Origin of the sequence: Stenotrophomonas nitritireducens (genome assembly GCF_001431425.1) — a bacterium.
Taxonomy (GTDB): Bacteria; Pseudomonadota; Gammaproteobacteria; order Xanthomonadales; family Xanthomonadaceae; genus Stenotrophomonas; species Stenotrophomonas nitritireducens.
On sequence record NZ_LDJG01000017.1, the window covers coordinates 112,206 to 161,880 of the forward strand.

The following is a 49,675-nucleotide window of genomic DNA, read 5'->3' on the forward strand; positions in this document are numbered from 1 at the left end:
GTCGAAGTCCAGCCGCGCCTGCAGCACGCCGTTGGTCAGCAGGTTGTACAGGCCCGGATCGGCGCGCTGAATGATCAGCGCCGGCAGCGATGCAACCGCGCTGGTCGCGCTCTGGATCACGTTGCTCATGATCTGCTGAAAGCCGTTCGTGATGCCGTTGAGCTGATTGCGCAGCGTGGTCTGGATGCTCATATCGCCGCAGATCAGGTTGCTGTTCCACCCCACGCCGACCCCGATGGAGCGCATGCCGGCCGCGCGGCCCATGGACACCGCACTGCCACCGCCGATCGAGTACATGACGTCATCGCCGAGGACGGGGCCGCTGTTCTGGTATCCGACCTGCGCCCACGCCAGGCCGCAGACCAGAGCGAGCGTGCCGGCCAGCGCCGTCGGGCGCAGCAGGCGGCACGCCTTGGCGGAAAGGTTGATCGGTTCAGGACGCTTCATCGTGGCACCTCAGAGGAAATCGACGCTGCCCAGGAACACCTGCCCGCGGCGTTCGCAGCACGCATAGGGACGCCACAGCGCCCAGGCGTAGTCGCCTTGCTGGGCCTGGGTCAGCGTGCCGCTGTGCGGGAACACCACGCAGGTGTTGGACAGGCGCGGCGTCAGCTCCTGCCACTTGCCCGTAGAGGCATCACCCTCCATCAGCGCGCCGGCCGGCCAGTAGCCGTCGCGGGCGTTGGCAAGCAGCGGCTGGTACACGTGGATCTGCCCGCGGCGCGTGACGACATCGCCCGCGCGCTGGGCCACCACTGCCCCGGATTTGTGGTCGTCGGTCTGGTGCAGGAAGCCGCCGCGCGGATAGACGTTTCCCCAGAGATTCATCGTGGTGCGCGCACCGACCTCGCGCATGCCCGGAATCAACGCCTCCGGGTAGGCCATTTCAGGCACGTTGTAGCGCCAGGCCAGCGTGTCCAGGGTGCTGAGCAGATACGGCATGAAGGCCGTGCCCGCGCCCTGGCAGAAATAGCCCGACGACGACGCGAACTGGTTGAACACCTCCCCGCCAGGATGGCCGATGACATCGCTGTTCTTGAATTTGGCGAGGTTGTTTTCGTGGTCTTCGTTAGTGGTCCCATCGCCGCCGGCCTGTGCGGAGGGATTGGGCGTGCTCATCGCCTGCACCTCGACCCAGGGGTTCTCGCCGGTGTTGCTGTAGCTGGAGACGACCGCATCGGGCACGTAGTGCCTGACCTTGACCGACGTGCGCACCGAGCAGCCGCCATAGGTGCAGTACAGCCAGTAGCAGATGCCCACCACCCGGTACTCCAGGCAGTCCGGCGACATGACGGACGAGACGATCGTGGCGGTGTTCAAGGCGTAGCTGCCTGTGGCGGTGGCCAGCAGCAGCGAGGCCACGGGCACGCGCAGGCGGCGCAGCAGATCGAATGGGCGCGTCATGGCTGCGCCCTCCGGTGCTGCTCGATGCGCGCGATGGCGCGGGCGACGTCCGGCTCGCCATAGACCACATAGCGCTGGTCCACCACCACGGCCGGGATGGTCGTGACACCCAAACTCCATGCGTCGGTCACGCCTTGGTAGGCCATCGCGATGCGGCGCTGAAGGTCGGCGCCTCCCTGGTTCAGGCCTTGCCGGACGATGGCTGCTGCCCGCTCAGGGTCGGCTGGAAGATTCGCGGAAAGCTCGGCCTCCATCCGGGGCGTTTCGTCCAACTCGATCAGTCGCTCGCCACCCATGGTCTTGACCGGGTGGCGGCTGTCGGTGACGACCACCACGTCGGCGGCGAAGGTGGCCGGGCTGAACACCGCCAGAGACACCGGCAGCGCTACGGCCAGGCCAAGGGTTCGCCAGCTTGGTGCGAACCGGATAAAAGCTGCTGGCATGTCATGCGCCCCGGAAGTTGATCAGGGCCATAGTCAAACGCCGAACCCCATGCGGGCCCAACAAACAATGCGCATCGCGGCCACCCCGCATAGCTGCTTGTGTCGCCACGAAGAAAAAGCGGAGGCCGAAGCCTCCGCGCTGATCAACGAAGCAGTGCAACCTTTACAGCAGGCCGGACTCCGCAAAGGAGAACGGGGCACCCTGGCCGATGATGATGTGATCCAGTACCCGCACATCGATGAGCGCGAGTGCGGCTTGCAGTTGCTGGGTCAGCATGCGATCCGCGCTTGACGGCTCGGTGATACCCGAGGGGTGCTGGTGGGCGAAGACCACCGCGGCGGCATTCAACTCCAGCACACGCTGTACGACGACACGCGGATAGACCGAAGTCGAGTTGATCGTGCCCCTGAACAACGGCTCGTAGGCCAGCACCTGGTGCATGCTGTCCAGGAACACAGCGGCGAATATCTCATTGGGCTCGGCGACCAGTTTCAGACGCAGGTAGTCCCGCACAGCGGCCGGTCGGCTGAGGCACGGCCCAGCTTTGAAAATCCGTCTCTCCAGCAGCACGATGGCTTGCTGGATGATCCAGTCCTCGTGTTGGGCAGCGATGGCGGAAAGCGACTCCAGGCAGGAGTCATTGACGACGAAAGACATGGCGAACCTCCAGACGGTGAGATCGGAGGGCGCGCGCCCTGGGAGGGCAAGCCCTCCTGGGGAACGAACAAGGTGCATCCATCACCGCGGCAGCGGTGATCGTTCGCGGCCAGGATGCGAGGCGAACGGGTTTCGGTCAGCGCAGTGGACTGCGCCGTAGCCTTGAAGACCGGGGCTACCTGGGCATGTCGCCGACGACGTCGGCAGGCATTTCCGATGTAGTAGGTGTGGCGGCGGGATCGCCGGCCGCGAGCATGTCCATGGCCGACAGCAAGGCATCGCCCTCGATCGGACCCTGCAGCAGGATCGCCTTGCCGGTTTCGCGATCGTGCAGCCGCAGCGACGGCGTGGCGGTCACGCCGCTGCTCGTGGCTTCCGCAGTTTGGGCGCGAATCGCCGCGTCGGGCCGCTCGCTCGCGATGCACTGCTCGATGGGTGGCGTAAGGTCGGGGTAGCGCAGGTCCTCGGGCAAGCCCTGACCGTCGCTGCGCGTGTGGGCATATACCCACTCGACGGCCTGCCAGAAGGCGGCATGACCGCTGGCTTGGCCCGCGCATTCCGCCAGGCGCGCTTCCGCGGACGCGGCCGGCTCATGCGCTGCCAACGGGAGGTGATGCCATTGCAAGGCCACGTCCGCATTGCCGGCCACCCAACGCTTGAGCACTGGGAAATAGGACCGGCAGAACGGGCATTCGAGGTCCGCGTAGAGCGTCAGCGTGAAGCGTCCTTCCGGATTGCCCATCTGCCACGGAGGCCCAGCCACCTGCGTCTCGCTGACTGGCGCTGAAGTCTGAGGCGTGGACTGCCCGGGCCAACGGGACACGAGCCAGATCAGCAGCAGTGCAACCAGCGCTGCGGCCACTGTCCAAGGCCAGCTGGGCCGCCAGTGCCGACGGCGGAACGCCTGCACCTGCATCGGAATGGAAGGACGTTTCTGTTCCAAGGCGTTCTCCGGTGTACGGCAGATTCAGGGCAGGTCCAGGGTCGGCGACTCGATGCCACGTGCCCGGTCGATCTTCTCAGCCACCTTGAAGGCGGCATCCAGCTCGCTGACGCCGTGCTGCTGCATGAGCTGGTAGCGTTCTGCCTTCTCCTCGGGCTCGGTTTGCGCGAGCGCGAGGTAGAGACTTGGCGGCACGGCGCGGAACAGCACTTCCATGCTCTTGGAGAGGATGACGCCCTCGGTGAACTTGCCCGCTTCCTTGCGTGCGGAGAGCATCAGCGCCTTCTGCGCCGGCGAGAGTTCGCGGAAGCGCGCGATCTTCTCCACCTCGTCCGGCGGCATCGACAGGCACACCCACCACTCGATCATGTTGAGCATCGGCTCCGCTGCACGTGGCAGGTCGTCGATGTTCTGCGTCGCCAGCCAGAACCAGGCGCCCAACTTGCGCCACATTTTTGTAATTTTCACGACATAGGGCGCGAGCAGCGGGTTCTTGGTGATGATGTGACCTTCGTCGGTCACGTTGACGATCGGCCGTCCCAGGTACTGGTCGCGCTCGGCGATGTTGTTCACCGTGCTGATCAGGCTGATGTAGGCGATGGAGAGCTGCGCGTTGTAGCCCTCGCGGGCATAGGTCGCCAGATCGACCAGCGTGATGTCGGCCTCGGGCCACGGCGTGCCGTCGCGGTCGAACATCTCGCCGTCCGTGCCTTGGCAGAACATGTCCATCGCGTCCGCCATCTCCAGCAGCCGCGCACGGCGCATCTCGGGCAACGTCGGGTCCTGGCCACGGGTGCGCAGTGCATTGCGCACATCGCGCGTGAGCACGGTGCGCTTCTCCGCCACGCAATGTTCGGCGGCGTCGAGGATGCACTGGCGGATCAGCGAGCGGTCGGCCCGCGTCATCCGCGCTTCTTCCTTGTCTTCGCCGCCCGTGATCATCAGCCGTGCCGTGATCTCCAGTTCGCCGAGCACGTCGCGCTGCTCATCCGCCTCCATGGCCGAGGCATCCGGTGGCAGGTCTTCGTCCAGGGCATCGGCATCGAGCGTCTGCACGTCGCTGGGCGTTTCGATCAGCCGGCGTGCGTCGGCGAACGGCGCCAGGCTGATGCCCGATCCGGGGGCCAGCTTGACCCGGTTCACGGTCAGGCCCAGGCGCCGCGCGAAGTCGCTGAACAGGCCGAAGCTGTTGCCGGCTTCCACGATGAAAAGCCGCGGCCGGTAGATGGCCGTCACCTGGTTCAGCAGGTTGTTGAGCGTGGCGGACTTGCCCGAGCCCGTAGGGCCAAACAGAAACAGATGGGCATTCATCTGCCGATCCAACCTGTTCAAGGGGTCGAACGTAATCGGGCCGCCTCCGCGATTGAACATCGTGATGCCGGGGTGCCCCGTGCCCTGGGCGCGGCCCCACACCGGCGACAGGTTCGCCGCGTGCTGGGCGAACATCAGTTGCGTGTACCACCGGCGCCGGTCCTTGCCGGGGTTGTAGCAGCACGGCAGCCAGCGCAGGTAGCTGTTGAGCGGCGCCACCTCGTCGTCCTCGCGCACCGGCTGCAGGCCGGCGTTGAGCATCACGTTCGCGAGGTCCAGGCCGCGCCGATCCAGTTCCGCCTCGTCGCGCCCGCGTAGGTAGAACGCCAGAGTGCCCCGGTAGAGCTTGTGCGCGCTGCCGATCAGGGAGCGGGCTTCATGCACGTCCTTGAGCGTCTGCTCCGACGCCAGCGTCTCGCCCACAGCTTTCTTCGCCAGATGGTTGAGGTCCGATTCGAGGACGTCCTGCGGCGTGGCCACCATGGTGAGACACATCAAGGTGTCCTCGGGCATCTGGTCGAACAGCGTGTTGATCGCGTCCCCCTTGCGGGTCTCGCCGGTCAGGTGCCCGGTGCCGGGCGGCATGCGCAGCCGGTCGGTGATCAGCACGCGGTGCGGCATGCCGTCGAAGTACCAGGCCCCTTGCGCCACGTCCGAGCGCGGCTGCCCAAAGAACAGCCGCTGGCTGAAATCCCGCCCGCTCGCCAGCTCGATCTCGCCGGCCTCGCTTTCCTCGGTACTGTCCGGATAGCGCGCCAACGCGTAGAAGCGCTCCCGGTCCTCCACCCCAGGCCCGAGCAGCGTGGGGCGCGGGTTGAACCACCGCAGCAGCCAGTCGTGAACGTCCGCTGCAACCATGCGCCGGGCCTGGATGCCGGCATTCGCCAGCCCGCCGCACAGGCGATCGCAAACGATGCCCAGCATCTGCTCGGGTGTCTGGCCGCGGCGGTTTGCCTGTCGCTGACCGCTCGCGCGGCGGTACACCACCATGCGCACGCGCCGCGTCTGGCCGCGCCAGCGCAGCCGCGTGACCACCGTGTCCTCGAACAGGCCGCCGGGCTTGGCCACAGCGCGCAGGTGGTGGCCGAAGAAGCGCAGGTAGAACTCGGTGAACGCCGAACCGCGCGCACGTGACTGCACGTAATCGCGCAAGGTCTGCATGTACTGGTCGAAGCTCGGTTCGTCCTGTGCATAGAGCTGGAGCACCCACGGGTTCTCGTCCAGTTCATCGAAACTGTCCTGAAGCGCGTTTTCCAAGGCGTCGCGGGCATGCGCGAGCCAGCCAGGCTCCCGGCCCTCGGTGCCCAGCGGCACCAGCTCGAAGAAGGCGGCCACGGATTGACCGTCCTCCAACAGCATCGCCTTAGACTCGGGCAAGAACTCCACCCAGGGCAGCAGTTCCACGAAGGACGGGGCGACGTCGTACAGCGCCTGCTCCTCGGCCACGGTCGCCGGCCTGCGGCCCTGCACCGGGGCGCCGGGTTCGGGGATGCCGACCTGCTGCAGGGCATCAACGTGGCGCTGCCAGCCGTCCGGCTGCTCATCGCCAGCCGGGCCGCTGATGCTGGCGCCCGTCAGCTTCGACCAGGGAAGTTTCCACCGCATCAGTAGTCCTCCACGCGCTCGCCCGGCATCGCGTACTGAATGCGCTGGTACAGCGGGAAGACGGTCGTGTAGCCCGGCACCGGCACGGGATCGGTGCCGGCCAGGTGCGGGTACACGTACATCACGAGATCGGGATTGGGCAGGCGCTGGAACTGGCGATGAACCTCGTTGCGGGCGGTGCGCGTATAGCGCATCTGCTCGGCAGGCGCGGCCTGCATGTCGGCGTCGGTCAGCGGCCGACGCAGGCTCTGGCGCGCATCGAGCAGTTGGCGACCGGCATTCCGTCCGGCTGCGCCACCGCCGTCGCCGGCCTCCTGCTGCCAGATGTCCATCATCGTGCGGTCACCGTGGGTCAACAGCTTTTCCTTGCTGGTGGCGCAGCCGGCGAGCACCGCGACGGCGAGGGCCAGTGCTAGGCCACGGGCCAGGTTAGTCAAGTTCAAGGGCATGGCTTTCTCCTGCGCGGTGATCGACCTTGCGGCCTTCGGGATCGAAGTCGATGGCGAGCGGCTTTTCGAGGTGGACGGCAACCTTGGCGCCGGGTTGGACATAGACGGCGGCGAAGGCTTGGCCGTAGAGCTTGTTGACCCAGGCCGACATGTCCCGGACACCGCCCGCGAGAATCTGGCCGACCGCTTCTTGGCCGGTGATGCCCACGGTGCCGATGGAGCCGTCCGAGCCGACATAGGACATGCGGCCGCTGCCACTCTCGATGAGCGAGGCCACACCGGCACCGGCCGCGGTGATCAGGGCCTGCGAGCCGAGGTATTGCTGGGCGTTGCTGCGCCGCTCGCCGCTGACGCAAGGAATGCCGTGGGGATCGCTGATCCAGCCCAAGCCGTCGCGCTGTTGGTTGTTCTGCTGGTTGCCCTCGCGGTCTTCGGGGATCGTGCGAATCGTGCCGTCGTTGAAGACGAACGTGATGCTGCGCACCTGACCTCGCACGCACGAGAGCGTCCAGTCGCCCGAGGCGGTGCCGCTGAACACGGCGCCGGCCACGTCGGGAATGTCGATGCCATTGGCGGTCAGGTTGTCCGGCCCGACCAGAACTTTGAACGGATAGGGATCGTTGACCGTGCCGTCGATCGGCACGCGGCCGATCAGGGCCGTCATCGCCACCGATCCCATTAGCGTCGAGTTGGTCGGCACGGTATAGACCGGCTTGGCATTCTTGACCCCGGCGGCGCGGGCGCCCGCGTTGGCCACGGTTTCAGCGGTGGTTTCGAGCGTGCTCTGCGCCGGGCCGAAGCTCGTGGGGAAGCTCATGCCGCCGCTCGCGCCACGCCCCCCGTTGCGCCCCTCGGCGGGCTTTGCGTCGTCCGGCTCGACCCACCGCACGCCGCCCTCCATGCCGGCCTCGTCGCCGCCCTGCAGCCCCAGGCCCACGGGCAGGTCCGCATGGCCGCCGCCGCGCCCGCCGATGCTGTCCAGGCGCCGCTGCAGGTCGGCGAGCAGCCCTTCGGTCTGCTGGCGCGCGCTGGCCGCCTGCTCTTGGTCGCGGCGCAGGTTGGACCGCTCGGATTCGAGCGCCGAGTTGATGCGCTGGTCGATGGAGTTCTCGCGCTGGCGCAGCCGCTGGTTCTCTTCACGCTGCGACTTGTTGTCCGAGAGCGCGGTCTGAAGCTCGGTGCGCAACTGCTTCACTTGGGCAACGAGCGTCGCCACGGTGTCGCGCGGGGTGTCGCCTTCGATGCCCAGCGCCTTCATTTCCTCGGGCGTGAGCTGGGCGCCGTTGTCCGCCACGGGTGGCGCCGTGCCGCCTCCACCCGAGAACAGCCGGATACCGGCGAACAGCACCAGGATGGCGACAGGGATCATCAGCCACTTGAGCAGGCCGTTACTGCGCATGGCGGGCCTCCTTGGCGTTCTCGTCGCCGTCCGGCTGCGGCAGATGCACGGCAGGGTCGAAGCGGTGAATCGCCGGCAGCAGCGACTGCGCGAGGCCGCGGCCGCGCGTGACCAGGTACAGCACGGTCGTGTCCTCGGTCGTGCCGCGCGGGCCCAGCGCCTCGTGCTGGAAGGTGGCGGTGAGGAAATCGCCTTGCAGCACGCGCGGGTCGAGCGCGACCCAGTCGGCGCCGGTGTTGGTGAGGCGCACGGCAGTCACCCATTGGTCTTCCAGGCGCCACGACGCGAGCACGGCCGCGCGCACCGGCAGCGTTGGCATCAGTGTGTCCAGGTCGAGGTCGCGGGGAAGGTTGACCCGCATGACGCCCGGAAGCGGCTCGACGGTGCGCAGCGGTGCGTAGAGGTTCTGCGCGGCGAAGCGCGTCAGCACGACAGGGACCGGAGTTTCGCGCCGCGCGGTCCGCGCACCTGCCTGGCCCTGGGCGCGTGCCGGGGCCTCGGCACTGTCGGCCTGCTCGCCATAGCGTCCCGGTGCGCTGTCACCCTCGACGATGCGCACCGGCTCCAGCTCGGCTTCCCCGTCCTTGGGCGGTTCGGCTACGATGTCCAGCAGGATCAGCGCGCCCGTGTCGGCGTCCTGCAGTTGCAACCGCGTGGGCTCGATCGGCTCGCTGGCACGCAGGTACACCGCGCCGCTCGCACTCTGCACGCGCAGGCGCTCGCCCACGCCTGCGGGCACGCCCACGCGCACGTTCCGGTCGATGAATACGATGCGTTCCTGACCGACCTTCAGCGGCACTGCCAGTGGCATGCGTTCCCAACGCAGGATCTCCACCGCCTGGGCGACGGGTGCCGCGGCCACGGCCAGTAGCCCCAGCAGCGCGAGTACAGGATGCTTCATGGGGTGTTTCCTCCTTGAGGCGCTTGCGGAGACAGGCCACTCGGCGCCGGGCGCGTCGGCTCCGGTGCACTGATGCGCTGGGGCGCGCCGTCGTAGCAGTCCAGCGCCAGGCCGAACGGGTTGCGGGCGGGATCGACGTCCACCCGCGTGACCTTGATCGGATAGCGCACCAGGGCGCGCTTGACCTGCTCGGCGCCGTAGTACTCGTCCGCCGTGATGTCCAGCGTCACCACCCAGTCGCGATCGGACACGGTGCGCACGCGCGCCGTGGGGTCGTCGCCATAGCCGCGGCCGGGAATCTCGTAGATGCCGCGCACGCGCTGACGCAGCTCGCCCGTGGAGCGGCGGTAGTCATAGTCCGCCCGCAGGAAGGCCTGGCAGGACGGGGTGAGGTACGGCGAGAGCGTGTGGAGGTTGCGCGAGTAGTCTTCTTCGCCATTGGTTGGCCAGCGGTTGAGGGTCTGGAACACGTAGAACGTGAACGCATAGACCGATTCGGGCGGCACTTCCCACCACTTGCGGGTACTGCCGGAGCGCAGGTCGGGCGGGACGTGGATGGTCAGGTCGCGCGGCGCGCTCCACCAGCCGCCGCCCATGACCAGGGCGACGACGACCAGCGCGCCCGCGCCCAGGCGCAAGGTCTTGATGTGCGCCTGCAGATGGGTAATCTCGTTTTTGAAGCGGCTCATCGCATGCTCCTGCGGGTGGACCAGAAGCCCGAGCGCGAGATCAGCACATGGCCACCGACCCAGCCTGCCATCAGCGGATGGCGCGTGGCGATGCGCCATTGCAGTTGCCGATACAGCCAGGTGTCGGGACGCCCACGCTTGAGGCGGCGCAGGATGCCGCCGCCGATGAAGACGCCGAGCGCCACGCCCAGGACGACGAACGTCGGCGCCAGCGCGATCGTGCGGAACACCCAGGACAGCGGCGCGCCGACCAGCAGGCCGGCGGCGCCGGACAGGCCGCAGCAAATCCAGAGTTCGTCAGCGGTGAGGCCGCGCACCACAACGGGATGGCGGTTGAGCCGGTGCGGAAGGAAGGTGACCGTTCCGTCCGCACGGACGTGCTGCTGCTCGGACATACCGGCCTCGCTTACAGGATGCCGGTGGCTTCGGTGAGCAGCCAGATGCCGATCACGAGCAGCACGGCGCCGATGGCGACCGTGAGGCCGAACTGGCCCCACGTCTTGCGGCCGGTGTGGATCTCCGCGTAGGTCCCGTAGGCGTGGTAGCAGACGCCGATGAACATCGACGCCACCACCAGCAGGGCCACGAGCATGATGATGTCGTAGCCGTAGTTGCGGATGGTCTCCATGATGCCGTTGCCGGTGCCGCGCGTGGGGTTCTCCAATTGCGGCAGACCTTGCGCGAACGACAGCGCGGGCAGCGCGGCGGCGCCCAGGGCCACGGCGGCGCGCTGGGCAAAACGGGAAGTGAGGTTGCGGTTGTGCATGGTCGGGCCTTTCAGGTCAGGACAGAAGGAAGAAACTCAGGACGAGGTACATCGCGACGAAGCGAATGCAGACGCCGAGGAACTGGCGCTGGTTGAGGCGGCTCTCGGACCACCCCACGTAGGCCGTTCGGATGGCCCAGACGCCCCACACGAGCAGGACCGCGAGCACGACGCCGACCAGGACGGTCGCCATCGCGGAAGGCGCGATACCGCTGTTGGCTTGAAATGCCGAGACCTGGGCGCCGTTCATTGCTCGCCCTCCGCAGTCGTCTTCGGCGATGGCGAAGCGGCCCGCTCGGTGCGGTAGTCGCCGGCCAGTTCGGAGGGGTCGCGCGGCTGAGCGCGTGATGGCGTCAGGTGGAACTGGATGCCGGCGCGCACGCGCGCCAGGTCAGCCAGCAGCCGTGGGTAATCGAAGTGGTAGCGCTCGCCCGGCTGGATGGGGGCATGCGCGGCGCTGTCCGCGACGGTGCGTTCCAGCGCGTCGAGCTGGCGCAGCGCGGCGACCAACTCCTGGCGCTGCGCCGGGGACTCGGCCAATGCCATCGGGGACTGGCCCAGCACGAGGGCCGTCACGAAAAAAGTGGGCACGCCGCGATGCGCGGCGCGCAGCCAGATCGAAGCCACCATCGCGCCATTCCTGTGTGATCAGCAATGGGTTGATCGTGGAGATCAGGGCTGTTTCAGGCCGCAAACAATAGGAACTGGCGGACGACCGGATTGGGCATGCTGCGAGCGAACCTACAAAAGCCCGGGTCGCGTTTCGATTATTGCGTTTTTCGAGTATTTCGAATATGATCGGCTCTGCAACCGTTTTCGCTTAGGAGCTACCCATGACCACCGCCACTGCCCAATCCAAGATGACCCTTCCCGCCGCGGGAGAGGTGAAGGCAGCCGTCCAGGGTCAACGTGCCTTGGCGGCTTACCTCGCAACCCAGTTCGAGACGCAGCACATCCAGATCTTTGATGACCACAAACAGGCTCATCAGGTGGAACTGCCTACCTCGGCTTTACGCCTGCTGGTCGACATCCTGGCCGAGTTGGCCGATGGCAATGCAGTAAAGGTGGTGCCCGTCCATGCAGAGCTGACGACCCAAGAGGCGGCGGACTTGCTCAACGTGTCCCGTCCCCATTTCGTCAAGCTGCTCGAAGATGGGGTGTTGGCATTTCATCGCACCGGCAAGCACCGCAGGGTGAGGTTCGCCGATCTGATGCAGTACAAGGAAGCGCGCGAGCGCGCCAGTGAGCAGGCGATGGCCGAACTCGCTCAGCAGTCGCAAGAGTTGGGAATGGGATACGAATGAGGCATTCCCCATTCACCGCCGTCTACGACGCGTGCGTTCTATATCCCGCGCCACTGCGGGATTTCCTGATGTGGCTCGGCCTGTCTGGCCGCTTCCGGGCGCGGTGGAGCCAAGCCATTCATGAGGAGTGGAAACGCAACCTGTTGATCAACCGCCCCGATCTCACCCGGGTTCAGGTCGACAGGACGTCGGATCTCATGGACCGGGCAATTCCGGACGGCTTGGTGGAGGGCTACGAAGCGCTCGTGGCAGGCCTGACATTGCCCGATCCGGACGACCGGCACGTCCTGGCTGCGGCGATTCGCTGCGGTGCGAGCGTGATTGTGACGTTCAACGAACGGGATTTCCCGAACGATCTGCTGGCTCCGTACGGCATCGAATCGCAGCACCCCGATGAGTTTGTGGACAACCTACTGGATCTGGACGCGGCCGCCGTGGTGTCGGCTGCGCAGCGCCAGCGTGCCCAACTCAAGCATCCGCCGATCGAGGTGGACCGCTATCTCGAAATCCTGCTGCGCCAGGGCCTTGTGCAAACGACCAAGGTGCTGGCGACCTATCGCACCATTCTCTGACCCGCCGAGAGCCACGGATGACCAAGAATCCTTCATCAGACGCCACTTTGCCGAAAGGCATCCATCGAAGCTGGAAGCTGCCGGACACGTCGCTGGGCGCCCTGTGGGATTCCATCGTCATGGACGAAGCTCTCAAGAAGCAGTTGCTGTCACAGGCGATCGTCAACTTCACGGTGCGCCCCAAGGTGGAGCGCACGGTACTCCCCCTGCACGGCGTGATCTTGTTGGTCGGCCCGCCGGGGACTGGGAAGACCTCCTTGGCACGGGGCTTGGCGCATCGTGTGGCCGAATCTTTTTCTTCTGCGAAGTTTCGATTGCTGGAAGTAGAGCCTCACACGCTGACGAGCTCTGCAATGGGAAAGACTCAACGCGCCGTGGCAGACCTGTTCTCGCAATCGATCGCAGAATCCGCAGCGGCGGGCCCGACGATCGTCCTTCTGGACGAGGTCGAAACGCTTGCGGCTGATCGAGCCAAGCTCAGCCTGGAAGCCAACCCGGTTGATGTGCACCGGGCCACCGACGCGGTGTTGGTGCAGTTGGACATGTTGGCCGAACGCAACCCGCATCTGCTGTTCGTGGCCACCAGCAACTTCCCACAGGCCGTCGACAGTGCCTTCCTATCTCGTTGCGACATGGTGATGGAGGTGCCACTGCCCGGCAAGGATGCCTGCAAGCAGATCCTGGTGGACTGCCTGAATGGCCTGGCAAAGACATTTCCGGGGATTGGCAAGCTTTCCTCGGCTCACCAGTTCGACGCGTGCGCTGGCGAGTGCGTCGGATTGGATGGTCGGGCCATTCGCAAGGTCGTAGCCAACGCCCTCGCGGCCGACCCGCAAGTGGCTATCGATCCGAACAAGCTTTCCGTAGAGCACCTGCGCAGTGCGATACGACAGGCAACGCAAATGCGCCTTCAAGGAGGGAAGCAAAAATGACCACCGTTGTCAGCCGGACGTTTCGCAGCTCGCCGCACCGCGATGCGTTGCAGACGTGGGATGCCATTGTCGAACTGCTCACTCAGGGCAAGGACGGCACGGCTCGCTCTGAACTCAGGGCCGTGGCGGGCGTGGCCGCCAGCTTGATCGCCGACCAGGCACCCAAGAGCGCGCCCATCGTTGCGACATGCGATGGACCACGGACCAGGATCTACTGCCTCTTCGACGAAGACGCGATCGATGGTGATGATGCCAACGAAGAAGTCTTGGGGTTCGAGCCGTTGAAGGGAGACTGGGGAGTCTCGCTGCCGTGTCCGAAGGAGCAGCTCGGCTGGGTGCAAACCGCGCTCAAAAAGCACAGTTCTCGCATCATTGCACGGGACTTGAGCCAAGGAATTGCCACGCAGGCGCAGGCCGATGCTGGACAAGCGCTGTCGCTCGACCTCGGAGGTTTCCTCAAGTCATGAGCACCGTCGCCACCTACTCGTACACGCACTCGGTTACCTATGTGACCGACAACATCCTCAAGAGCTTGAAAGACATCATCCTGCTCAGTGGGCTGGACCCCGAGCACTTCGCGGATCGCTGGGAGAGCAATACCCGAGCCATCAAGACGTGGCTCGGGACCGGTGATCTGCGCAAGGTGATTCTGGAGATCTACAACCCGGCAACCGACAAACTCGTGACCCGATGGGATATCGACATCGTGTATGGGTGGTCCGATGGCGACGGCAGCTTCTGGACAGATACCGAGCAGTTGAAGTACGCGATCAAGAAAGCTGGGCTGCTGCCATCGCAGGCCAAGTACAAGTTAATGCTCGATACAAAGCCAGGGCGGCCTGATGTGGAGGGGTGGAGCAAAGGAAGTTATCGCTCGACGGATGGAATGGTCAAGCAGAGCCTAGGCTCGACTGTCGAACACAGCGGCCTGGCGGGTCAGGCCGGATATTGGAGGCAACGCTGATGCTGTCGATCGATGAAGCTTTTCGCAAGTTCAAGTCGCGTCTGGAACTCAACGAACGCGAACAGAAGAATGCCTCGCAACGCCAGAACGAAGTGCGGGACTACCTGCAGACCAAGTTCGGCATCGCGCGCAGCTTCCTGACCGGGTCCTATGCTCGATACACGAAGACGAAGCCGCTCAAGGATATCGACATCTTCTTCGTGCTGAAGGACTCGGAGAAGCATTACCACGGCAAGGCCGCATCGGTAGTGCTGGATGATTTCCACTCTGCATTGGTGGAGAAATACGGTTCGGCGGCCGTGCGCAAACAGGCGCGCTCGATCAACGTGGATTTCGGTGTTCACATCGACGCGGAGGACAACACGGACTACCGGGTGGTCAGCGTGGATGCGGTGCCCGCATTCGACACCGGCGACCAGTATGAGATCCCCGATACGGCGTCCGGAAAGTGGATCAAGACGGACCCGGAGATCCATAAGGACAAGGCGACCGCAGCGCACCAAGCCTATGGCAATGAGTGGAAAGGTCTCGTGCGCATGGTGAAGTACTGGAACAACAATCCCAAGCACGGCGATCAGAAGCCGGTGAAGCCCTCGTTCCTGATCGAGGTAATGGCCCTTGAGTGTCTTTACGGCGGCTGGGGAGGATCGTTCGATCGCGAGATCCAGTCGTTCTTTGCCACGCTTGCCGATCGTGTTCATGACGAGTGGCCGGATCCCGCCGGACTTGGCCCGGCAATCAGCAACGATATGGATGCCGCGCGCAAGCAGCGCGCGCAGCAGCTGCTGTTCCAGGCGAGCCAGGACGCAAGCATCGCCATCGACCACGCGCGTCGTGGTCGCAATATCGAAGCGCTTCGCGCCTGGCGCGCACTGTTTGGCCCCAAGTTCCCACTGTCCTGATTCCATCGGCTTCCATACACGTCCCATCGAGGTACAGCATGTCCCAGTGGTCGCTTTCCCAGCTCCTGTCGTCCCTGCATGAAGACATCCAGCAGCGCTTGTCCGTAGTACGCAAGACCTTCGGTCACCCGGGTGCGAAGGGGGATGCGAGCGAGAACGTCTGGATCGACATGCTGGATACCTATCTGCCCAAACGGTACCAGGCGGCGAAGGCGCATGTGGTGGACAGCCTGGGGAACTTCAGCCAGCAGATCGATGTGGTGGTGTTTGATCGGCAATATTCGCCTTTTATCTTCACCTACGAGAACGAGACGATCATTCCAGCCGAAAGCGTGTACGCCGTGTTCGAGGCCAAGCAGACGGCTGACGCGGGGCTTGTGGCCTATGCCCAGGAGAAGGTCGCCAGTGTGCGCAGGCTGCACCGCACGAGCCTGCCGATCCCGCACGCTGGCGGGACCTACCCAGCGAAGCCGTTGATTCCGATTCTGGGTGGCTTGCTCACCTTCGAGAGCGAATGGAGTCCTGCATTGGGCCCATCCATGGACAAGGCGCTGAACGCAAACCTCACCGAGGGGCGTCTGGACATCGGATGCGTTGCCGCCCACGGGCACTTTTTCTATGACCAAGCCAGCGGCGCGTACAGCTACACCAACGAAAACAAGCCGGCGACCGCGTTTCTTTTCAAGCTGATCGCGCAGCTTCAGTTCAGTGGAACGGTCCCCATGATCGATGTGGAGGCTTACGGTCAGTGGTTGACCAAGTGAGGGGTCGCTGTGGCAAGCATACGTTCGGAGTACCACCGGTTCCTGGCGCACTTGACGCAGCGGCACGTGCACGACGACGTGCGCCGGCTGGCGCACCTGGTGCTCGATCACCTGCAGCCACTGGCCGAGGTCGGTGCTGCACGCCGGGGGCGCTCCACGCGCTTGGCGCCGCTGGCCATCGCGCATCTGGCGCAGATGCCTGTCGCCTACGACGGGGACGCGCGCGGCCCCGAAAACGGGCCGGCGCTCGGGCGACTGCACCAGCTCGAAGTCGGGCCGTTTCGAGGATTCATGCGGCAGGAGACGTTCGACCTCAGCCATGACATCACCTTGGTCTACGGTGCCAACGGCACCGGCAAGAGCAGCTTCTGCGAAGCCTTGGAAGTGGCGATGCTCGGTTCGATCAGCGAAGCGCAGGCCAAGCGGGTCGACCAGCGGACGTACTGCAACAACGCTCGCCTGCGCCGCCACATCGCGCCAGTCCTGTCGTCTACGGCGGCGGGCGAGGCGCAGGCCGTCCAGCCCGACGAAGCTGAGTATCGCTTCTGCTTCATCGAGAAGAACCGCCTCGACGATTTCGCCCGAATCGCCGCGCGGACCCCGAGCGATCAGCGCCAGCTCATCGCCACCCTGTTCGGCGTGGACCAGTTCAGCGAGTTCGTGCGCGGCTTCAACCCCTCGCTCGATCAGGACCTGATGCTTGCCGGCGTGCAGGCGGCGCAGCTGGCGCAGCGTCGCCTGCAGTTGGCGAACTCCGAACAGACCATCGCCGCCTACCCGCAGAAGATCGCAGCGGTCGAGGGCCTGGAACAAGCTTTGGCGCAGCGCATGTCACCTGGCGCGACCTATCAAACCTGCGTGGACTGGCTGCTGGGTACGCCGCAGCAGCAAGGACGGCTACCGTATGTCCAGGCTCAGCTGGACGCCAACCCGCCTGCCATTCACGAGGTGACCCAGGCCCGCCTGCAAGCGTTGCTGGCAGAGGCCTACCGCGTCCAGGGACTGTGGCAAGCGTCTTCCGCGCAACTCGCGGCCCGCGCCGGCGAGGTGTCGTACGCGAAGCTCTACGAGGCCGTGCAAGCGTTGGCGGACGGGGCGACCGCGTGTCCGGCATGTGGAACCGAACTGGCCGCCGTGGCGCAGGACCCGTTCGCCAGGGCGCGAATGGGCCTGGAGCAGCTCGCGCAACTGGCCGTCCTGCAGCAGCAGGAGGCCGGGCATCGGACGCAGTTGAGCGAGGCGGTCCGAGCGCTGTGTGACGAAATGCGCCGCGTGGTGGCGGCGGCTGGGGTCGCTTGTCCTGCCGAATCGCAGGCCGCGGGCCTGCCACTGCTGCCTCCCACGTCGGCGGGCAATTGGCTCGGCGGCGGGGTGAATGGGGACCAGCGCGCCTGGCAAGCCCTCTTACGGATCGCACAGATCATCGAAGGCTTCGACGCGCAGGCGCGCGACGTGAATGCCCAGCGCGGCGCGATGGCCCAGGAGCGGGACCGCCTGCAACAGCATCAGCTGGAGATCGAACGGCTGCGGACCATGCGCACGACTGCGGATCAGGAGCTGGCGGCCGCCCGCCAAACCGTGGCCCAATTCGACGACGCGAACCGCGGCCTGATCCAGGCGGCCACGGACGAAATGCCGGTGGTGGTGCACCATCAGCGGGTCAAGGCCGCCTACGACGGCTTCCTGCCCGAGATTCAGGCATACCTGACCGCTCTGCCGGGGGTTCTGCTACAGGGGCTGGGAGACCAAGCCCGCCATCTCTACAACGCATTCAACCGGGCCGATCCGCCCGGCGATCTGCTGCACGCGCTGTGGTTGCCCGTGGCCGAGAACGGCAAGATCGAGGTGGAGTTCGCCGGCGAGCCGGGCGCGCGCTACGACGCGTTGATCGTCTTCAGCGAAGGGCACATCAAATGCCTGGGCCTGGCGATTCTGCTTGCCAAGAACCTCGCGCAGGGCTGCCCCGTGGTCATATTCGATGACGTCGTCAACGCGATCGACGACGACCATCGCGATGGCATCTGGCGTACCTTCTTCGAGGACGGTTTGCTCCACGGCAAGCAGGTTATCCTCACCTCGCACGCAGAGGAGTTCCTGCACCGCATCCAGCAGGAGTTGGGCGTGCGCCGCGCCGCGGCCATTAAGCGCTACAAGTTTCTCCCGCATCAGGGAGAGCACGAACTGCGGGTCGACAGCGACCCGCCAGCGAAGAACTATGTTCTTCTGGCCCAGCAGGCGTTGGCGGCTGACGAGAAACGCGAGGCACTGCGTCAGGCCCGGCCGGCGCTGGAGAGTCTGACGGACCGCCTGTGGACGTGGCTGGGTCGGCGGGCGGACGGCCGGATCGACATCAAGCTGAGCGGGCCCCGCGCGCCTTGGGAGCTGAACAATAAATGCACCAAGTTGCGGTCGGCCGTCGAGCGTATCGCGGCGCAACATGCGGGTGCGCCGGATGCCGTAGGGGCGTTGGTCCGGCTGCTCAATGTCAGCGGTACGAGTATTGAATGGGGTTACCTCAATAGCGGTGTGCACGACGCTCAGCGCGATCATGAGTTTGATCGGGCGACGGTAAGAACGGTCGTCGAGGCGGTTACGGCGTTGGATGCTGCTCTTGATACCCTGCAGAACCGATGAACGGCACACGGCTTTGCAGAGCCGTGCCGCCCGTGTCACCTCATAAGTACTTCTTGAAGCTGCCTGCGGTCAGGCTGACTGCCATCCCCAGCAACGCCGCGCTGGGCAGCAGGATGACCAGAGGATGCACCGATATGGGCAGAGCGAGATAGGTGACCCAAGGCAGCACGGCCAACGGCATCAGGCTGGCCTTCGCGCGGTGGTAGATGAAGCCGGATTCGCGGCCCGCGCCGAACCGGCGCACATCCCGTCGCACCAGGCCGTCAATCAGGCCGACGAATGCCGCCGTGAGGATCAGCGGCAGCGTGAGCACCAGGACCAGCAGGCGCACCAGGAAGGTGAGCGTCGTGAAGGCCGCAGCGATCAGGTAGCTTTCGGCCCAGACATAGACTTGGCTGATGTAGTAGCGGAAGTTGCGGCTCTGCCCGTGGCTGGGCGCGCGGACGCGCTCGGCGGTCTGGCTCATGCGCTCCAGCAACCCCGAGCGCACGAACACCCACTCGTACCCGGTATCCACCAACTCGTGCGCCGTGCGCCCGGGCTCCTGTACCACCACGCTGCGCGTGAAGTGGTTGGACAGGTGCCCGAGTTCGTACCGCAGCATCTGCTGGGAGTGGCGCCAGCCCTGGTCCTTCCAGAACAGGTGCATGCCGGCGCACTCCACCACGATCGAGAACAGCAGCGAGCCAATGAGCACCCCGAGCAGCCGGAACGGTAAGGTGATGGTGCCGACGATCAAGCCTTGGCGATGGTTCTGCTCCCGCTGCGCGGTCGAGGCGGCATCCTTCATGGCACGGCCTCGTTGCCCGCGCCATCGTCGGCGCCGGTGGCCACCGCGCCGGGCTCGGCCGCAGCGGCATCGTCCAGCAGGTCGTCGGGCAAGGCCGCATCCTGCAAGGCCGACGAGCTGGTGAACTCCCACCACTGCGTGGCCTCGCTGTAGCTCTGGCGCATGTACCCGGCCAGTTGCTGCAGGTCCGCCGGCATCACTTCATCCGGGTCCGGCGCCGGCAGCGGCATACGCACCTTCCAGAGCTGGCCGCCCTGCAGCAGCGCGAAGCACTGGCCCTTGGGCAGGCCGACGACGTGTGACGGCTCGATCATCGGCACGCTGGCCATGCTGATGCGGTCCTGGGTGTTCGACGTGAAATCCGTCGCGCCGCGGATGTCTGAGCTGTCCGTCGCGCCCGAGACGATGGTGGTTGTATAGACCTCGACCTTCGGCAACTGCCTCGTCAGCAGTTCCGCGGTGGCCGTCTCGCGCACGCGCAACATGAATAAATTGTTGAAATTCCCGATCACTTGGCCGGCCTTCGCGCGATTTCCGATGCGGGCCTCGATGTCCGAGAGCGTCTGCGTGTACGCCGTGACTTGCAGGCCGGCACCGCCGCCCTTGTTGATGAGCGGGATGAATTCATCGCCCATCAGTTCATTGAATTCGTCGGCATGAACGTTGATCGGCACGCGAGCGCCAGCCACTGCGCCGGGCAGGCCATCGTCGATTCCGTGCTTGTAGATGTGTCCGGCCACCGAAACCAGGTCAGAGAACATCGAATTGCCGACCGCTGCGGCGACCTCGGCGTCAGACAACGCATCCAGACCCACATAGACGATGGCCCGCTTTCGGATGACCTGCATCCAGTCGAAGATCGGGCGCGGGTCGGCCAGGTCGGAGTAGTTCGGCGCCAGGAGATGGGCGATCTTGCCGCTCGTGAGCTTTTCCAGCAGCGGCAGCAGCGATGCAACGATCTTGTCGAAGTAGGTCTTGTCGTAGCGCACCGCCGAGCGCAGGCCATCGAGCACAGGGTCGTAGTTGCGCGCCTGGGAGAGGTATTGCTCCAGCGCCACCACACGCTTCTCGCGCCCGATCATGTTCCTTGGGATGTTCTTCTCGTTGAGCTTGGCCTCGATCTGGACGATCACCTCCCAGGCCTTGGGCTCCGTCTTGGCAAAGTAGTGCTGGGCGTACTCAATGAACAGCGCGTCGATGTTGATGACGTGGCGCTGGATCAGCATGTAGTCCGGGCGCTGCCCCAGTTCCACCAGGGCGCGGGCGATGATGTTCACGAAGCGCCATGCGAACTCGCGGAACGCCGCGCTGTTGCCTTCGCCGGAGAGCTGCCCCGCGATGCGTGTCGCCACTTCCGAGATCCGACCGAAGCGGCCCACGGCGTTGTAGCGGGCGCTGATTTCCGGCCAGCCCAAGTGGAAGATGTAGAACTCGCCTTCGCGGCCAGCGCGCTGGGCTTCGACGTACATCCGTTTCAAGAGATCGGCATCCCCCTTGGGGTCGATGACGATGACGACCTCATGCTCGCCGGCAGCATTCCTGCGACGGATGTCCTGCGTGACGAACAACTCGGCCAGGCGCGTCTTGCCCACCCGCGTGGTGCCCAGCACCAGCGAGTGCCCGACGCGCTCGCCCAGCGGCAGGCTGACGTCCACTTCGTCGGGCTCGATGCCGTGCAGCCTTGGCAGGCCGCCGACAGGCGGCAACGGGCGCACGGGGTTGAAAGGCGCGTCCCAGCCGGTGAGCTTCGGCAGGCGCGAGAGCGGCAATGGCGCGAACTCCAGCCGTTCCTCCAGGCGCCTGGTCAGCCGGTAGGCCGGCGTCGGCTCGACGTAGCGGCGGAACTCGGGCCGGTACGTCTGCATCAGCCGATGCGTGTGCTTCTGCTCCCAGAGAAAGCCGCGCCCCACGAATAGGCGCTGCTGGCTGACCGGCACGTCCTTGCTGGTCATCACGTAACGCGGCAGACGGCGGATGTTGCGCCGGTAGCGCAGGATGATGCGGGCATCGCGGTAGCGGATCGCGCCGTAGGCGCCGAACGCCAAGGCGCTGCCGATGCCCATGGCCGGGCTCAGCGCGAGCGACCATGGGGCCACCAGGCACAGAAACGCGGCGCCTGCACACGCCGCGACGGTGTATAGCTCCACCGCTGGGCGTAGCAGAACCTCGACCGGCTGTTTGCCCGACATGGCTTCATTGCTCGATGCCGGTGGCCGTGATCAGCGCCGGGTAGTGCCGCAGGCCCAGGCGATCGGCCAGGTCGTCGCCGGCCACGGGCGCGAGCGGCACGCCCGGCACCAGGGCGCGCAGCCGCGCCAGGCCCTGCGCGGTCTCGACGTTGACGACCAGGCCGACCGCGCCACGTTCGCGCAAAGCGGCGGCGCGGCGCTGCAACCAGGCCCGGGAAGCCTCGTCGTCGCCGATGACCACGAACGGCCGCAGGCCGGGCGCTTCGATCACCCGTCGCGCGACGGTGCCGGGCGTGAGCTTGGCGCTGCGCACCGGCAGCATCGCGGCTTCGTCCGCCCGTGTGGCAGGAACCTGGGGCGTCGGGATGGACGGCCGCGCCGGTGCGTTGGCGCGCGGCTGGAGATTCAGGGCTTCGTAGTACGGCAATGCCGACGTGCCGCCACGGTCCTCGACAACGATCAGTGGCTCGCCGGCACGCGAGGCCAGCGGCAGGCCTGACAGCAGCATGAGTAGGCCCGTGAACGCGAGATGGGCGGGATGGGGTTTCGTCATGGGGAGGTCTCCTGGCGCGCCGCGAGGACCGCGGCGGCTGGTCGCGTGCCCTGCACGCGGGCAAGGTGGCGCGACACGCTGCGCCGATAGCGGGCGGCGGGCTCGCCGCCTGCGGGGCGGTGGTAGCGGCCGATCGCCAGCAGCCAGTCCTCGCCGGGGGTGTGCTGCTCCTTCAGGATCTCGGCGGCAACGGCCAGGTTGCGATACGGATCCAGCAGGTCGCACGCGCCGGTAAAGCGGTGCTTGTGGTAGCCGAGGTTGATCTGGCCCAGGCCCGCATCAATGCGCGTGTGCGGCGTGGCGCGCATCGCCTGCTGCAGGCCAGCGCAGGCGTCGGCGCGCGTGGCGAAGCGGCGCGACTGGCCGGCGACGTTGAGGGACCACGGCCACGGCACCAGGCGCCCGTTGCGCCGGATGCCGCTCTCCTGCAAGGCCACGGCGTAGAGCACGGTCGAGGGGATGCCTGCGCGCTGGGCGGCAAGCTGGTAAGCCGGTGGCGGAACCTCCTGGGCCAGGGCGGCAACGGCATACAGGCCGGCAGTGAGCACCAGTGCGCGCAGGGGCATGGCTACGGCTGGCGCTGCCATTGGCCGTTCACTTCGCGCACGGCGGCGGGCAGATCGCCGGGCAGGCCCAGTGACAGCCAGCGGCCGCCGTCGTGGTTGAGCGTGATGCTGCCGGCGCGCACGCGCGCCGGGTCGATCTGCGCGCGCTTGGCCCAGTCGCGGATGCGCGCGTCATCCTGGCGGCTGCCCACCATGTACAGGTCGAACTCCGCGCCCGAGGATTGCAGGCGCTGCACGAGCTGTCCGCAGGCTGCGCAGCCGTCCTTGACGAACACCGCCATGCGGCCGCTGCCGCGCAAGGGACTGCTGGATGGGCCGGCGCCCGGCTTGTCGTCGGGCAGGTTCACGCGCTGCATCCCCGGATTCAGGCGCTGCCAGGCCTCGTCGTAGGCGCGCTGGTAGGCGAGCAGCTTCTCGACGCGGCGCGCTTCCACCTGCACCTGCAGTTCCGCATAGCGGCGCCGTTCTTCGTCCGTGCGAGCTTCGATGCCCAGGGCGGACAGCGGGTCCAGGTTGGGCGAGTAGATACCCAGCGGCCCATCCATCAGCTCGCGGTAGCGTGCCCATTCTTGTGGCTGCAAGCCCCATTCGGTTGCCACCCGGTCGTCCAGCACGCGGGCGGCCAGCGGGCGCTCCTGGCTCTGTGCGTTGCGCGCCGAGGTCGTTGCGGGCTGCTGCGCCCAGGCGGGCCATTGCGACGACGCCACCAGGACCGCGAAAAGGAGGATCGACGGCTTCATGGGGTGCTCCGGTCAGGGAATCGCCACGCGGCGGGTCTGGTTGCCGGCCTGGAACACTGCGGTGTTGCCCTCGATCGCCTGCAGGCGCCACGGGCCGACCGCATCCCCGGGCAGCAGCACCTGAAGTTGGGCGGGCGTGAAGTCCCCGATGCTCGGCGCGACGGACACGCTGCGCTGGCCGGCGCGCAGTTCGGCGCCGACGACGCGGAATGGCAGCGGCGGCAGCTCGGTCTTGGAGGCGGCGGACGTGCGCGATGCGCGCCGCTGGGCGGGTGCGGTGGCACGCGCGGCGGCTTGGCGCGCCTTGATCTGCTCGACCTCCGCGCGCAGCGCCTGGAGGTCGTCGGCCGCTGCGTAGCCACTGAGAGATTTCTCGACCTGGGCCGCGCGTGCTTCCAGAATCTGGCGGGTGTCTTTGAGGTCAGCGTCCGTCGCGACGGCCGGGCGCTGCTGGATGGCCTCGATCGTCTCGGCCAAGCCAGTTGCCTGCGCTTCCAGGCGTTGCAGGCGGGAATCCAGCCGCTCCTGGTCGGCCTGGTCGCTGAGGGCCTGGTAGCCCAGGGCCGCCAAGACGCTGAGGAAGATCAACCAGAGCCACATCAGGCTCTGCACCACCACGGCGGCGGTCGATCGCTGGGCAGGTTGCGGGGCGTTCATGGCTGGCCTCCCGAAACCATGGGTGCCAGCGGGAACGTCTGCACCGCCTCGGTGGCGGGTGGCTCGGATGGGGACTCGGCGACCGCGCGATCGCCGGGCCGCTCGAAGCAGATTTGCCGTGCGCGGTCATCCGCGTGCAGTTCCCAGGCCGGGCCAGCCAGCGTGAGCAGCGCATCGCGCAAGGTCATGGGGCCGAGGTGCAGGTGTACCGCCGGCAACGGCAGCGCGTACAGCTCGATCACGGCATGCGCGGTCTGGCACAGGCCATAGCCGCTGCGTTTGAGCACGTGCCGAAGCCCATCCCCGACCGTGGCGCGGGCATCCTCGGGCATGGACACGTCGATGGTCTGCAACAACAGGTCGCGCTGCGCCGCCATGGGTGCCAGTTCGACCAGTGTGTAGCGGGCGTAGCGCACGACCGGGATGTACTCGGAAGCCTCGGGTTCAGGCGCGGCCAAGACTTCCGCGATGGTGTCGGGCGCGACCGGCGCAGTCGTCGTCGCGCAGCCACCGGCCAGCACCGACCACAGCAGGCCGAGAAATCCCGCCAGAAGGCGGCGTTCGGGATAGTGAAACCACGGTGGAGAGGGGCACATAGCTCGGCGTCCTGAAACATCCAGCCCTCACCATCGCCGCTCAGGCCGCGAGCGGCAGCAAACAATGCGAACCAGGCAGCGTCCGATTTACCGGGAGCGGCAAAAAAAACGGCCCCGAAGGGCCGTAAGTGGAACGTGTCATGCGGCGACAAGCTGCCGGGCCAGTGCGACCTCGACGGAATCACCGTCCTGGTTCAGGACATCGAGCCCGGATTCGGGCACGTCGCCCGAGGTGGACTGCGAGACCATGATCTTCTTGGCCATCAGCTCCAGGCAGGTCATCTGCGAGGAACCGGCGTAGCCGAGGTAGATCACACGCACGGGCTGCTTCTGCCCGATGCGCCAGGAGCGGCGTGCCGCCTGCTGGAGCGAGTACACGTTGTAGCCCGACTGCATGAACACGATCGTCGGGAACTCCAACAGGTCCAGCCCCGTCTTGACCAACTCGGGGTTGGTGATGAGCACGTCGATGCCACGGTCCAGTTGCTCGGCGATCCAGTCTTCGCGGCGGCTGGCATCCACGCTCGCGCGCAGCACCGCCACCTTGAAGCCTTCCTGCTCCAGCAACACCTTCAGGCGCGACGTGGTGTCGCGCGTGCCGGTATAGACCGTGTAGGCCAGGACCTTGCGGCCCTGCGCCTTCTCCTCTTTGCAGATGTCGATCAGCTCACGCTCCTTGGGGCTGATCTCGAACTCGTTGAACTGAGCCGGGACAAACGCCAAGGTGTTGCGCGTGCGCGGATGCACCACGGTCTCCGACCGGAAGCAGCAATCCGGCCAGGCCAGCAGCACGTTGAGGACCACACCCAGCAAGGTCGTATCGCGTCGCGCCAGAGCCTGTTTCAGCTCCGCGGTCAGCCGACCCGCCAGATCGCGGTAGGCCGCGGCTTGCGCCGTGTCCATCGCGACTTCACGGAACTCCTCGTCATACGGCGGCAGGACGTTGCCACCGATGTCCTTGAGCTTGAGAAAGATCGTGAACGGCAGGATGCAGCGCAGCACGCCCTTGGGGCCAAACCCCGGGGCCTTGACCGTGCGCACCGATACCTTGGTGCCCTTGGCCGTCTTGTGCGCCGTGCCGGTGCTCTCGGAGTAGATGTCCTTCAACACCCCGTGATCGCGCATGAACGCCATCGCAGCCGAGGTCATGCTGCCGCTCGTGGTCGGGCGGTAGCCGTCTTCGATCATCCGCCCCGGAAGGGCTCGGAACAGCAGGTGGAACAGGTCGTCCCCGTAGCCGCCCATCAACGTGCCGGTCAGCAGCAAGGTCTTGCGAGCCTTCGCCGCCAGCACGCCCATGGCCTGGCCCTGGGCACTGCCCCCGTTCTTGTACTCATGTGCCTCATCGGCGATGAGCAGGTCGAACGTGCCTTGCGGCAGGTAGCGTTTGATGAACTCGGACGGCTGATAGCCGCCCTCGCCAAAGCCGAACTCCATGTTGGCCATCGCACGTTCCATGCGCGTGGCCTGACGGTCGGAAAACACCAGCTCGCCGTTGCCATCCATGAGGTTGATGAACTCATGGATGTTGTCGCCGAGCATCGACGCCAGGAACCCGTCACCGAACTTTTGCATCAGCTTCTGCGCGGTGACCTCTCCGATGGTCGGTATGCGCTTTAAGGCTTTGAGCACGGCCGAGGACTGGTCGCTGCCGGACAGACTGCGCGGGCGGATCAGTGTCCACAGGGGCGCGGCGCAGTGGCCGCACTTCCTGCGGCACTCCTCGGCTTGGAGCGCGATCGGGTTGACCGGCTCGCCGTCGAGGTCGGTGATGACCGTGCCGCAGTCCGGGCAGGCCGCCACGTCGCCGTGGCGGGTGCGCCGCGTGGTGAAGACAGGCTTCCAGTGAAAGCCCATCCGCATCCTGACGCGCCCCAGGACGAAGAACTCCTGGCCCGTGGGCTGCACGCCCAACTGCTCGCGCAGCTTGATGAGCTTGACGAGCGTATCCGGCCCGTTGAGTACCCACACCTTGGCACCGGCCACCGTCTCCTGGATCTCGCGCCGCCACTTGTAAACCAGGTGGGGCGGCGACAGCACCAGAGTGCGGCGATAGCCTTCGGCGTTGAGCACGGCGGCCGTGGCAATGCCGACGGTCGTCTTGCCGCAGCCCATCTCGCCATTGACGATCGCAGCACGTTCGCCACGGTCGATCAGCAGCTCGGCGGCGGCGTGGACGACTTCGGCCTGGGCTGGGAACAGCTTGCGCTTGAGGCTGGCGACCACCAGTTGCCGGTGCGCCTGCGGTTGGCCGGTATAGACCGGCGGATTAGCGCTGTTGAGGGCGTCGAGTAGTTCGTCGCCGAACTCGCCGACAAAATCCTGAAGGCTCAGGGTCAGAGGGGAAGATTCCGCGTCGAGCAGTTCGCCCTGTACGGGCGCGGATTCAGCGGCAGTGGTTTCGAGATCGAGGGACATGGTGATGCTCCAAAGAAAAATGGGGCATGCACCACCCCCAGCGGGGCAATGGCATGCCCCGTGGTGGGAAGAGAATCGACGCGTGGCTGAGGGTGGTTGAAGGTGCTGGCCTGGGCGGCCCGCAGGTGAGCCGTGCTCAGTCTTCGGACGGAAGCACGATGACGGTTGCGCAGCGCTGCGAATCGGTGACGATGCGAATGGCGAGCCCCGGATGGATCACGTAGTGCGATTCCAGCGACGCGCCCGATTGAAGCGCGCTGCTGTTCGTCTGCCATTGCTGGATGTTGACGTCGCCCCAGTCGCCACGGGTGTGGCGCCTGAAGTACGGGATCGGGTCCAGGCGACCCGCGCGGACCAGGCGGTCTACACCTCTGCTGAAGATGAGCGCCCCGATGGGGAACGCCAGCCGCTGGCAGTAGGTTTCGATGCGATGCGATGCCATGGGCTCCTCCTTGATGAGTCATTGAGCCACGACACCCCTGCCGGAGTGAAGTGGCTCCGTCAGGTGGATGAGGATGACGATGTGGGGCCTCAGATCAGGTCCCGCTCTTCGGGAAGCTGGACCACCGTGGTCTGGTGGTCCTCGCTGGTCTTGACGATCAGCGCCAGGTCCGGCGTGATCCTGAACTGCGAGATCATTAGGTTGTCCTGTTGGATCGCCACGTCGTTGGCTTGGCGTGTGGCCTCATCGATCTCGCCCCAGTCCCCGCGCACATGGCGCTGGACATAGGCCAAGGGGTCGATCAGGCCTCGCCGGGCCAGCCAATGCACCTTCTCGCTCAACTTCAACGTACTCGGTGCGAACAACGGTTGCTTGTGCGGCGCAGGCCGCTTGAACGGATTGGGGATCATGGTGTTTCTCCTTCGAGTTGGTACAGCAGGACGGCAGCGCGTCCGGTGGATCAGCGAATGGTCAACACCTCGCCCCGTGTCGCGGAGCCAGGTGTCATGTCCCACGCGCGGATGACGGGAACGAACTTGTCGGTGAGGATGCGGGTCTCGGCGATGGAGCCGTCTTCGCGTTCGGTGAACTCCCGCTGGAGCGTCTTGTCCTTGTGGGTGTCACCTTTGACGACGAGCACGCGCCCGGTCTTGGAGCGCACAACCCCCGAGATCGCACCCGCGGCCAGAGCCAGGGCGAGATGCCAGCGGGACAAGGCCCGCGCCGGTGGACGCAGCGATTGCTGCGCAGCCCCCAGGTGCGTGTCCTGCGATGGCCACAAGCCTTGCAGCCTGCCAACCTCATCGGCGAACTGCTCGGGCTCCATCGTCACGCGGAAGAAATGCTCTGGCTCGGCCGGGCTGGCGGGGACGATGTACGGCAGGAACGGCCACTCGCTCGGCAGTTCCTCGGCTTCGACTTCGCCTTGCCCTACCTGCAACAGCAGATTGCGCACGGCCTTGACGCCATCGGGCACCTGCTCGCGCTGGCGCACCCGGCGTCCGAAGATCACCACCTGCTTGAACTGCGTCTCCACCGCTCGGTAGATGCGCAGGTCCGTGTAGTGGCGCGTCAGCCAGCCGACCAACTCCGCGTCGAGCACGTAGCCGGGGACGATGAAAACCAGCACGCCGCCGTATTGCAGCAGCGAGAGCGTGCGCTGGTAGAACAGCTTTTCAAGGCGGGCACGGCCCTGGCCCTGATAGCCGATGTTGCCGTTGACGTCCTTGGACAGGTCCCCATACGGCGGGTTGAGCCAGAGCAGCCCGAAGGACTGCTTGGAGACCATCGTGTCCATCAGGTCCGCGTGCAGGCAGTGATCGACCAGGCCGCGGGCATGGCGCGCCCGCTCCGCGTCGAACTCGACGGCGAACGCCTTTGCCTGCTCGCGCCCGAGGGCATGGGCGGCTTCGGCGATCGCCACGCCTTCGCCGGCGCAGGGATCGAGGATGCACATCGGCCCGTCGCTGGGCATCAGTGCGTTGAGCGCTCTTTCGAGCGTGGGTTCGTCGGTCGGGAAATATCCGTTCTTGACGAAATTGCGGGCGAGCCGCGGGAACATGAGGGCCATGGAAGTCTCCTGGTTGGCGGGGATGAAACACGGAAGTACGCCAAGGCGTGCCTCCGAGGGTGGGTCAAGCCGCTACCGCTTCCGGCGTCCAAATCTTGGCCGGATACGGATAGGCGGTGAGCGCGTCGCTGCGGATCAGGGAGCCGAGCGCCAGGGTCAGCGCCGGCACGTCGATGGCGAGCCGATGGCCTTCCAGCGGCCCGAGGGCGAACGGAAGGCGGGCCAGCATCTCGCGGGTTTGCAGCAGTTCCAGCACGGTCTCGCGCCAGTGATCGAGCAGCGGCAACGGGCAGGTGTCCCGCACCAGCATCCACAGGCGGTCAAGCCTGTGGGCGCTGTCGCGTGGCAGCAGTGCCAATGCGCTGGCGTTGGCCTTGTCGGGCTTGACGCAGCGCCGGTCGAACAGCCACACGTTGGACAGCGAGCCGAACAGCGTCCGCCGGTACGCGCGCGTGATGCGCTTTTCCAGGCGATCGACGTTGCCGATGAATACCGGGACGCTGCCGCCCTGGTCGGTGATGACGTGGAACTGGTCCAGTCCCTGCTCGTCGCGCCCGAGGGTCAGGCGAGCGAGGAACTGCTGGACGGCGGTGTCCCGCGCCCAGATGGACAGGAAGATCAGGTTGCCCTGGTCATCGCCGACGCAGGCGTCGGCCATCACGTCCGGGCATTCGTCGATGCGGTACAGCGTGGAAGAAGTGTTTGCGGGCATGGTGGTGTCCTCGGATGAACGGGAACAGCACCGCCCGCTGGGGCAAGTACTGCCCCAGGGGGTGGAAGAAAACCGCTCAGTCCGGCTCGAACTGCCGGGTGTGCGGGTTGAAGTGAAGCGGCTCGTCCGCCGAAGTGATCGGCGTGAAGCCTTCCAGGTAGATGTTGTTGAGGTACTGGTCGCGGTAGGTCAGTGCCTGCCGTGCCTGGTCCTCGGTGAGGCCGTTGTCGATGAAGTACGCCAGCATTTCCTCGTCGGAGGACACTTCGTCGTTGGACAAACTCCCTTCAACGAGTGCCAGCAACGAGGGCGGAAGCGTTGCCAGGATCGGGTCCATGTCGGTTCCTCCTGGCTCAGGCCATCGACGCCGCGGCGGATGCCGCGGATGCCGTGGGTGTGCGCCGCCGGGCGTGGTAGGCGCGAACGCCTGCACGCCAGTCGGCGGACTGCTCCGGTGCGAGGTCCAGATAGGACAGCGGGCACGTGTAGTAGTACGGGTGCATGGACTCGTCCAAGGACTTGTAGCCCCACTGGCCGCCGCTTCGTTCAAGCAGATCGCAGCGGATGTAGCGCAGGGACTGGCCCGGTGCGAGATCACGATGCACGCCTTCGACCTTGGCGGTCACTTCGGCGACGGACCACAGCACGTTGCCGCGCAGGGTGTGAGCGATGACCTTGACGCTGGCGCGCTCGGTCTCTTGCGGTGCGATCAGTTCCGCGATCAGTTCGGACCGCGATTGGTTTGAGAAATACCAGCCCATGAGAGGCCTCCTCGAAAAGTTGAGCTGAAGGCCTCCCCGTGGGGAAGAACCCCCAGCGGGTGATGGAATGCCGCATCTGCGGCGAAGGAACCTATGCGTCGCCCTCAATCCCAGTCGTCATCGTCTCGATCACAACCGGCCGGGCAGTAGCCGAACTCGATCCCGTGCGAGCAATAGCCATGCTCCGCATTCCAGTCCTGGGTTTCCTGCCGTTCGGCAGGTGTTGCGTAGTCCCATTCCTGGGCCGCGATTTCGAGAGCCTGAGCACGTTGCTCATCCGGCAAACGATTGGCCTGTGCGTCGATCGCCGAACTGAAGAGCGTCACGTAGTGGTCGTAGGACAAGCCGCAACCGCGCTGGGCGTGTGCGGCGGCCGCTTTGCAAAGGTCCCGCCACGCGGGTTCATCCAGCGTTGAACGCGGGGTATCGCAAGCGATGGTGGACATGATGGAGACCTCCAGAAAATGGCCAGGGCCTCCCCCGCATGGGAAAGGAACCCCGGCGGGTGGATGAAGAACACCGCGCATGCGGCGTCTGCGATCACGCAGGTTTTGGTTCGGCCTGGCGGCTCCACTCCTGCGTCTTGAAGTCCAGCGCGTAGCCCAGCTCGCCCAGGCGGGCGATCTGCGCGCGCAGGGTGCGGCGGTCGATGGTCGAATCCAGTTTCACGGACTCGCCCAGCGGCCACAGCAGGCCGAAGAGCGCGGCGTCACCGTCTTCGGTGCTGCCGGGGGCAGCGGCCGTAGCAGGCGGTGGCGCATCCACGCCGAAGGGCGTGGTATCGACCAGCGGGTCCGCGGACGCCTGCACGGGTGCGGGCTTGGCGGGCCTGGACGCTTTGGTGGGCTTGGCCGGCGTTGCCGCAGGCTGCGCCCCTTGCTCTTCATCGAGCGGATCGACGTCCTGGGTGGCGAAGCTGCGGGCTTCGTCGCGGCTGAGTTTGTCGATGCCGTTGAGCGTCATGCCGTCGAGGCTGGCACGGATCTCGAACCGCATGCCGCCGCCGACCGGATAGGACTTCGGGAAGATGTACCTGATGATGAATTCCCCGTCGTACTTGCCTTCGGGGTACTGCTCCAGCTCCGGGTCTTTGACCTCGAAAGTACCGAGGTGCGTCGCGAGGCGGCCAACCGTGAACGGGCCGTTCTTGCCGCGGATGGTACGCAGCGTGAGCTGGCCGGGGACGACGATGGGCGCAACAGATTTCTCGGAAGCCGATGGGGTTGCCATGATGGTTCTCCTGATGATGAATGACGGGCCGCCGACGGCACCCGGTGGATGAGAGGAAATGGCCTCGCCCGAGGTGGGCGAGGTCCGCGTGGCATCACGCCTTGAGCTGGCGCATGCCTTCGGCCAGCAGCCACAACGCCCGGTTCAGGCGCAGGTTCTGGTCGATGCCTTGCACCGGACGGGTGCGCTGATTGCGGCCGTTGGCCGTGCGTCCGTTCAGGCCCCCTTTGACTAGGTTCTCCTGGACGCGGTTGAAGACGGCCCACAGGTCGTTCTTGCGGTCGTCCCATCGCCGAGGGGCCAGCAGTTGGCTCTCGGTGACAGGCGTGGACTTGGCCGGATCGTCGTACTTGAGTGCGAGCGCAGAGTTCGCAAAGACCTCCGCTTCGCCCTCATCGAGGGTGATGGTGCGCATCGCATCGCGCGCGTTATGCACGCGCTCGAAACCTTCGAGGACTCCGTAGGCACCTTCGATCACCTGGCTGGCCACGTCGCCCTTGTGGGGAACGCGGATGTCTGCGGTGGTGTCACCGCAAACCAGGCCGTTGTGGCAGACGAACCGGAACATGCCGGCGAGCATCTGATAGCTGCTCGTGCCGTCATGGCTGTTGAGCAGGATGATCTCGTTCGCCTCGTCGCCGTTGATCTGGCTTGCATGGCGAAGTCGGATGAGGTGCTTCGTGTACTCGCGCCGGTCTTCGTTGCGCACGCGCGTCTGACACACCATGAAGGGCTCGAAGCCCTCCTGGCGCAGCTTGGTCAGCACGGTCGAGGTCGGTATGTAGGCATACCGATCGGACCGGCTCCCATGTGGAGCGTCGGCGAAGATCGACGGAACGACGGCACGAATGCGGTCGTCCGAGAGTGGGCGATCAGAGCGCAGGATCGGGGATTGCGGAGCAAAGCGGGATACCAGAGACATGGCTGATCTCCTTTGAGAAATTCGACAACCGCGTGGCCGTGAGACCACGCGGAACTCGGGGGATGAAATGCGCAAGCACGCGTCCTGGGGACGCGGCGTACGTGGGGAGGAAAAGCGACAAGGCCCCGTGAGAGGCCGTGCCGGATCAGAACGAAGCAGCCAATGCCGGCTCCTGCTCCTGGACTTGCGCCTCGGGCTCGCGCTCGGCGGGCTCGGTGGCCGTGTCGATGGCATCGTCGGCTTCGGACGCGGATGCGTCTTCGGCCGGCGGCGCCTCGGCTTGCGCCTGGCTCGTCGGATAGACCTGGGTGCCGTCGATCTTGATGAGACCGATGTGGACCAGCGTCGATTCCAGGCTGGCGGCCGGTTCCCCGGCGTGCTCACCCTTGGTGCGGATGTACGGATCGATCTTCATGTCGTTCAGACGGAAGGCGATCAGCACCTTGCGGTCACCCTCGACGGCCTGAACGCACCGGCGAACCAGGTGCTCGGCTTCCGGGGTGGCGACGATGGTGTCGAAGTACCGATACTCCGGTTCATCGACAGGCCCGGCCAGTGCCGCGACGGTGCAAGAGAGGAACGAGTCGCCAGCTTTTGGGGTGACGTCCTTCACACGATTGAGATAGCCGATGCCGCGGGTGATCAACTCGTGCTGCTCGATCGAAGCCAGTTCGGCCCGGTCGATCAGTTCGGCCTTGAGCAGTCGCGCCTTGAGGGACGCGGCGGCCTGACCCTTCTGCTCACCCTTGTCGCGGATGTACACATCGCCCCACAGGTCACCGAGGCGAAAGCGCACCAGCGGGCGCTGCTTGGGATCGTCAACGCCGATGTAGCGCTGAACGAGCTTCTTGGCCTCGGCACCCGAGACCTTGACGTCGAAGTAGCGGTAGCTGGGGTCCCGGGCGGGGCCGACCAGCGCGGCGATGGTGCATGCCAGGAAAGGCTGCGCACGGCGGCCGCCCCGGACGGGCACTTCACGGACACGCTGGATGTAGCCGATGCCCGAGGTGTGGAGGTCGAAATACGATTTCTCGTTGGACGTGGTGTTCATGGTGAATCTCCATTGGGATGAAGCGGAGACACACCGGCCCACGCATGCGGGGAAGGTGCGTGACCCCGCGGTGGGTTGATAAGGCGAAAGCATCCGCCACCAGAGGCTGGTGGCCGCTCGCGGAAGGATGCGGTGCGAGCTGGCTCGGTCACGCAGTGGGAACTGCGCCGCAACCTCGAAGACCGATGGTTGCCTGGCATGTCGCTGACGACGTCAGCAGGCATGGGGCCAGCATGGCGGGGCCTCGCGCGCGCGGCAGCAATCAATCGGCACCCGGGCGCTTCCCTTTGTCCGCGCCACCCGGCGCCTGTCACAGGCACTTGGCGCCGCGCAGGTGCTCGGGGGTATCGGCGCGCGGACGGCCGGGACGGCTCCAGGCGCCGCCACCGCGCGCGCCGATCAGCCGCCAGCCGGCGGCGCGCAGGCTGGCGCCACCTTCGTCGGGCATGGTGTAGGTGAGCAGGCGTATGTAGCCCAGCGCCCTTGCCGCCTGCCAGGCCGCGCCGTAGAGCTTGCTGCAGGCGCTGGGTGTGCCGTCGGTGCACAGCCGCGTGACTTCCAGCGTCCAGGTGCCGCGCGACCGGGCGGCCGACAATGGCCACGCCGTGGATCAGGTCGCTGTCGCTCAGCGTGACGGCCAGGGCGAACTTCGCGCCCTGGACCGGGCGGTGGTGGCGATGGTGCGACAGAACGAATGCATTGGCCGTGCGCAGCGACACCGGTAGGAGGTGCAGCCTCGGCGAGGTCGATGGCGTGTTCATGCGGTTGTCTCCGGTGGCATGCCGGCGTTGTGGCCGGCGGGGCGTGCCTCGGCGGCTGGAGACAAACGCGCACGCGCGGCGATGGCGGCGGTGCGAACAAAAGAAGGCCCCCGATGCGGGGGCTGCGAGGCGGTTGCCGCGTCAGGCGGGAGGCACCACTGCTAAGGACAGGTGCGTGGCGGTGGCGGAAAGCACGAGATCGTCCGCCGAGTGCTGGAGGCGCGTGAACAGGCCGTCCTTCGGGTCGAAATACTCCGCGAAGTCATCGCCGCCCAGCTCGCGGCCGGCGAGGTGCCACCAGTCATCGAACGGGTCGGTGTCCGGGTTGCATCCGACGGCGTAGGCGAGCAGTGCCTGGCGCCCATCCGGGCGACGCTCCCCACGCTCGGCGAGGAAGTACACGCCCTGATCCTTGACCAGGACAATGCGGCACTGATTGGGGACGTCTCAGAAAACGGAAAAAATCGTACGCTAAGCCGGTTGCAGCGGTCGTAGCGGCCTGAACTTGCCCGCGCCGATCTTGGCGCTGCTGCGCCAGAGGTAATCGCCGGTCAGGTTGATGTGCTCCCAGCCCAGCGGCGACAGGTACTGCAACAGGGCGTCATCGACAGTCTGGCCGTGACCGCGTAAGGCGTTTGAGGCCCGTTCCAGATAGACCGTGTTCCACAACACTATGGCCGCCGTCACCAGGTTGAGGCCGCTGGCCCGGTAGCGCTGCTGCTCGAAACTGCGGTCGCGGATTTCGCCCAGCCGGTTGAAGAACACGGCGCGGGCTAGCGCGTTGCGGGCTTCGCCCTTGTTCAGTCCGGCATGCACGCGGCGGCGCAGCTCGACGCTTTGCAGCCAGTCCAGGATGAACAGCGTTCGCTCGATGCGGCCCAGCTCGCGCAGCGCCACGGCCAGGCCGTTCTGGCGCGGGTAGCTGCCGAGTTTCCTGAGCATCAGCGAGGCCGTCACCGTGCCCTGCTTGATCGAGGTGGCCAGCCGCACCTTGGCGTTGATCGCCTTGCCGGACGCCTGGAACTGCTGCTGATGCTTGTGCTTGGCAGCGTTGAACAGCTTGCCCAGGATGCGGTCGTGCAGGTCGATGATTTCGTCGGTGACGGTGGCCATGCCCTCGATGGCGAGCGCACCAGGGTCGCGTAGCGGCGCTGTGCCTCGAACTTGGCCAGATCGGCGGGCGTCATCTGGCCGCCTTCGCGGGCGATCTTGAGCAGGCGGTTCTGGTGCACCGACCGCTCGATGCCGGAAGGCAGGTCGAGCGCCTGCCAGGCTTTGAGGCGCTCGATGTGTTCGAGTATGTGGCGCGAGTTCGGCTTGACGGGCGACTGGCGCAGCCAGGCCAGCCAGGTCGTCTTGCCGTTGTCGTGGCGCTTGAGCAGATCGTCGAGGCGGTGCCGGTGGGTGGCCGACAGGGGATCGGACAAGGCCGCGTAGATGCGGCGGTTGGCGCGGCTGTAGGCGTTCATCGAACACCTCCCTTTTCCTCATCCGGCGCAACAGGACAGTTGCTTCACGTCCTTGTTGAAGGTCTGCGCCGCGAGCTTCAGTCCCTCGACCATGGTCAGGTAGGGGAACAACTGGTCGGCCAGCTCCTGCACGGTCATCCGGTGGCGGATCGCCAGCGCGGCCGTCTGGATCAGTTCGCCCGCTTCCGGCGCGACCGCCTGTACGCCGATCAGCCGCCCTGAGCCAGCTTCCGCCACCAGCTTGATGAAGCCGCGCGTGTCGAAGTTGGCGAGCGCCCTCGGCACGTTGTCGAGCGTCAGCAGCCGGCTGTCGGTCTCGATGCCGTCGTGGTGCGCTTCCGCCTCGCTGTAGCCCACGGTCGCCACCTGCGGATCGGTGAACACCACCGCCGGCATCGCCGTCAGGTCCAGCGCCGCGTCGCCGCCGGTCATGTTGATCGCGGCGCGCGTGCCGGCCGCCGCCGCCACATAGACGAACTGCGGCTGGTCGGTGCAGTCGCCGGCAGCAAAGATGTGCGGTGCGCTCGTGCGCATGGCGCGGTCGATGACGATGGCTCCCTGCGCATTGACTTCGACGCCTGCCGCTTCAAGGTTCAGGCTGCGCGTGTTCGGCGCGCGACCGGTGGCGACCAGCAGCTTGTCGGCGCGCACTTCCCCCTGCCCGGTGGTGAGCACGAATTCCCCGCCCGCATAGGCAACGTGGCTCGCCTGGGTGTGGTCCAGCACCTCGATGCCCTCGGCGCGGAAGGCGTCTGTTACGGCTTCCCCGATGGCCGGGTCTTCTCGGAAGAACAGCGTGCTGCGCGCCAGGATCGTGACCTGGCTGCCCAGCCGGGCGAAGGCTTGCGCCAACTCGACCGCCACCACGGAGGAACCAATCACGGCCAGCCGCTCGGGGAGCGAGCTGCTTTCCAGCGCCTCGGTGGAGGTCCAGTGGGGTGTGTCCGCAAGGCCCGGGATTGGCGGAAGCGCCGGGCTCGCGCCGGTGGCAATCAGGCAGCGGTCGAAGTTCACCTCGTGCGTGCCGCCGTCAGCGGTCGCCACGGTCAGCGTGCGCGTGTCCCTGAACCGGGCCTCGCCGCGCAGCACGGTGATGGCCGGAGTGCTTGCCAGGATGCCTTCGTACTTGGCATGGCGCAGCTCCTCGACGCGGCCTTGTTGCTGGGCCAGCAGCCGCTCGCGCAGTACAGCGGGCGCTGCGGCCGGCAGGCCAGCATCGAACGGGCTTTCGCGGCGCAGGTGGACGATGTGCGCGGCGCGGATCATGATCTTGGACGGCACGCAGCCGACATTGACGCAGGTGCCGCCGATGGTGCCGCGCTCGATCAGCGTGACGCGGGCGCCTTGCTCCACGGCCTTCAAGGCAGCCGCCATCGCCGCGCCGCCGCTGCCTATCACAGCCACGTGCAGCGCTTGTTCACCGCCAACATGCTTCGTTTCGCCACCGAGCCAGCCCAGCGCCTTGTCTAGCAGGCCGGCAGGCTTGTTCGGCGTGTCGGTAAGCCGTGCGCGATAGCCGAGCGTGGCCACTGCGGCAACCAGCGGGGCCACGCTCACGCCTGCATCCGCCTCGATTTCGGCCTGCCGCTGCGGATAGGACACCGAGGCCGCGCGCACGCCGGGCACGTTCGTCAAAGCCTGCTGGACGTGCTCGGCGCACGACGTGCAGGTCATGCCTTCGATGTGGAGGGTGATCGCCTCGGCCATGATTACGCCCTCACTGCTTGACGCTGGACGGGTAACCCGCGTTTGCGGTGGCCTTGGTCAAGGCGTCGGCATTGGTCTTGGCCTCGTCGAAGGTGACGACGGCCTCCCGCTTCTCGAAGCTGACTTCGGCCTTCTCGACGCCGGCGACCTTGGACAGAGCCGTCTTGACCGTGATCGGGCACGCGGCGCAGGTCATGCCGGGCACCGACAGGGTGACGGTCTTGGTGGCAGCCCAGGCGGGCGCGCTTAGAGCGGCGGCCAGGGCGATGAGGGTGGTGAGGGTGGTGAGTTTCTTCATGGTGATCTCCTTTCAGTAGAACAGCGGCAGGACGTAGGGAAACGCGAGGGCAACCAGAACCAGGGCGGCCACGATCCAGAAGATCACCTTGTAGGCAGTCCGCACTTGGGGCACGGCGCAAACGTCGCCGGGCTTGCAGGCATGGGCTGGTCGGAAGATGCTGCGCCAGGCGAAGAACAGCGCGATGAGCGCTGCGCCGATGAAGATCGGCCGATACGGCTCCAGCACGGTCAGGTTGCCGATCCACGCGCCAGAGAAGCCGAGCGCGACCAGGACAAGGGGGCCGAGGCAGCAGGCCGAGGCGAGGACGGCCGCGACGCCGCCGGTCGCCAGTGCGCCGCAGCCGTTCTTGGGTTCCGACATAAGGTTCTCCTTCCGGGACTTCGCTTGATGCTGTAACGTTACTTCCGTAGTCAACTACGGAGTCAAGCGCCATGGAGAACGCTCAAGAGAATCTGACCATCGGGGCCTTCGCCAAGGCAGCCCGGGTCAACGTGGAGACGATCCGCTTCTATCAGCTCAAGGGCTTGCTACCCCAGCCGGAGCGGCCCTACGGTCGCATCCGCCGCTACGGGCAGGCGGACGTGGCGCGGGTGAAGTTCGTGAAGTCAGCCCAGCGCCTGGGATTCAGCCTGGATGAAGTCGGCCAGCTCCTGAAACTGGAGGACGGCACCCATTGCAGCGAGGCGGCCGAACTGGCTGCTCACCGGCTGGCCGATGTGCGCGCACGCATGGCGGACCTCACGCGGATGGAAGAGGCCCTGTCGACGCTAGTGAGAGAGTGCAACGCGCACCATGGCAATGTTTCCTGCCCGTTGATCGCAGCTTTGCATTGCTGCTAAAGGGCCCACTTCGGCTCTTAGCGTACGATTTTTTTCCGTTTTCTGAGACGACCCCTGATTGGCGATGGCTTCGGTCAGCACGGGGCGCAGGTCAGCGCCTTTGAATCGCAGTGACATGGATGAAATCTCCTGTGTGGAAGAATGAGAAAGGCCTCCATCCGATGGGATGAAGGGCCTGTAGTGCACGCGGCCGGAACGGCTGGAACGCCGTGGCGGATGCCTCGGGTCAGCCGCAGGACCGCCCGGTTTCGCTGCGGGGCGTCATGCCGGGACGGCCTGGCGCTTGCGGGCCGCTTTCGCGTCGAGGATGCTCACGTCGATCTGGCGCCAGCGCCCGTCGTCGATGAGCCTCTCCAGCACTTCGCCGAGCATGTCGAAATACACCTCGTCGTGCCGATCGACCAGTTCGACCGATTCACCGTTCTGACGGTGCAGTTCCACCACGTAGGTGTCTCCGCCGCGGTCGTAGAGGATCGTCACCCGGCCCTCGAACTTCGCGGTCGAGACCGTGAAGCTGATCGCCGGCGGGGTCTCGATGATCTTGGAGGGCGTGGGATCGACCCAGGTGAAGTCGCGGGCACCGGCATCCACCAGCATGTGGGTGATGCGCCGGAAGCGATCGGGGGCCGGCATCTCCTCCAACTGCTCGATGAGCTGGCCCAACTCCATGCACTGCGGCGTGGGAATGGGCAGCTTGGCCGGCGCCGAGCCGAGGATGTGCCTCGTGATGGTGTACGGCGTGCCGTCCGAAGTCTCCTCGGTGATGACCTCCGGCGTGTCCGCGCGCAGTCCGTCGAAGCGACGACGGGCATAGGGTTGGACATGCACCTTGGCGCCTTCGGCAGGAACCGTGGTCACCAGGCTGGGATCGAGCACCGCGAACTCGGAAGGCTTGAGCTTGACGACGATGGCATCGTCGGTCGCGGCGACCACCTTGCCGTCGAAGGGTTGGGGGTCGATGGCGAAGCCCAGCGTTGAGGACAGCGGCTGATCATCGAACACGCGGTACTTGAACGACCGCACGTTGCGGGGCACATGGCCTGCGACCAGCGAAGGCATCATGGATTTGATGAGGGAACGATCCATGGGGAAACTCCTTGAGGAAAAACAAGGGATTCCCCGCCCGCAAGGGAGAGGTCCCTTGTGGGTGGCGTGGATGGACGCGGTAGGTCCGTAGGAAGAAACGACCAGCACGGTTTCCCGCGCTTGCAGCCTCGAAGGTCTCGACTGCCTGGGCATGTGCCGGCAACGCCGACGAACATGGGGCAAGCATGGCCCTGGGGCGGTCTGCCTGCCCGCAGGAAACGGCACCGCACCACAACCGTTTTCCTGTGCTGCGGGCAAGAAAAAGCCCCTCGAAAGGGGCTGGAGGAATCAGGCTTGGTACACGAAGTAGTGCTCGCGCTGACGCGGAAAGAACACGTGTTTCCACGTGTCGCCGCTTGTGTTGCCACCGTCGAAGACGACCATTTCGTAGTCGTCCACGTCGGTGTCCACCAGGTCGGCGCTGGCGATATGGCGCATGTGCAGCGTGCCGCTCATGCGCTCGAATACCAGGATCTGGCCGATGGCATCTTCCTGGCTCATGGCGTTGACGCAGGCTCCGAGTTGGTGCTCGAAGTCGGATGCGGGTGTGATGAGGTCGGGGAACATGGGATCGCTCCTGTGAAAGTGCGCCGGCCCGGCTCTCTGGCGGGAGACCGGGCCGGCATGCGGTGAGGACAAGGAAGGCCGGGGATGTGTGTGGCAGCTATTCGCCGGCCAGCGATAGGCCCGGCAACACGGGTGCGTCGGCATCGAGGATGAGGATGCGCACGTCGGCCTGGCCGGCCAGTTCAAGGATCTGTGCCAGCTCGTCCGGCATGCCCTTGCTGCGGTGCTCCTGCCGAAGCTGCTCGGCGGCGATCCCCTCGACGTCCTGCAGGTGCTGGTCCGTCCAGGGCGTGGAGATCAGCTTGACGCCGATCGCCGGGCTGTAGGGAATCCGGAACGCGATGAACAAAAAGGCCTCCGGCGTCGCGAGGTCAGCCAGGTTGGCCAGGTACTGGCCGGTTTCGCGGCTGATGTGCGCGCTGCTGATTTCCCAGCACCGGCTGTAGTAGCCGGTCTCGAAGCTCAACCGCTGCACGACTTCCCGTGCGGCCTCGGCCGAATAGGTGTCGCCAATGTGGACGGGGCGGCCGTCGAAGTCGTCGCCGTGGATCGCGTACACCACGGCACCCACCATGCCTTCGCCGCTGCCCCCTTCAGCCGCGTCGCATTCGGCGATCAGTGCGGCGCCGACAGGTTCGGTGCCAGTCCTGACCACCGCGAAGTCGCTGGTGATGATGCAAGGAGAAGAAACCAGCGCCGCGTCGCAGAGGTGCTGCTGGCTCGGGTGGATGTTTCGCCAAACATGCGGGCTTCCGTCCTCGTAGCTGATGGACAGCGTGCGGACGATTTTCAGATTCCAGTAGCCGCGTAGAAAGGGATTGGGATTCTGGGACATGGGATTTCTCCAACAGAATAATGATGGAGCAAATCCCCGCCACCGGGAATTGACCCCGGTGGGTGGAAAGAAAGGAAACAGCGTCAGGTGACGCTGATCGTTGGCGTTTGGGCCAATCGCTCGGCGACGCGCCGGCGCAAATTCATGCGGAATGGCTCGTCGCTGACGCCCGCCAGCAGATTGATGGTCTCCAGCGCGATCAGGGCCGAAGCCTCTTCGATGTCGGCGGCCACAATGGTCTTGCGCAATTGGTCGCCGAGCTGGAGGGCCTGGGAGGAGGAGCTGATGAAGCGGACCTCGCGGCTCAGGTAGCAGCCGTTGCCGCCGAACTCGAACAGCCGCGGCTTGCTGCAGTACCAGCAGCCCTCGAACTGGATGGCGGTCAGGTGGTGCCCGTCATCGAACCGGGTGGCGATCAGAAACAATGCGTCGAGATCGGCGGTGTCCTCGAACGAATGACGGTCGATCAAGTTCCCCAGCTCTTCGTCCTCATCGGCACGGAAGTGCACGGCGAGCAGTTCGAGCAGCGGCGGGATCGACAGCCCTTCGTCGTCCGGCATCGGAATACCGAGTTGCGTGGCCAGGTCTTCCAGGCCATCGAGCACGTCCGGCCATTGCGGATTGGTGGTCTCGGCGATCTGGGCGATGTAGGCCTGCCCGTTGCCGGGGTGGCTCTCGTCCAGCGCGAAGGCGCCGAACAGCGCCTGGATGACGGGCGTCACACGGTCGAGCACGAGAACGCCGGTGGCTTCGTAGTAGTTGTTGGCCATGAAGGCTCCTTTCGATGAATGAACGGAGCCAGCCCTTGCGGACGATGGCATCCGCAGGGGAAACCGCCTGATGCCGGATGGCGCTGGGCGGGGAGAAAACGCGAGGGACATGGCCTCGAACGAGGCGCATGTCCCTCATGGGGTCCCGTGAACGCAGTGATGAAGGTGTGCCAGGGACCGGCTCACCAACCGCTGTAGTTCAGCAGCAGGTCGGCGATCACCTGGCGACGTTGCAGATCGAGACCATCGAAGTCCGACAGTCCTTGGAAGTGGCAGCGCTTGAGCATGGCACCGCCCTCGCGCGCGTTGTAGAAGCTGAACATGGCGGACAGGAACATGCGTTCCCCGCTGCTCAGGACGCCGAGTGCGTCGTTGGCACGCAGCATGTCGGGACGCAGATCCCACTTGCTCTTTGCCTGGTTCAGGCCTTCGCGCGTGCCGTCGCCAAACCATTGCGGGCCTGCGATCTCGACGCCGCGCTTCCAGACCTCGAAGAAGGCTTGGGGCGCGGCGGCGAAATGCTGCTCTTCCCGCATGATCTGATCGACGACTTCCTGGGGCAAAAGCTGGTTCATGACGTGGTTCCTCCAGTTGGATCAGGGTGTGGCGAGCTGGGACCAGCCGCCTCTTTCGAGGGCACGTTGAGCCGCGGCATAGCTGCGGAAGTACTGGCAGGATTCCCGCGAAACGGGACCTTCTGTATCGCGCGTGCCGATGTAGTGGCCGGCGGCGCTATGCAGGATTTCGAGCGGCAGGAACTTGCCGCAATGGATCAAGGCCAACTGGCCGAAAGAGGCTTGCTGGGACATGGACGGGCTCCTTGGAAAAAGCGGGGCCTCGTCCCTCACGGGATGGCAGCTCCCGCACGCGGTTGAGAAAAAAGCATCGGCGTCACGGGTGACGCGCGTCCGCAGACTCGATGCGATGGCGGACTGGCGGGTAGCGCGGAAAGAATCCGCGGCAGCCTGGAAACTCTGGCTGCTGGCATGGTGCTGACGAATCAGCGACACATGCGGGCAGCTTCATGCGCGAGGCGAGCCGCGTCAGCCGGAAATCGGCATTTGCAACAGCCCCGATTGGCGAACGCGGAAAAAAGAAAGCCCCGCAATAAGTGCGGGGCTGTCAGGAGGATGAGGCGAAACTGGGTCAGCGAGGCCTGTCGCCCAGTACATGCTGCTTCCACAGGGCGAATGCCTCGTCCGGTCCCAGCTCTGCGAGGATGACGATGGGCTGGCCCCGACGGGCACGCAGCGATGCGAAATACGCTGGCCGGTCGGCGATGGCGTTGAGCTTGATGCCCTTTAGGAACAGCAACTGGCGGGGGCGAACTTTGGTGGTAACGCAGGCATGATTGCGCTTGTTTGGGGCAAAAGGGCCAGCGAAGCGGGCGGACACGGCCAGAAAACCGCGACGAACTACTTGTACTTGCCAGGCGAGGCGAACGGGTGACATCAGCATATCGCTATGCGGTAAAGAAGACCGTCCTAAAGCTTGCAGGATCCCGGCATAGCTTCATCATCACCTCTCCGTGACGGCTCATTGGAACGAAAAAGGCCAGCATCGCCGTGATGGACTTTCATAATTGCCAGGTCAACTGGCTTGCGTGCTGTTTATTCACAGCAAGGCATTGCGACGTCGTTGCAGCAATCGCCGCCATCGCAACAGGGCGTTGCAGCAAAAGCGGCGGTGGGCGCTAGCATGAGGGCCAAGCCGCGGCCGCTCATGCTGGGGGCCGTTCTCTTCAGATTGGTGTCCTGCACCGTGTGCATTGCGAATTTCCGGATCGTCCCAATGTCACTGGGACTCCTTTGTGGCGGCCGGGTTCTCCACGCTCATGAACGACTGGGCCACCAGCGCGATCGCCCCGCCCACGATGGCCATGTCAGCGATGTTGAAGGCGGGCCAGTGCCAGCCGTGCAGGTGAAAGTCGATGTAGTCGATAACGTGCCCGCGCGTGGCGCGGTCGAACGCGTTGCCCAATGCGCCGCCCAGAATGAGGCTGTACGAAAGGCCTTCCGTTTTGCGCAGCGGCCGGGAGAGCAGCCATGCGAGCCATGCCGATATTGCGAACGCGATCGCCAGAAAAAACCACCGCTGCCAGCCGCCCGCGCCAGCAAGGAAGCTGAACGCCGCGCCGGGATTGAGAGCGTGAACTAGGTTGAAGAATGACGCCACCTCGTGCGACCAACCCAAGGGAGTTGTCGCGTCAATGTAGCTCTTAGCTGCCTGATCGCCGGCGAATATAACGATCGCGAGTGAGTACCACTGCGTCTTGCGAAGAGATGGTTCATCCATTGTTCATGCCGCCTTGAACTTCAGGAGGCGCAGCCCATTGACGACAACCAAAAGACTTGCCCCCATGTCAGCGAACACAGCCATCCACATGGTGGCATGCCCTGTGAACGTCAACGCAAGGAACACCGCCTTGATGCCAAGGGCCAGAACGATGTTCTGCGTGAGGATCGCCGCAGTGCTACGCGACAGCCGGATGAAGGCGGGGATCTTGCGCAGGTCGTCGTCCATCAGGGCGACGTCGGCTGTTTCGATCGCGGTGTCGGTGCCGGCCGCGCCCATGGCGAAGCCGATGTCGGCACGGGCGAGCGCGGGCGAATCGTTGATGCCGTCGCCCACCATGCCCACCTGGCCCTCGCCGCCGACCAGGCTTTCGATGGTCTTGAGCTTGTCTTCGGGCAGTTGGTCACCACGGGCTTCAGAGATTCCGACCTGGGCAGCGATGGCCGCGGCCGTGTGCTGGTTGTCCCCCGTCAGCATCAGCGTGCGCACACCCAGCGCCTGCAGGTCGGCCACCGCCTCACGGCTGGTTTCCTTCACGGTGTCGGCCACTGCAAAAATGCCGAGCACGGTCGCATCGTCCATCAGCAGGATCGCTGTCTTGCCTTGGCGCTCCAGGGTCTCCAGCCGAGCCTGGAGCGTCGCTTCGCTCAGGCCCAGCTCCTGGGCGAGCCTGTGGTTGCCCATGTGCAACATGCGCCCGGCGACGCGGCCGCGCACGCCGCGGCCAGGCAGCGCCGCGAAGTCGTCGACCTCGTGCAGCGCGATGCCGTCACGGTTCGCCTTGCGGGCGATGGCCTGAGACACAGGATGGTCCGAGCGTGCCGCGAGGCTTGCGGCCCAGGCGGCAACTTCCTGCGCCTCGCCGATCAGCGGCACGAAGTCGGTCTGCTCGGGCTTGCCATGTGTGAGTGTGCCGGTCTTGTCCAGGGCCAACGCCTTGAGCTTGCGCCCGCCCTCCAGGTAGACGCCACCCTTGATCAGGATGCCGCGTCGGGCGGCAGCGGCCAAGCCGCTGACGATGGTGACCGGCGTGGAGATGACCAGAGCGCAGGGGCAGGCGATCACCAGCAGTACCAGGGCCTTGTAGACCCAGTCAAACCATGCGCCGCCGAAGGCGAGCGGCGGCACGACGGCAACCAGCACGGACACCGCGAACACCGCCGGCGTGTAGACGCGGGCGAACTGGTCGACGAAGCGCTGCGTGGGCGCACGGCTGCCCTGCGCGGACTCCACGGCATGGATGATGCGCGCGAGCGTCGAGTCGCTGGCGCCTGCGGTCACCTTGTATTCGAAAGAGCCGGTCTCATTGATGGTTCCGGCGAAGACCTGGTCACCTTCGGCCTTCTCGACGGGCAGGCTCTCGCCGGTGATGGGCGCCTGGTTGATGGCCGATCGACCCGAGGTGATCAGGCCGTCCAGTGCGATGCGCTCGCCAGGACGCACGCGGACCACCGCGCCCTTTGCGACCTCCTTGGCCGGCAGCTCTGTCCATGAGCCATCGGCCTGCCGCACGGTCGCGGTCTCGGGCGCCAAGTCCATCAGCCCCCGAATGGCGTTGCGGGCGCGGTCCAGCGACTTCGCCTCGATCACTTCCGCCAACGCGAACAGGAACATGACCATGGCGGCCTCCGGCCAGTGGCCGATCGCCATGCCGCCGGTGACCGCGATGGCCATCAGGGCGTTCATGTTCAGGTTGAGGTTCTTCAGCGCGATCCAGCCCTTCTTGTAGGTGCTGAGGCCGCCGGTGAAGATCGAAACCAGTGCCAGCACGATCACGGCCCAATGATTGCCGTCGTTGACCCAGTACACGCCTTCGGCGGCCACCGCCGCAACGCCCGAAACCGCCATCGGCCACCAATTGGTCTTGTGCGCGGCCACCGGGGCATCGCGCGGCTCATCAGTCCTCTGGACCTCGGCTTCCATGCCCAGCGATTCGATGGCTTCGACTGCCGGCTTGATCGCGTCGGGTGTGTGCCGAACCGTGAGCGTGCGCTGCATCAGGTTGAAATCCATTCCCTGCACGCCCGGCATGCCTTGCAGCTTGCCGCGGATCAGACTTTCCTCGGTCGGACAGTCCATCTTCGCGATGCGAAGTACCGTGGTGGCTGTCTGCATGTCCTGCCGCGCAGCCTGCATTCCAATGGAAGCAAGCGCCTTCTCGATCGGCGCTGAGGTCGCCAGCGTGTGCTGGACTCCCAGCACACGCTGCATCAGATTGAAGTCGAGCGCGGTCACACCCGGCAGCTTGCCCAGCCGGTCGCGGATCAGCGCTTCTTCCGTCGGGCAATCCATGTTCTCGATCCGGTACGTCACCCGCTCGCCGATCGGCGGCGCGGAAACGGCAGCGGTTGGTTGCTGCTGCAGGGCCGAGGATGGGATCACAGCCGCGGCTTCGATCGGCCCCGTGTGGCCGAAGGTCTGCTCCTTGGCGCGCATGCCGATCGAGGCCAGGACCTGCTCCATCTGCGCGCGTGCCTGAGCGAGGTGTTTCACCGACAGGGTGCGCTCAGCGAGGTCGAAGTCGAGGTCCTGAATTCCCTCGACTGCCCCGAGGTGCGAGCGGATGAGTTTCTCCTCGCTCGGGCAGTCCATGTTCTCGATGCGGTAGGTGGTCGACACGGCGGCGTCTCGGACAGCCTGAGCCTTCATGCCCACCGAATTCAGCGCTTGCTCCAAGGCATCGGCCGAGACTTCGCGGTGCGAAATGGTCAACAAACGCTGCGGAAGATCGAACAGGAGCCGCTCGACACCGGGCATGCCCTCCAGCGTTCGCCGCACCAGTGCTTCCTCATTGCGGCAATCCATGTTGCTCACGTGGAAAACGGTGGTTTCAGTGCTGGCCTGCTCACTGGCGCACGCCGTCTGTTGGCCATTGCCGCCGGAGCAGGCGCATGGGCTGGAAGGTTCTTTGTTCATAGATCGCTCTTCATTGACAAGGTTTTCCCCGGATGCCATCATTAGAAAACCTCTAGTAGATATAGAGTCAAGTTTTTTATAGGAAGCAACCATGATGCGGATCGGTGAACTGGGCAAGAAGGCAGATTGCTTGGTGCAGACCGTGCGCTTTTACGAGTCAGAAGGCTTGCTGCCCGAGCCTGCACGTAGCGAGGGCAACTTCAGGCTCTATGACGAAGTCCATTTGCAGCGCTTGCTGTTCATCCGCCGCTGCCGGGCGAAGGACATGACGCTGGATGAGATCCGTCAACTGCTGAACTTACGGGATCGGCCAGAGTTGGGCTGCGGCGAGGTGAACGCGCTGGTCGACGCTCATATCGCGCAAGTGCGGACCAAGATGAAGGAATTGCGCGCCTTGGAGCGCGAGTTAATGGATCTGCGACGCTCCTGCGATAGCGCCCGAACCTCGCGCGAGTGCGGCATTCTCAACAGCTTGGCCGAGCCCGCCTGAAGCTCGAGCGTGTCATCGGTGCTGGAAGTGATCGGGTCCAGTTCTGAGAGCCACGTGCCGCGCTCCATCATGCGAAAGCGCGCGATTCTGACGTTTTGAGACGGCGTGCGACCGAGGGCGTGGCCCACAGGAGCCAGCGCGAGCCGGACGACCTGCGCGCCGCAATCTCCGCCACCTTACGGGTTCTCCAGGCCAGACCGAGCATCGCGGCGTGGCTGCGCAGGTGCAGGTGCAGGCCAAGGTAGCAGTGCGCCACGACGCGGCCCGACTCATGGGCACGCCACGCAACTCGCGATCGCTTCGCAAGAAGCCGCAAGGCCCGACTCGCGCAAGAATGCGACGTGGGCAAGATCGTATAGCCAGCAGCGCAAGCGTTTGCCGCTGCTGGCCGGCTCCGGAAGGGATAGACAAGCTGCGGGCCGTAGTCCATTGGAAAGTCCATCTTTCTTGAGTGTCACTCTTTGGCGCCCAGCGTGTGCTTTTGCGACCGGAAAGCGCTGAACAAGTGGCCCCCGGGCATCCAGAAATCGCCGTAGTTGACTTGGGCGTCTTCGTGCTCACGCTTGTGATGCCAGCGATGGGCTTCAGCCACCCCGATCAACAATCCCAACGGCCCGACCCGGTATCCCAGATTGGAGTGCTGGAAGGCCAGATGCACGACCAAGAAGCCGAGCCATGCGCCGACGGCCAACCACAGCTTGGAACGCCGCTACTGGCTCAACGGGGAGTGGAAAGGCCGCCCGCCCTCTAGCAAGGCGGCACAAGCGAGCGCGACGATCACTGTGAGTAGCTCCGTCGGAAAAGACGGCCGGCCGGTCGCGAGCTCGCCGAAGAGCACAACCGCAGTGGCGCCACGGATCAGTGGATAGCAGCCATACCGGATGACAGTCGCAATGAAGGGGGCGCATTGGTGCTCATCTGTTCTGTCCTAAAGCTCTGACTGGATTGGAAAACCTTCTAGCTACGGTAGAGTCAAGGGCGTCCGGGAAGACCCTGTGGCAAGTTCGTTGCATCTGCGCCTTGACTCTCCAGCCGCTACAGGCTTCAGCATCCATCGATTTGGAAGGAACAATGCATGGCTGAAAACCACAGAAATCACGAAAACGACGAGTTGGGCCGCCTAGATGCGAGCGATGCGAAGGACCGAAAGATTCTTCTGACTGTGTTGCTGATCAACCTGACGCAGTCCGCCGCCGGCATTGCCCTTGGCATCTGGGCTGGCTCTACGGCGCTGATGGGCGCCGGGTTGGACAACCTCGCCGATGCGTCGGTCTATGCGGTTAGCCTGTATGCCGTCGGTCGTGCGGCAACGGTCAAGGTGGGCGCGGCCCGCTTGTCGGGTTTCTTGCTAATCGGCCTGGCCGCGCTGCTGCTGTTGGAAGTCCTACGCCGCTTCGCTGGAGGGGAAGAGCCTGTCGGCCCAGCCATGATGGCCATGGCCGCGCTGAACGCGGCTTTGAACCTAGTGTGCCTCAGACTACTGCGCCGCCATCGCGGGGAAGATGTGAACTTCAAGGCGTCAGCGATCTTTACCAGCAACGACTCCATCGTCAATGGTGCGATTGTGCTGTCCGGGGTGCTGGTGATGGGGTTCGGGTCGAACATCCCGGATCTGGTGCTGGGCGTCATCGTGGCCGCAATCGCAGCGAATGGGGGGCGGGAAATCCTGCGCGAAGCATCGGAAACAGCTCGCCGTAAGGCGGGCACATAAGGCATGTTTTCGCCCAGTTCATCCCGAGGTTTACCTCTGCAAAAGAGGTAGTCCAGCCTTTGGGCTACGGCCTCGGCTGCAGCCGAGCGTA

The 49,675-nt window shown here is 65.4% G+C and carries 59 protein-coding genes and 2 pseudogenes (1 of these 61 running past the window's edge); 11 read left to right on the forward strand and 50 right to left on the reverse strand.

Going from position 1 to position 49,675, the window contains the following annotated elements; all coding sequences use genetic code 11:
- From ABB22_RS11865 to ABB22_RS11930, 14 genes are all read right to left on the reverse strand, one after another.
- Positions 1-447: the 5' portion of an integrating conjugative element protein gene (locus ABB22_RS11865; protein WP_003124515.1), read on the reverse strand. The gene continues 948 nt to the left of window position 1, outside the view; the window shows 447 of its 1,395 coding nt (coding positions 1-447); it begins with the start codon at positions 445-447; its stop codon lies off the left edge, out of view.
- Positions 448-456: 9 nt separating this feature from the next.
- The gene (locus ABB22_RS11870) at positions 457-1,404 is read right to left on the reverse strand and encodes a TIGR03756 family integrating conjugative element protein (RefSeq protein ID WP_003119995.1); all 948 of its coding nucleotides are present in this window, start codon (positions 1,402-1,404) and stop codon (positions 457-459) included.
- Positions 1,401-1,847, reverse strand: a complete 447-nt coding sequence (locus ABB22_RS11875; protein WP_010791733.1) for a TIGR03757 family integrating conjugative element protein — start codon at positions 1,845-1,847, stop codon at positions 1,401-1,403. The genes ABB22_RS11870 and ABB22_RS11875 overlap by 4 nt, the downstream gene beginning before the upstream one ends.
- A 163-nt stretch (positions 1,848-2,010) precedes the next feature.
- Complete coding sequence (gene radC / locus ABB22_RS11880) at positions 2,011-2,505, reverse strand: RadC family protein (protein WP_003119996.1); 495 nt, start codon at positions 2,503-2,505, stop codon at positions 2,011-2,013.
- 175 nt (positions 2,506-2,680) lie between these two features.
- Entirely contained in the window at positions 2,681-3,448 is a 768-nt protein-coding gene (locus ABB22_RS11885) for a DsbA family protein (RefSeq protein WP_010791732.1), read from the reverse strand.
- Between the two features lie 24 nt (positions 3,449-3,472).
- Positions 3,473-6,364: a conjugative transfer ATPase gene (locus ABB22_RS11890; protein WP_057505253.1), complete on the reverse strand. Its 2,892-nt coding sequence runs from the start codon at positions 6,362-6,364 to the stop codon at positions 3,473-3,475.
- A complete protein-coding gene (locus ABB22_RS11895; protein WP_023087296.1) occupies positions 6,364-6,813 on the reverse strand; it encodes a TIGR03751 family conjugal transfer lipoprotein in 450 nt (149 codons plus the stop codon). Before ABB22_RS11895 ends, ABB22_RS11890 begins: the two co-directional genes overlap by 1 nt.
- On the reverse strand, positions 6,794-8,212 hold the full coding sequence (locus tag ABB22_RS11900) for a TIGR03752 family integrating conjugative element protein (RefSeq protein ID WP_020924934.1): 1,419 nt from the start codon (positions 8,210-8,212) through the stop codon (positions 6,794-6,796). The genes ABB22_RS11895 and ABB22_RS11900 overlap by 20 nt, the downstream gene beginning before the upstream one ends.
- Positions 8,202-9,113, reverse strand: a complete 912-nt coding sequence (locus ABB22_RS11905) for a TIGR03749 family integrating conjugative element protein (RefSeq protein ID WP_057505254.1) — start codon at positions 9,111-9,113, stop codon at positions 8,202-8,204. Before ABB22_RS11905 ends, ABB22_RS11900 begins: the two co-directional genes overlap by 11 nt.
- Entirely contained in the window at positions 9,110-9,802 is a 693-nt protein-coding gene (locus ABB22_RS11910) for a PFL_4703 family integrating conjugative element protein (protein WP_003090182.1), read from the reverse strand. Before ABB22_RS11910 ends, ABB22_RS11905 begins: the two co-directional genes overlap by 4 nt.
- Complete coding sequence (locus ABB22_RS11915) at positions 9,799-10,197, reverse strand: TIGR03750 family conjugal transfer protein (protein WP_003050133.1); 399 nt, start codon at positions 10,195-10,197, stop codon at positions 9,799-9,801. Before ABB22_RS11915 ends, ABB22_RS11910 begins: the two co-directional genes overlap by 4 nt.
- Before the next feature lie 11 nt (positions 10,198-10,208).
- Positions 10,209-10,568 carry a TIGR03745 family integrating conjugative element membrane protein gene (locus ABB22_RS11920; RefSeq protein WP_003090173.1) on the reverse strand — a complete coding sequence of 120 codons (360 nt, stop codon included), beginning with the start codon at positions 10,566-10,568 and terminating at the stop codon, positions 10,209-10,211.
- A 16-nt stretch (positions 10,569-10,584) separates the two neighbouring features.
- On the reverse strand, positions 10,585-10,818 hold the full coding sequence (locus tag ABB22_RS11925) for a TIGR03758 family integrating conjugative element protein (protein ID WP_003090170.1): 234 nt from the start codon (positions 10,816-10,818) through the stop codon (positions 10,585-10,587).
- The gene (locus tag ABB22_RS11930) at positions 10,815-11,198 is read right to left on the reverse strand and encodes an integrative conjugative element protein, RAQPRD family (RefSeq protein WP_003120001.1); all 384 of its coding nucleotides are present in this window, start codon (positions 11,196-11,198) and stop codon (positions 10,815-10,817) included. Before ABB22_RS11930 ends, ABB22_RS11925 begins: the two co-directional genes overlap by 4 nt.
- 203 nt (positions 11,199-11,401) lie before the next feature.
- On the opposite strand from ABB22_RS11930, the gene ABB22_RS11935 reads away from it, so the two are divergent.
- The 8 genes from ABB22_RS11935 to ABB22_RS11970 all read left to right on the forward strand — a co-directional run bounded on the left by ABB22_RS11935 (position 11,402) and on the right by ABB22_RS11970 (position 18,640).
- A complete protein-coding gene (locus tag ABB22_RS11935) occupies positions 11,402-11,872 on the forward strand; it encodes a helix-turn-helix domain-containing protein (protein WP_003050245.1) in 471 nt (156 codons plus the stop codon).
- The gene (locus ABB22_RS11940) at positions 11,869-12,444 is read left to right on the forward strand and encodes a PIN domain-containing protein (protein ID WP_003109777.1); all 576 of its coding nucleotides are present in this window, start codon (positions 11,869-11,871) and stop codon (positions 12,442-12,444) included. Before ABB22_RS11935 ends, ABB22_RS11940 begins: the two co-directional genes overlap by 4 nt.
- Before the next feature lie 17 nt (positions 12,445-12,461).
- Positions 12,462-13,376: a CBASS system CD-NTase-associated protein Cap6 gene (gene cap6 / locus ABB22_RS11945; protein ID WP_003105629.1), complete on the forward strand. Its 915-nt coding sequence runs from the start codon at positions 12,462-12,464 to the stop codon at positions 13,374-13,376.
- Positions 13,373-13,843 (forward strand): type III CBASS phage resistance system CD-NTase-associated protein Cap8, encoded by a 471-nt coding sequence (gene cap8, locus ABB22_RS11950; protein WP_003105626.1) that lies wholly within the window; start codon positions 13,373-13,375, stop codon positions 13,841-13,843. Before cap6 ends, cap8 begins: the two co-directional genes overlap by 4 nt.
- Positions 13,840-14,340 (forward strand): type III CBASS phage resistance system CD-NTase-associated protein Cap7, encoded by a 501-nt coding sequence (gene cap7 / locus ABB22_RS11955; protein ID WP_003090159.1) that lies wholly within the window; start codon positions 13,840-13,842, stop codon positions 14,338-14,340. The genes cap8 and cap7 overlap by 4 nt, the downstream gene beginning before the upstream one ends.
- Positions 14,340-15,242: a CBASS oligonucleotide cyclase gene (locus tag ABB22_RS11960; RefSeq protein WP_003105624.1), complete on the forward strand. Its 903-nt coding sequence runs from the start codon at positions 14,340-14,342 to the stop codon at positions 15,240-15,242. The genes cap7 and ABB22_RS11960 overlap by 1 nt, the downstream gene beginning before the upstream one ends.
- A gap of 38 nt (positions 15,243-15,280) precedes the next feature.
- Positions 15,281-16,006, forward strand: coding sequence for a CBASS effector endonuclease NucC (gene nucC / locus ABB22_RS11965; RefSeq protein WP_003120003.1), 726 nt, complete (start codon positions 15,281-15,283; stop codon positions 16,004-16,006).
- 66 nt (positions 16,007-16,072) lie between these two features.
- Entirely contained in the window at positions 16,073-18,640 is a 2,568-nt protein-coding gene (locus ABB22_RS11970; protein WP_003105622.1) for an AAA family ATPase, read from the forward strand.
- Positions 18,641-18,680: 40 nt separating this feature from the next.
- Here ABB22_RS11970 and ABB22_RS11975 read toward each other — a convergent pair whose 3' ends face one another.
- The 25 genes and pseudogenes from ABB22_RS11975 to merT all read right to left on the reverse strand — a co-directional run bounded on the left by ABB22_RS11975 (position 18,681) and on the right by merT (position 38,435).
- A complete protein-coding gene (locus ABB22_RS11975) occupies positions 18,681-19,430 on the reverse strand; it encodes a TIGR03747 family integrating conjugative element membrane protein (RefSeq protein ID WP_003109778.1) in 750 nt (249 codons plus the stop codon).
- The gene (traD, locus tag ABB22_RS11980; RefSeq protein WP_057505255.1) at positions 19,427-21,619 is read right to left on the reverse strand and encodes a type IV conjugative transfer system coupling protein TraD; all 2,193 of its coding nucleotides are present in this window, start codon (positions 21,617-21,619) and stop codon (positions 19,427-19,429) included. Before traD ends, ABB22_RS11975 begins: the two co-directional genes overlap by 4 nt.
- 4 nt (positions 21,620-21,623) lie before the next feature.
- On the reverse strand, positions 21,624-22,172 hold the full coding sequence (locus ABB22_RS11985) for an integrating conjugative element protein (protein ID WP_003109779.1): 549 nt from the start codon (positions 22,170-22,172) through the stop codon (positions 21,624-21,626).
- Positions 22,169-22,738, reverse strand: a complete 570-nt coding sequence (locus ABB22_RS11990) for a transglycosylase SLT domain-containing protein (RefSeq protein WP_003050289.1) — start codon at positions 22,736-22,738, stop codon at positions 22,169-22,171. The genes ABB22_RS11985 and ABB22_RS11990 overlap by 4 nt, the downstream gene beginning before the upstream one ends.
- 2 nt (positions 22,739-22,740) lie before the next feature.
- Positions 22,741-23,478 (reverse strand): TIGR03759 family integrating conjugative element protein, encoded by a 738-nt coding sequence (locus ABB22_RS11995; protein ID WP_003098886.1) that lies wholly within the window; start codon positions 23,476-23,478, stop codon positions 22,741-22,743.
- 12 nt (positions 23,479-23,490) lie between these two features.
- Positions 23,491-24,135 (reverse strand): hypothetical protein, encoded by a 645-nt coding sequence (locus tag ABB22_RS12000; protein ID WP_003098888.1) that lies wholly within the window; start codon positions 24,133-24,135, stop codon positions 23,491-23,493.
- The gene (gene pilL2, locus ABB22_RS12005; RefSeq protein WP_003098890.1) at positions 24,132-24,731 is read right to left on the reverse strand and encodes a PFGI-1 class ICE element type IV pilus protein PilL2; all 600 of its coding nucleotides are present in this window, start codon (positions 24,729-24,731) and stop codon (positions 24,132-24,134) included. Before pilL2 ends, ABB22_RS12000 begins: the two co-directional genes overlap by 4 nt.
- 138 nt (positions 24,732-24,869) lie before the next feature.
- Entirely contained in the window at positions 24,870-27,149 is a 2,280-nt protein-coding gene (locus ABB22_RS12010) for a helicase-related protein (RefSeq protein ID WP_004350563.1), read from the reverse strand.
- 136 nt (positions 27,150-27,285) lie between these two features.
- Positions 27,286-27,591: a hypothetical protein gene (locus ABB22_RS12015; RefSeq protein ID WP_003116817.1), complete on the reverse strand. Its 306-nt coding sequence runs from the start codon at positions 27,589-27,591 to the stop codon at positions 27,286-27,288.
- An 89-nt stretch (positions 27,592-27,680) separates the two neighbouring features.
- Complete coding sequence (locus tag ABB22_RS12020; protein WP_003116818.1) at positions 27,681-28,001, reverse strand: hypothetical protein; 321 nt, start codon at positions 27,999-28,001, stop codon at positions 27,681-27,683.
- 50 nt (positions 28,002-28,051) lie between these two features.
- Positions 28,052-29,185 carry a DUF6094 domain-containing protein gene (locus ABB22_RS12025; RefSeq protein ID WP_223224654.1) on the reverse strand — a complete coding sequence of 378 codons (1,134 nt, stop codon included), beginning with the start codon at positions 29,183-29,185 and terminating at the stop codon, positions 28,052-28,054.
- Positions 29,186-29,225: 40 nt separating this feature from the next.
- The gene (locus ABB22_RS12030; RefSeq protein ID WP_003116820.1) at positions 29,226-29,873 is read right to left on the reverse strand and encodes a hypothetical protein; all 648 of its coding nucleotides are present in this window, start codon (positions 29,871-29,873) and stop codon (positions 29,226-29,228) included.
- A gap of 76 nt (positions 29,874-29,949) precedes the next feature.
- Entirely contained in the window at positions 29,950-30,210 is a 261-nt protein-coding gene (locus ABB22_RS12035; protein WP_003090124.1) for a hypothetical protein, read from the reverse strand.
- A gap of 16 nt (positions 30,211-30,226) precedes the next feature.
- A complete protein-coding gene (locus ABB22_RS12040) occupies positions 30,227-30,634 on the reverse strand; it encodes a hypothetical protein (RefSeq protein WP_003116821.1) in 408 nt (135 codons plus the stop codon).
- Between the two features lie 104 nt (positions 30,635-30,738).
- Positions 30,739-31,080 (reverse strand): hypothetical protein, encoded by a 342-nt coding sequence (locus ABB22_RS12045; RefSeq protein WP_003116822.1) that lies wholly within the window; start codon positions 31,078-31,080, stop codon positions 30,739-30,741.
- Between the two features lie 94 nt (positions 31,081-31,174).
- A complete protein-coding gene (locus ABB22_RS12050; RefSeq protein ID WP_003116823.1) occupies positions 31,175-31,864 on the reverse strand; it encodes a DUF3275 family protein in 690 nt (229 codons plus the stop codon).
- Between the two features lie 94 nt (positions 31,865-31,958).
- On the reverse strand, positions 31,959-32,786 hold the full coding sequence (locus ABB22_RS12055) for a DUF932 domain-containing protein (RefSeq protein WP_003116824.1): 828 nt from the start codon (positions 32,784-32,786) through the stop codon (positions 31,959-31,961).
- A gap of 145 nt (positions 32,787-32,931) precedes the next feature.
- On the reverse strand, positions 32,932-33,837 hold the full coding sequence (locus ABB22_RS12060) for a DUF3577 domain-containing protein (protein WP_003116825.1): 906 nt from the start codon (positions 33,835-33,837) through the stop codon (positions 32,932-32,934).
- A 310-nt stretch (positions 33,838-34,147) separates the two neighbouring features.
- Positions 34,148-34,598, reverse strand: a pseudogene (locus tag ABB22_RS19020) (XF1762 family protein).
- 141 nt (positions 34,599-34,739) lie between these two features.
- Positions 34,740-35,024 (reverse strand): DUF3085 domain-containing protein, encoded by a 285-nt coding sequence (locus ABB22_RS12070; RefSeq protein WP_031629745.1) that lies wholly within the window; start codon positions 35,022-35,024, stop codon positions 34,740-34,742.
- Between the two features lie 45 nt (positions 35,025-35,069).
- Positions 35,070-35,588 (reverse strand): annotated as a pseudogene (locus ABB22_RS19025) (Tn3 family transposase); the annotation flags it as partial.
- A complete protein-coding gene (locus ABB22_RS19030) occupies positions 35,552-36,067 on the reverse strand; it encodes a Tn3 family transposase (RefSeq protein WP_003098931.1) in 516 nt (171 codons plus the stop codon). The gene ABB22_RS19030 and the pseudogene ABB22_RS19025, both read right to left, overlap by 37 nt.
- Before the next feature lie 18 nt (positions 36,068-36,085).
- On the reverse strand, positions 36,086-37,774 hold the full coding sequence (merA, locus tag ABB22_RS12080; protein ID WP_003098932.1) for a mercury(II) reductase: 1,689 nt from the start codon (positions 37,772-37,774) through the stop codon (positions 36,086-36,088).
- 10 nt (positions 37,775-37,784) lie between these two features.
- Positions 37,785-38,072, reverse strand: a complete 288-nt coding sequence (merP, locus tag ABB22_RS12085) for a mercury resistance system periplasmic binding protein MerP (RefSeq protein ID WP_003116826.1) — start codon at positions 38,070-38,072, stop codon at positions 37,785-37,787.
- A gap of 12 nt (positions 38,073-38,084) precedes the next feature.
- A complete protein-coding gene (merT, locus tag ABB22_RS12090) occupies positions 38,085-38,435 on the reverse strand; it encodes a mercuric ion transporter MerT (protein ID WP_003116827.1) in 351 nt (116 codons plus the stop codon).
- A gap of 71 nt (positions 38,436-38,506) precedes the next feature.
- On the opposite strand from merT, the gene merR reads away from it, so the two are divergent.
- On the forward strand, positions 38,507-38,914 hold the full coding sequence (gene merR, locus ABB22_RS12095; protein WP_003098939.1) for a mercury resistance transcriptional regulator MerR: 408 nt from the start codon (positions 38,507-38,509) through the stop codon (positions 38,912-38,914).
- Between the two features lie 261 nt (positions 38,915-39,175).
- On the opposite strand, the gene ABB22_RS12100 is transcribed toward merR, so the two are convergent.
- The 9 genes from ABB22_RS12100 to ABB22_RS12140 form a co-directional block, all read right to left on the reverse strand.
- On the reverse strand, positions 39,176-40,000 hold the full coding sequence (locus ABB22_RS12100; protein WP_003098941.1) for a hypothetical protein: 825 nt from the start codon (positions 39,998-40,000) through the stop codon (positions 39,176-39,178).
- A gap of 288 nt (positions 40,001-40,288) precedes the next feature.
- Complete coding sequence (locus ABB22_RS12105) at positions 40,289-40,567, reverse strand: hypothetical protein (RefSeq protein WP_003116828.1); 279 nt, start codon at positions 40,565-40,567, stop codon at positions 40,289-40,291.
- A gap of 97 nt (positions 40,568-40,664) precedes the next feature.
- The gene (locus tag ABB22_RS12110; RefSeq protein WP_003116829.1) at positions 40,665-41,402 is read right to left on the reverse strand and encodes a DUF5983 family protein; all 738 of its coding nucleotides are present in this window, start codon (positions 41,400-41,402) and stop codon (positions 40,665-40,667) included.
- Positions 41,403-41,485: 83 nt separating this feature from the next.
- Positions 41,486-42,172 carry a hypothetical protein gene (locus tag ABB22_RS12115; protein WP_003116830.1) on the reverse strand — a complete coding sequence of 229 codons (687 nt, stop codon included), beginning with the start codon at positions 42,170-42,172 and terminating at the stop codon, positions 41,486-41,488.
- Positions 42,173-42,354: 182 nt separating this feature from the next.
- On the reverse strand, positions 42,355-42,747 hold the full coding sequence (locus ABB22_RS12120; RefSeq protein ID WP_003116832.1) for a hypothetical protein: 393 nt from the start codon (positions 42,745-42,747) through the stop codon (positions 42,355-42,357).
- Positions 42,748-42,768: 21 nt separating this feature from the next.
- Positions 42,769-42,981, reverse strand: a complete 213-nt coding sequence (locus tag ABB22_RS12125) for a hypothetical protein (RefSeq protein ID WP_003116833.1) — start codon at positions 42,979-42,981, stop codon at positions 42,769-42,771.
- 337 nt (positions 42,982-43,318) lie between these two features.
- Positions 43,319-43,630, reverse strand: coding sequence for a hypothetical protein (locus ABB22_RS19035; RefSeq protein ID WP_003108988.1), 312 nt, complete (start codon positions 43,628-43,630; stop codon positions 43,319-43,321).
- A gap of 336 nt (positions 43,631-43,966) precedes the next feature.
- Positions 43,967-44,467 (reverse strand): signal peptidase II, encoded by a 501-nt coding sequence (lspA, locus tag ABB22_RS12135; protein ID WP_003098955.1) that lies wholly within the window; start codon positions 44,465-44,467, stop codon positions 43,967-43,969.
- 3 nt (positions 44,468-44,470) lie between these two features.
- The gene (locus ABB22_RS12140; protein ID WP_003098961.1) at positions 44,471-47,383 is read right to left on the reverse strand and encodes a heavy metal translocating P-type ATPase; all 2,913 of its coding nucleotides are present in this window, start codon (positions 47,381-47,383) and stop codon (positions 44,471-44,473) included.
- 91 nt (positions 47,384-47,474) lie between these two features.
- Between ABB22_RS12140 and cadR the strand changes: the two genes are divergently transcribed.
- Positions 47,475-47,873 carry a Cd(II)/Pb(II)-responsive transcriptional regulator gene (gene cadR / locus ABB22_RS12145; RefSeq protein ID WP_003098965.1) on the forward strand — a complete coding sequence of 133 codons (399 nt, stop codon included), beginning with the start codon at positions 47,475-47,477 and terminating at the stop codon, positions 47,871-47,873.
- Between the two features lie 67 nt (positions 47,874-47,940).
- On the opposite strand, the gene ABB22_RS19040 is transcribed toward cadR, so the two are convergent.
- Both ABB22_RS19040 and ABB22_RS18615 read right to left on the reverse strand, forming a co-directional pair.
- A complete protein-coding gene (locus tag ABB22_RS19040; protein WP_011516992.1) occupies positions 47,941-48,315 on the reverse strand; it encodes a DUF3703 domain-containing protein in 375 nt (124 codons plus the stop codon).
- Positions 48,316-48,327: 12 nt separating this feature from the next.
- Entirely contained in the window at positions 48,328-48,537 is a 210-nt protein-coding gene (locus ABB22_RS18615; protein ID WP_014747696.1) for a sterol desaturase family protein, read from the reverse strand.
- A gap of 411 nt (positions 48,538-48,948) precedes the next feature.
- On the opposite strand from ABB22_RS18615, the gene ABB22_RS12155 reads away from it, so the two are divergent.
- The gene (locus tag ABB22_RS12155; RefSeq protein WP_003098972.1) at positions 48,949-49,584 is read left to right on the forward strand and encodes a cation efflux transmembrane domain-containing protein; all 636 of its coding nucleotides are present in this window, start codon (positions 48,949-48,951) and stop codon (positions 49,582-49,584) included.
- Positions 49,585-49,675 lie beyond the last annotated feature (91 nt).

Excerpts from the sequence above, each read along its gene's own strand:
- ABB22_RS11870 (WP_003119995.1), bottom strand. The coding sequence starts at position 1,404 with ATGACGCGCCCATTCGATCTGCTGCGCCGCCTGCGCGTGCCCGTGGCC.
- ABB22_RS11875 (WP_010791733.1), bottom strand. The coding sequence starts at position 1,847 with ATGCCAGCAGCTTTTATCCGGTTCGCACCAAGCTGGCGAACCCTTGGC.
- radC (WP_003119996.1), bottom strand. The coding sequence starts at position 2,505 with ATGTCTTTCGTCGTCAATGACTCCTGCCTGGAGTCGCTTTCCGCCATC.
- ABB22_RS11890 (WP_057505253.1), bottom strand. The coding sequence starts at position 6,364 with ATGCGGTGGAAACTTCCCTGGTCGAAGCTGACGGGCGCCAGCATCAGC.
- ABB22_RS11895 (WP_023087296.1), bottom strand. The coding sequence starts at position 6,813 with ATGCCCTTGAACTTGACTAACCTGGCCCGTGGCCTAGCACTGGCCCTC.
- ABB22_RS11900 (WP_020924934.1), bottom strand. The coding sequence starts at position 8,212 with ATGCGCAGTAACGGCCTGCTCAAGTGGCTGATGATCCCTGTCGCCATC.
- ABB22_RS11905 (WP_057505254.1), bottom strand. The coding sequence starts at position 9,113 with ATGAAGCATCCTGTACTCGCGCTGCTGGGGCTACTGGCCGTGGCCGCG.
- ABB22_RS11910 (WP_003090182.1), bottom strand. The coding sequence starts at position 9,802 with ATGAGCCGCTTCAAAAACGAGATTACCCATCTGCAGGCGCACATCAAG.
- ABB22_RS11915 (WP_003050133.1), bottom strand. The coding sequence starts at position 10,197 with ATGTCCGAGCAGCAGCACGTCCGTGCGGACGGAACGGTCACCTTCCTT.
- ABB22_RS11920 (WP_003090173.1), bottom strand. The coding sequence starts at position 10,568 with ATGCACAACCGCAACCTCACTTCCCGTTTTGCCCAGCGCGCCGCCGTG.
- ABB22_RS11925 (WP_003090170.1), bottom strand. The coding sequence starts at position 10,818 with ATGAACGGCGCCCAGGTCTCGGCATTTCAAGCCAACAGCGGTATCGCG.
- ABB22_RS11930 (WP_003120001.1), bottom strand. The coding sequence starts at position 11,198 with ATGGTGGCTTCGATCTGGCTGCGCGCCGCGCATCGCGGCGTGCCCACT.
- ABB22_RS11935 (WP_003050245.1), top strand. The coding sequence starts at position 11,402 with ATGACCACCGCCACTGCCCAATCCAAGATGACCCTTCCCGCCGCGGGA.
- ABB22_RS11940 (WP_003109777.1), top strand. The coding sequence starts at position 11,869 with ATGAGGCATTCCCCATTCACCGCCGTCTACGACGCGTGCGTTCTATAT.
- cap6 (WP_003105629.1), top strand. The coding sequence starts at position 12,462 with ATGACCAAGAATCCTTCATCAGACGCCACTTTGCCGAAAGGCATCCAT.
- cap8 (WP_003105626.1), top strand. The coding sequence starts at position 13,373 with ATGACCACCGTTGTCAGCCGGACGTTTCGCAGCTCGCCGCACCGCGAT.
- cap7 (WP_003090159.1), top strand. The coding sequence starts at position 13,840 with ATGAGCACCGTCGCCACCTACTCGTACACGCACTCGGTTACCTATGTG.
- ABB22_RS11960 (WP_003105624.1), top strand. The coding sequence starts at position 14,340 with ATGCTGTCGATCGATGAAGCTTTTCGCAAGTTCAAGTCGCGTCTGGAA.
- nucC (WP_003120003.1), top strand. The coding sequence starts at position 15,281 with ATGTCCCAGTGGTCGCTTTCCCAGCTCCTGTCGTCCCTGCATGAAGAC.
- ABB22_RS11975 (WP_003109778.1), bottom strand. The coding sequence starts at position 19,430 with ATGAAGGATGCCGCCTCGACCGCGCAGCGGGAGCAGAACCATCGCCAA.
- traD (WP_057505255.1), bottom strand. The coding sequence starts at position 21,619 with ATGTCGGGCAAACAGCCGGTCGAGGTTCTGCTACGCCCAGCGGTGGAG.
- ABB22_RS11985 (WP_003109779.1), bottom strand. The coding sequence starts at position 22,172 with ATGACGAAACCCCATCCCGCCCATCTCGCGTTCACGGGCCTACTCATG.
- ABB22_RS11990 (WP_003050289.1), bottom strand. The coding sequence starts at position 22,738 with ATGCCCCTGCGCGCACTGGTGCTCACTGCCGGCCTGTATGCCGTTGCC.
- ABB22_RS11995 (WP_003098886.1), bottom strand. The coding sequence starts at position 23,478 with ATGAAGCCGTCGATCCTCCTTTTCGCGGTCCTGGTGGCGTCGTCGCAA.
- ABB22_RS12000 (WP_003098888.1), bottom strand. The coding sequence starts at position 24,135 with ATGAACGCCCCGCAACCTGCCCAGCGATCGACCGCCGCCGTGGTGGTG.
- pilL2 (WP_003098890.1), bottom strand. The coding sequence starts at position 24,731 with ATGTGCCCCTCTCCACCGTGGTTTCACTATCCCGAACGCCGCCTTCTG.
- ABB22_RS12010 (WP_004350563.1), bottom strand. The coding sequence starts at position 27,149 with ATGTCCCTCGATCTCGAAACCACTGCCGCTGAATCCGCGCCCGTACAG.
- ABB22_RS12015 (WP_003116817.1), bottom strand. The coding sequence starts at position 27,591 with ATGGCATCGCATCGCATCGAAACCTACTGCCAGCGGCTGGCGTTCCCC.
- ABB22_RS12020 (WP_003116818.1), bottom strand. The coding sequence starts at position 28,001 with ATGATCCCCAATCCGTTCAAGCGGCCTGCGCCGCACAAGCAACCGTTG.
- ABB22_RS12030 (WP_003116820.1), bottom strand. The coding sequence starts at position 29,873 with ATGCCCGCAAACACTTCTTCCACGCTGTACCGCATCGACGAATGCCCG.
- ABB22_RS12035 (WP_003090124.1), bottom strand. The coding sequence starts at position 30,210 with ATGGACCCGATCCTGGCAACGCTTCCGCCCTCGTTGCTGGCACTCGTT.
- ABB22_RS12040 (WP_003116821.1), bottom strand. The coding sequence starts at position 30,634 with ATGGGCTGGTATTTCTCAAACCAATCGCGGTCCGAACTGATCGCGGAA.
- ABB22_RS12045 (WP_003116822.1), bottom strand. The coding sequence starts at position 31,080 with ATGTCCACCATCGCTTGCGATACCCCGCGTTCAACGCTGGATGAACCC.
- ABB22_RS12050 (WP_003116823.1), bottom strand. The coding sequence starts at position 31,864 with ATGGCAACCCCATCGGCTTCCGAGAAATCTGTTGCGCCCATCGTCGTC.
- ABB22_RS12055 (WP_003116824.1), bottom strand. The coding sequence starts at position 32,786 with ATGTCTCTGGTATCCCGCTTTGCTCCGCAATCCCCGATCCTGCGCTCT.
- ABB22_RS12060 (WP_003116825.1), bottom strand. The coding sequence starts at position 33,837 with ATGAACACCACGTCCAACGAGAAATCGTATTTCGACCTCCACACCTCG.
- ABB22_RS19030 (WP_003098931.1), bottom strand. The coding sequence starts at position 36,067 with ATGAACGCCTACAGCCGCGCCAACCGCCGCATCTACGCGGCCTTGTCC.
- merA (WP_003098932.1), bottom strand. The coding sequence starts at position 37,774 with ATGGCCGAGGCGATCACCCTCCACATCGAAGGCATGACCTGCACGTCG.
- merP (WP_003116826.1), bottom strand. The coding sequence starts at position 38,072 with ATGAAGAAACTCACCACCCTCACCACCCTCATCGCCCTGGCCGCCGCT.
- merT (WP_003116827.1), bottom strand. The coding sequence starts at position 38,435 with ATGTCGGAACCCAAGAACGGCTGCGGCGCACTGGCGACCGGCGGCGTC.
- merR (WP_003098939.1), top strand. The coding sequence starts at position 38,507 with ATGGAGAACGCTCAAGAGAATCTGACCATCGGGGCCTTCGCCAAGGCA.
- ABB22_RS12100 (WP_003098941.1), bottom strand. The coding sequence starts at position 40,000 with ATGGATCGTTCCCTCATCAAATCCATGATGCCTTCGCTGGTCGCAGGC.
- ABB22_RS12105 (WP_003116828.1), bottom strand. The coding sequence starts at position 40,567 with ATGTTCCCCGACCTCATCACACCCGCATCCGACTTCGAGCACCAACTC.
- ABB22_RS12110 (WP_003116829.1), bottom strand. The coding sequence starts at position 41,402 with ATGTCCCAGAATCCCAATCCCTTTCTACGCGGCTACTGGAATCTGAAA.
- ABB22_RS12115 (WP_003116830.1), bottom strand. The coding sequence starts at position 42,172 with ATGGCCAACAACTACTACGAAGCCACCGGCGTTCTCGTGCTCGACCGT.
- ABB22_RS12120 (WP_003116832.1), bottom strand. The coding sequence starts at position 42,747 with ATGAACCAGCTTTTGCCCCAGGAAGTCGTCGATCAGATCATGCGGGAA.
- ABB22_RS12125 (WP_003116833.1), bottom strand. The coding sequence starts at position 42,981 with ATGTCCCAGCAAGCCTCTTTCGGCCAGTTGGCCTTGATCCATTGCGGC.
- ABB22_RS19035 (WP_003108988.1), bottom strand. The coding sequence starts at position 43,630 with ATGCTGATGTCACCCGTTCGCCTCGCCTGGCAAGTACAAGTAGTTCGT.
- lspA (WP_003098955.1), bottom strand. The coding sequence starts at position 44,467 with ATGGATGAACCATCTCTTCGCAAGACGCAGTGGTACTCACTCGCGATC.
- ABB22_RS12140 (WP_003098961.1), bottom strand. The coding sequence starts at position 47,383 with ATGAACAAAGAACCTTCCAGCCCATGCGCCTGCTCCGGCGGCAATGGC.
- cadR (WP_003098965.1), top strand. The coding sequence starts at position 47,475 with ATGATGCGGATCGGTGAACTGGGCAAGAAGGCAGATTGCTTGGTGCAG.
- ABB22_RS19040 (WP_011516992.1), bottom strand. The coding sequence starts at position 48,315 with ATGGACTTTCCAATGGACTACGGCCCGCAGCTTGTCTATCCCTTCCGG.
- ABB22_RS12155 (WP_003098972.1), top strand. The coding sequence starts at position 48,949 with ATGGCTGAAAACCACAGAAATCACGAAAACGACGAGTTGGGCCGCCTA.